50 protein-coding genes and 1 tRNA gene are annotated in these 56,647 nt (G+C 64.4%); 38 read left to right on the top strand and 13 right to left on the bottom strand.

The genetic code is table 11. The features are described 5' to 3' along the window. Positions 1-175 precede the first annotated feature (175 nt). Positions 176-1,876, top strand: coding sequence for a bifunctional protein-serine/threonine kinase/phosphatase (locus tag J2X67_RS07190; protein WP_309951828.1), 1,701 nt, complete (start codon positions 176-178; stop codon positions 1,874-1,876). Positions 1,877-1,893: 17 nt separating this feature from the next. Here J2X67_RS07190 and J2X67_RS07195 read toward each other — a convergent pair whose 3' ends face one another. Continuing rightward, positions 1,894-3,159 carry an MFS transporter gene (locus J2X67_RS07195; RefSeq protein WP_309951829.1) on the bottom strand — a complete coding sequence of 422 codons (1,266 nt, stop codon included), beginning with the start codon at positions 3,157-3,159 and terminating at the stop codon, positions 1,894-1,896. Between the two features lie 257 nt (positions 3,160-3,416). Between J2X67_RS07195 and J2X67_RS07200 the strand changes: the two genes are divergently transcribed. Continuing rightward, complete coding sequence (locus J2X67_RS07200) at positions 3,417-4,709, top strand: type IV pili methyl-accepting chemotaxis transducer N-terminal domain-containing protein (RefSeq protein WP_309951830.1); 1,293 nt, start codon at positions 3,417-3,419, stop codon at positions 4,707-4,709. Between the two features lie 25 nt (positions 4,710-4,734). Here the strand turns inward: J2X67_RS07200 and J2X67_RS07205 are convergent, their stop codons facing one another. The 4 genes from J2X67_RS07205 to J2X67_RS07220 all read right to left on the bottom strand — a co-directional run bounded on the left by J2X67_RS07205 (position 4,735) and on the right by J2X67_RS07220 (position 9,384). Beyond that, entirely contained in the window at positions 4,735-5,544 is an 810-nt protein-coding gene (locus tag J2X67_RS07205) for an ABC transporter ATP-binding protein (protein ID WP_309951831.1), read from the bottom strand. Then, positions 5,541-6,479, bottom strand: a complete 939-nt coding sequence (gene ntrB, locus J2X67_RS07210; protein WP_309951832.1) for a nitrate ABC transporter permease — start codon at positions 6,477-6,479, stop codon at positions 5,541-5,543. The genes J2X67_RS07205 and ntrB overlap by 4 nt, the downstream gene beginning before the upstream one ends. A gap of 22 nt (positions 6,480-6,501) precedes the next feature. After that, positions 6,502-7,746 (bottom strand): CmpA/NrtA family ABC transporter substrate-binding protein, encoded by a 1,245-nt coding sequence (locus tag J2X67_RS07215; protein ID WP_309951833.1) that lies wholly within the window; start codon positions 7,744-7,746, stop codon positions 6,502-6,504. Positions 7,747-8,103: 357 nt separating this feature from the next. Next, entirely contained in the window at positions 8,104-9,384 is a 1,281-nt protein-coding gene (locus tag J2X67_RS07220) for a nitrate- and nitrite sensing domain-containing protein (RefSeq protein WP_309951834.1), read from the bottom strand. A gap of 76 nt (positions 9,385-9,460) precedes the next feature. On the opposite strand from J2X67_RS07220, the gene tsaD reads away from it, so the two are divergent. Then, positions 9,461-10,522, top strand: a complete 1,062-nt coding sequence (gene tsaD / locus J2X67_RS07225) for a tRNA (adenosine(37)-N6)-threonylcarbamoyltransferase complex transferase subunit TsaD (RefSeq protein ID WP_309951835.1) — start codon at positions 9,461-9,463, stop codon at positions 10,520-10,522. On the opposite strand, the gene J2X67_RS07230 is transcribed toward tsaD, so the two are convergent. Continuing rightward, entirely contained in the window at positions 10,458-11,216 is a 759-nt protein-coding gene (locus J2X67_RS07230; RefSeq protein WP_309951836.1) for an alpha/beta hydrolase-fold protein, read from the bottom strand. The two genes, tsaD and J2X67_RS07230, sit on opposite strands and share 65 nt — an antisense overlap. A gap of 196 nt (positions 11,217-11,412) precedes the next feature. Further along, positions 11,413-11,784 carry an Hsp20/alpha crystallin family protein gene (locus tag J2X67_RS07235; protein ID WP_309951837.1) on the bottom strand — a complete coding sequence of 124 codons (372 nt, stop codon included), beginning with the start codon at positions 11,782-11,784 and terminating at the stop codon, positions 11,413-11,415. A gap of 121 nt (positions 11,785-11,905) precedes the next feature. Between J2X67_RS07235 and J2X67_RS07240 the strand changes: the two genes are divergently transcribed. From J2X67_RS07240 to J2X67_RS07360, 25 genes are all read left to right on the top strand, one after another. Then, on the top strand, positions 11,906-13,207 hold the full coding sequence (locus tag J2X67_RS07240) for a branched-chain amino acid ABC transporter substrate-binding protein (RefSeq protein WP_309951838.1): 1,302 nt from the start codon (positions 11,906-11,908) through the stop codon (positions 13,205-13,207). 12 nt (positions 13,208-13,219) lie between these two features. After that, a complete protein-coding gene (locus tag J2X67_RS07245; protein WP_309951839.1) occupies positions 13,220-14,377 on the top strand; it encodes a pyridoxal phosphate-dependent aminotransferase in 1,158 nt (385 codons plus the stop codon). Positions 14,378-14,492: 115 nt separating this feature from the next. Continuing rightward, on the top strand, positions 14,493-14,759 hold the full coding sequence (gene rpsO, locus J2X67_RS07250) for a 30S ribosomal protein S15 (RefSeq protein ID WP_007837783.1): 267 nt from the start codon (positions 14,493-14,495) through the stop codon (positions 14,757-14,759). A 215-nt stretch (positions 14,760-14,974) separates the two neighbouring features. After that, entirely contained in the window at positions 14,975-17,290 is a 2,316-nt protein-coding gene (pnp, locus tag J2X67_RS07255) for a polyribonucleotide nucleotidyltransferase (protein ID WP_281146871.1), read from the top strand. A gap of 83 nt (positions 17,291-17,373) precedes the next feature. Beyond that, positions 17,374-18,372: an NAD(P)H-quinone oxidoreductase gene (locus tag J2X67_RS07260; RefSeq protein ID WP_309951840.1), complete on the top strand. Its 999-nt coding sequence runs from the start codon at positions 17,374-17,376 to the stop codon at positions 18,370-18,372. Then, positions 18,366-19,151 (top strand): triose-phosphate isomerase, encoded by a 786-nt coding sequence (gene tpiA, locus J2X67_RS07265; protein WP_309951841.1) that lies wholly within the window; start codon positions 18,366-18,368, stop codon positions 19,149-19,151. The genes J2X67_RS07260 and tpiA overlap by 7 nt, the downstream gene beginning before the upstream one ends. 39 nt (positions 19,152-19,190) lie before the next feature. Continuing rightward, a complete protein-coding gene (secG, locus tag J2X67_RS07270; protein ID WP_309951843.1) occupies positions 19,191-19,616 on the top strand; it encodes a preprotein translocase subunit SecG in 426 nt (141 codons plus the stop codon). Between the two features lie 117 nt (positions 19,617-19,733). Then, positions 19,734-19,818 (top strand) — tRNA-Leu (locus J2X67_RS07275). Between the two features lie 65 nt (positions 19,819-19,883). Further along, positions 19,884-20,243, top strand: coding sequence for an NADH-quinone oxidoreductase subunit A (locus J2X67_RS07280; protein WP_012748607.1), 360 nt, complete (start codon positions 19,884-19,886; stop codon positions 20,241-20,243). Positions 20,244-20,258: 15 nt separating this feature from the next. After that, positions 20,259-20,738 (top strand): NADH-quinone oxidoreductase subunit B family protein, encoded by a 480-nt coding sequence (locus tag J2X67_RS07285; RefSeq protein WP_012748606.1) that lies wholly within the window; start codon positions 20,259-20,261, stop codon positions 20,736-20,738. A gap of 13 nt (positions 20,739-20,751) precedes the next feature. After that, the gene (locus J2X67_RS07290; RefSeq protein ID WP_309951844.1) at positions 20,752-21,363 is read left to right on the top strand and encodes an NADH-quinone oxidoreductase subunit C; all 612 of its coding nucleotides are present in this window, start codon (positions 20,752-20,754) and stop codon (positions 21,361-21,363) included. A gap of 1 nt (position 21,364) precedes the next feature. Next, entirely contained in the window at positions 21,365-22,618 is a 1,254-nt protein-coding gene (locus J2X67_RS07295; protein ID WP_258507955.1) for an NADH-quinone oxidoreductase subunit D, read from the top strand. Positions 22,619-22,628: 10 nt separating this feature from the next. Next, positions 22,629-23,186 carry an NAD(P)H-dependent oxidoreductase subunit E gene (gene nuoE, locus J2X67_RS07300; protein WP_309951845.1) on the top strand — a complete coding sequence of 186 codons (558 nt, stop codon included), beginning with the start codon at positions 22,629-22,631 and terminating at the stop codon, positions 23,184-23,186. Beyond that, a complete protein-coding gene (nuoF, locus tag J2X67_RS07305; RefSeq protein WP_409050471.1) occupies positions 23,186-24,526 on the top strand; it encodes an NADH-quinone oxidoreductase subunit NuoF in 1,341 nt (446 codons plus the stop codon). The genes nuoE and nuoF overlap by 1 nt, the downstream gene beginning before the upstream one ends. 20 nt (positions 24,527-24,546) lie before the next feature. Then, positions 24,547-26,712, top strand: a complete 2,166-nt coding sequence (gene nuoG / locus J2X67_RS07310; protein ID WP_309951848.1) for an NADH-quinone oxidoreductase subunit NuoG — start codon at positions 24,547-24,549, stop codon at positions 26,710-26,712. Next, a complete protein-coding gene (gene nuoH / locus J2X67_RS07315) occupies positions 26,709-27,785 on the top strand; it encodes an NADH-quinone oxidoreductase subunit NuoH (protein ID WP_281146864.1) in 1,077 nt (358 codons plus the stop codon). The genes nuoG and nuoH overlap by 4 nt, the downstream gene beginning before the upstream one ends. A gap of 17 nt (positions 27,786-27,802) precedes the next feature. Further along, entirely contained in the window at positions 27,803-28,324 is a 522-nt protein-coding gene (gene nuoI, locus J2X67_RS07320; protein ID WP_309951850.1) for an NADH-quinone oxidoreductase subunit NuoI, read from the top strand. Between the two features lie 38 nt (positions 28,325-28,362). Then, a complete protein-coding gene (locus J2X67_RS07325) occupies positions 28,363-29,022 on the top strand; it encodes an NADH-quinone oxidoreductase subunit J (RefSeq protein ID WP_309951853.1) in 660 nt (219 codons plus the stop codon). Further along, positions 29,019-29,327, top strand: coding sequence for an NADH-quinone oxidoreductase subunit NuoK (gene nuoK, locus J2X67_RS07330; RefSeq protein ID WP_012748597.1), 309 nt, complete (start codon positions 29,019-29,021; stop codon positions 29,325-29,327). The genes J2X67_RS07325 and nuoK overlap by 4 nt, the downstream gene beginning before the upstream one ends. A gap of 7 nt (positions 29,328-29,334) precedes the next feature. After that, on the top strand, positions 29,335-31,371 hold the full coding sequence (gene nuoL / locus J2X67_RS07335) for an NADH-quinone oxidoreductase subunit L (RefSeq protein ID WP_309951855.1): 2,037 nt from the start codon (positions 29,335-29,337) through the stop codon (positions 31,369-31,371). Between the two features lie 25 nt (positions 31,372-31,396). Next, a complete protein-coding gene (locus tag J2X67_RS07340) occupies positions 31,397-32,872 on the top strand; it encodes an NADH-quinone oxidoreductase subunit M (protein WP_309951856.1) in 1,476 nt (491 codons plus the stop codon). Between the two features lie 24 nt (positions 32,873-32,896). After that, a complete protein-coding gene (nuoN, locus tag J2X67_RS07345; RefSeq protein WP_309951857.1) occupies positions 32,897-34,384 on the top strand; it encodes an NADH-quinone oxidoreductase subunit NuoN in 1,488 nt (495 codons plus the stop codon). Between the two features lie 16 nt (positions 34,385-34,400). Then, the gene (locus J2X67_RS07350; RefSeq protein ID WP_309951858.1) at positions 34,401-34,715 is read left to right on the top strand and encodes a DUF2818 family protein; all 315 of its coding nucleotides are present in this window, start codon (positions 34,401-34,403) and stop codon (positions 34,713-34,715) included. Then, positions 34,708-35,313: an NUDIX hydrolase gene (locus J2X67_RS07355; protein WP_309951860.1), complete on the top strand. Its 606-nt coding sequence runs from the start codon at positions 34,708-34,710 to the stop codon at positions 35,311-35,313. The genes J2X67_RS07350 and J2X67_RS07355 overlap by 8 nt, the downstream gene beginning before the upstream one ends. Before the next feature lie 7 nt (positions 35,314-35,320). After that, entirely contained in the window at positions 35,321-35,779 is a 459-nt protein-coding gene (locus J2X67_RS07360) for a DUF1178 family protein (protein ID WP_309951862.1), read from the top strand. Between the two features lie 39 nt (positions 35,780-35,818). On the opposite strand, the gene J2X67_RS07365 is transcribed toward J2X67_RS07360, so the two are convergent. Beyond that, positions 35,819-37,603, bottom strand: a complete 1,785-nt coding sequence (locus J2X67_RS07365) for an ABC transporter transmembrane domain-containing protein (RefSeq protein WP_309951863.1) — start codon at positions 37,601-37,603, stop codon at positions 35,819-35,821. A 76-nt stretch (positions 37,604-37,679) separates the two neighbouring features. Between J2X67_RS07365 and J2X67_RS07370 the strand changes: the two genes are divergently transcribed. From J2X67_RS07370 to J2X67_RS07385, 4 genes are read left to right on the top strand one after another with little or no spacing between them, the layout of a single operon-like run. Then, the gene (locus J2X67_RS07370; protein ID WP_309951865.1) at positions 37,680-38,216 is read left to right on the top strand and encodes a MarR family transcriptional regulator; all 537 of its coding nucleotides are present in this window, start codon (positions 37,680-37,682) and stop codon (positions 38,214-38,216) included. Then, positions 38,209-39,690 carry an efflux transporter outer membrane subunit gene (locus J2X67_RS07375; RefSeq protein WP_309951868.1) on the top strand — a complete coding sequence of 494 codons (1,482 nt, stop codon included), beginning with the start codon at positions 38,209-38,211 and terminating at the stop codon, positions 39,688-39,690. The genes J2X67_RS07370 and J2X67_RS07375 overlap by 8 nt, the downstream gene beginning before the upstream one ends. 34 nt (positions 39,691-39,724) lie before the next feature. Further along, entirely contained in the window at positions 39,725-41,062 is a 1,338-nt protein-coding gene (locus tag J2X67_RS07380; RefSeq protein WP_309951870.1) for an efflux RND transporter periplasmic adaptor subunit, read from the top strand. Positions 41,063-41,094: 32 nt separating this feature from the next. Continuing rightward, positions 41,095-42,660, top strand: a complete 1,566-nt coding sequence (locus J2X67_RS07385) for a DHA2 family efflux MFS transporter permease subunit (RefSeq protein ID WP_309951871.1) — start codon at positions 41,095-41,097, stop codon at positions 42,658-42,660. A gap of 33 nt (positions 42,661-42,693) precedes the next feature. Here J2X67_RS07385 and J2X67_RS07390 read toward each other — a convergent pair whose 3' ends face one another. After that, positions 42,694-43,893 carry an AGE family epimerase/isomerase gene (locus J2X67_RS07390; protein WP_309952500.1) on the bottom strand — a complete coding sequence of 400 codons (1,200 nt, stop codon included), beginning with the start codon at positions 43,891-43,893 and terminating at the stop codon, positions 42,694-42,696. A gap of 242 nt (positions 43,894-44,135) precedes the next feature. Between J2X67_RS07390 and J2X67_RS07395 the strand changes: the two genes are divergently transcribed. Genes J2X67_RS07395 through J2X67_RS07415 form a run of 5 tightly spaced genes read left to right on the top strand, consistent with a single transcriptional unit; the run spans position 44,136 to position 48,786 of the window. After that, positions 44,136-44,906, top strand: a complete 771-nt coding sequence (locus tag J2X67_RS07395) for an ABC transporter ATP-binding protein (protein ID WP_309951872.1) — start codon at positions 44,136-44,138, stop codon at positions 44,904-44,906. 1 nt (position 44,907) lies between these two features. Next, complete coding sequence (locus J2X67_RS07400) at positions 44,908-45,615, top strand: ABC transporter ATP-binding protein (RefSeq protein WP_281146850.1); 708 nt, start codon at positions 44,908-44,910, stop codon at positions 45,613-45,615. A gap of 58 nt (positions 45,616-45,673) precedes the next feature. Continuing rightward, a complete protein-coding gene (locus J2X67_RS07405; RefSeq protein WP_309951873.1) occupies positions 45,674-46,870 on the top strand; it encodes an ABC transporter substrate-binding protein in 1,197 nt (398 codons plus the stop codon). Between the two features lie 51 nt (positions 46,871-46,921). Continuing rightward, positions 46,922-47,797: a branched-chain amino acid ABC transporter permease gene (locus J2X67_RS07410; RefSeq protein WP_309951875.1), complete on the top strand. Its 876-nt coding sequence runs from the start codon at positions 46,922-46,924 to the stop codon at positions 47,795-47,797. A gap of 5 nt (positions 47,798-47,802) precedes the next feature. Beyond that, positions 47,803-48,786: a branched-chain amino acid ABC transporter permease gene (locus J2X67_RS07415; protein WP_309951876.1), complete on the top strand. Its 984-nt coding sequence runs from the start codon at positions 47,803-47,805 to the stop codon at positions 48,784-48,786. Positions 48,787-48,843: 57 nt separating this feature from the next. On the opposite strand, the gene J2X67_RS07420 is transcribed toward J2X67_RS07415, so the two are convergent. The 4 genes from J2X67_RS07420 to J2X67_RS07435 all read right to left on the bottom strand — a co-directional run bounded on the left by J2X67_RS07420 (position 48,844) and on the right by J2X67_RS07435 (position 53,474). Further along, positions 48,844-50,679 carry a bifunctional metallophosphatase/5'-nucleotidase gene (locus J2X67_RS07420; RefSeq protein WP_309951877.1) on the bottom strand — a complete coding sequence of 612 codons (1,836 nt, stop codon included), beginning with the start codon at positions 50,677-50,679 and terminating at the stop codon, positions 48,844-48,846. Positions 50,680-50,778: 99 nt separating this feature from the next. After that, the gene (locus J2X67_RS07425; protein ID WP_309951878.1) at positions 50,779-51,234 is read right to left on the bottom strand and encodes a hypothetical protein; all 456 of its coding nucleotides are present in this window, start codon (positions 51,232-51,234) and stop codon (positions 50,779-50,781) included. A 93-nt stretch (positions 51,235-51,327) separates the two neighbouring features. Further along, the gene (locus J2X67_RS07430) at positions 51,328-52,398 is read right to left on the bottom strand and encodes a carotenoid 1,2-hydratase (RefSeq protein ID WP_309952501.1); all 1,071 of its coding nucleotides are present in this window, start codon (positions 52,396-52,398) and stop codon (positions 51,328-51,330) included. Continuing rightward, positions 52,398-53,474, bottom strand: a complete 1,077-nt coding sequence (locus tag J2X67_RS07435) for a PLP-dependent cysteine synthase family protein (RefSeq protein ID WP_309951880.1) — start codon at positions 53,472-53,474, stop codon at positions 52,398-52,400. Before J2X67_RS07435 ends, J2X67_RS07430 begins: the two co-directional genes overlap by 1 nt. Before the next feature lie 99 nt (positions 53,475-53,573). On the opposite strand from J2X67_RS07435, the gene J2X67_RS07440 reads away from it, so the two are divergent. Beyond that, a complete protein-coding gene (locus tag J2X67_RS07440; protein WP_309951881.1) occupies positions 53,574-56,120 on the top strand; it encodes a penicillin acylase family protein in 2,547 nt (848 codons plus the stop codon). The last annotated feature ends 527 nt before the right edge of the window (positions 56,121-56,647 follow it).

The raw sequence follows: 56,647 nt of genomic DNA on the forward strand, positions 1-56,647 counted from the left end.
TCGTACATGTCCGGGGCGAGCTTCAGCAGCTCTTCCAGCGTGCGCACGCCGGCCATGCCGTTGCCGACCATCACGAGCTTGGGTTTATTCATGGGTGGGGCCTTTCAACGTATCAAGCAAGGGAAGCACGCGGCGAGCGTGCAAAGCACGTGGAAAGCACATGGAGAATGGCGCCATGAGCTTTGAAGTGGACATCGGCTACAGCAGCCAGCGCGGGCCGCGCGAAGTGAACGAAGACTTTGCCGGTGCCGTCAACGCACCGCCGGGCGACGAGTCGCGCGGGCTCATTGCCGCCATTGCCGATGGCGTGTCCACCGGCGGACGCGGCCTGGAAGCGGCACAGACCACCGTGATGGGACTTCTGGCCGACTACTTCGCCACGCCCGCCACATGGGAGCCGACCGCTGCGCTCGACCGCCTGGTTGCGGCACAGAACGCCTGGCTCGCCGATCACAACCGCCGTCGCCAGGGCACCGCTACGGCGCTCACCACGCTCACGGCGCTGGTGCTGCATGGCCAGAGCTATACGCTGGCGCATGTGGGCGACACCCGCGCATGGCGCGTGCGCGTCGGCGGCGAGCCGGCCATGCCGCTCACGCAGGACCATGCCTTCGAGCATCCCGACATGCGCAGCCGGTTGACGCGCGCCATAGGCCTGGACGACCAGGTGCGTGTCGACTATGCGCAGGGCGACGTGCGCGTGGGAGATTGCTTCGTGCTCACGTCCGACGGTGTGCACGGCGTGCTCAAGCCGCAGCGGCTGGCCGCGCTCGCCTTGCAGGGCAGCGCCGAGCAGGCGAGCGAGGCGCTGGTGAATGCGGCGCTCGATGCCGCGACGCGCGACAACGCGACCGCTCTGGTCATTCGCGTGGTCGGCCTCGATCCGCGGCAACTGGACGACGAGCTTGGCGACGGACGCCGCCTGGCGCCGCCGCCCTTGCTGAAGGTGGGCGACGTGCTCGACGGCTACGTGGTCACCGCGCTGGTGGCCGACACCGGCGTGCACCTGCTCTACCAGGCGCGCAATGCCGCCACGCGCGAACTGGTGGCGCTCAAGACGCTGCACCCCTCGCGCGCCAGCGATCCGCAGGAGCGCGCGATGCTCGCGCACGAGGCCTGGCTGGGCCAGCGCGTAGGAAGCGGCGGTTTCGTGCGTGTGCACGAGCGTGCCGAGAACGCCAGCGCGCTCTACATCGTGTTCGACTGGCATGGCGGCCGCACGCTGGAGCAGATGCGCAAGTCCGGCAGCCGCGGTGCCGTCGCCGAAGTGGTTGCTGCTGCCATTCAGGTGACCAAGGCCCTGGGCCGGCTGCACCGCCACGGCGTGGTGCACCGAGACATCAAGCCGGGCAACCTGCATCTGGGCGACGATGGCCGGTGGCGCATTCTCGACTTGGGGGTGGCGCTGTCGGGCCGCGAAGGCGCGGCCCAGCGCGAGCTGCATGCGGGCACGCCCAGCTACATCAACCCCGAGCAATGGGAGGGCGCGCATGCCGACACCGGCAGCGACCTGTTCGCGCTCGGCGTTACGCTCTATCAGTGGCTTGGCGGGCACTTGCCTTATGGCGAGATCGAGCCCTACCAGGTGGCGCGCTACCGGCGCGACCCGGTCGCACTCTCGCGCCTGCGGCCCGATGTGCCCGTGTGGCTCGACCATCTGGTGCGCAAGGCCGTTGCGCGCGATCCGAGGGAGCGCTTCGAAACCGCCGAGGAAATGCTGCTTGCGCTGGAGCGGGGTGCTTCCCGCCCGGTCGGCGCGCCGCCCGCCACGCCGCTGATTCGCCGCGACCCGGCCGCGCTGTACAAGATCGCGCTCGCCGTGTCGTTGCTGTTCAACGCACTGCTCGTGGTGTGGCTGCTGTTTTTGCCACGCTGACGGCGAACGGGAAAGGGTCATGGCCGCGTCGCCTTCGGTGGAGCGGTGTACTTGGCTGGAGCAGGTGAGGGCGAGGTGCGTGCGCGGCCACCTTTTTCGGCCCAGGTGCGGGTCCAGCGGATCTGCATCACGCGCATCACGCCCAGCATGACGAGCGACAGCACGCCGAAGAACACGAAGCCCCACACGTAGCTGCCCAGGTATTGCTTCGACAGGCCCATGGCGTTGGGCACCAGGCCGCCGCCCAGCGCACCGATCTCGCCGATCATCGAACCGGCCACCGCGGTGCTGGTAGGCCAGCGCAGCGGCACCAGTTGAAACAGCGCGCCGTTGCCTGCGCCCAGCGCGGCAAAGCACAAGATCAGAAGCAGCGTGGTGAGTGCAAGAGAGGAAGACGAAATGCCCACCAGCACCAGCCCGGCGGCCACCACGAGCAGCACCACCGTGAGCGTGTTCACGCCACCCCAGCGGTCGGAGATCCAGCCGCCCACGATGCGTACCGCCGCCCCCATGAAGGCCGCCAGCATGGTGAGTTGCCCGGCCTGCACCTTGCTCACGCCGAACTGGTCGTAGTAGTAAGAGGGCAGAAAGGTCGTAAGGCCGATGAAGCCGCCGAAGGTCACGCCGTAGATCAGGCTGAACACCCAGCCGTCTTTCTCGAACAGGCAGGCGATGTGCTCGCGGAAGCTCGCATGGCTGTCGACGTCTGGCGGCTCCTTGGCGAACACCACCATCACCACCATCGGCACCAGAATGGCCGCGGCCGCCACGGCATACACCGCCTGCCAGCCGAGCCATTGCGCGAGCGGCGGTGCCACCAGCACCGACACCGCGGTGCCCACGTTGCCCGCACCCACCAAGCCCATGGCCAGGCCCTTGTGCTGCGGCGGAAACCAGCCCGAGCCCAGCGAAAGCGCCACGCCGAAGCTGGCGCCCGCAATGCCCAGCAGCACGCCCATGGCCAGCAGGTCGTTGAAGCTCTTCACGAAGAAGAAGCCGAACAGCATGGCCACGGCGATCATGCCCATCTCGACCATGGTGGCGTTCTTGCGGCCGATGTATTGCGAGAGGATGCCCAGTGGAAAGCGCATGAGCGCGCCCGCAATGATGGGCACCGACAGCATCAGGCCCTTTTGCGCGGGCGAGAGATCGAAGGTTTCGCCGATGAACGGCGCCATGGCGCCGTTGAGCACCCAGATGCAGCAGGAGAACGAGAAGTACAGAAAGGCCGCGAACAACGTCGGGCCGTGGCCTGAGTGCAAGAAGGTCCTGAAACTGGACATGGTGTTCAATCGTGCGAAATGCCGCGGCGCAGCCTGTGGAGGGCCGAGTCGACGGACGGGGTTGGGGCGGGGTGCCGGCAGCGGACGCTGTCGGCGTGGGGGTGCTTCCCGGCCATTGCGCAGCCAGGACGGATGCAGGAGCCTGCAGCCTCACCAAAGCGGTGCTTCGTTACACCGCAGCCCGATCGATGCAAGAGACGTGCCCGCGAAAACGCGCGGGCCTGGCCTATGCTTGTCGTGCCTTCAACCGCTTTTCCATGATGTCCCTTCTTGTCGTTCTGCCCAATGAATTCGCCGAGTCCGCGCCGCTGCCGGAGGCGCTCCAGCAGGCGCTGGCGAGCGCCGGCGTGGCCGCGGGCGAGCGAGCCACCTGCCACACGCTGGTGCAGAAGGTGAGCGCGCTTGCACCGCAACAGGTGATTGCCTGGCTGCCCGCGCCGGCGCAACAGTTGCAGGCATTGCTCGGTGCTCTCGGTGAATGGAAGGGCGTGCCCCCTTGTGCGCTGAGCCTTGTCAGCGCGCCGCTGGAAAGCGCGCAGCACGAGGCGTTGGTCGCGCTCGGTGTGCATGCATGGCTGCCGGTTGAAACTTTCAACGGCGCCTCGCTTCGCGCGCTGATGGTTCTGGCGCCCGTACGCCGGGAGCGCGAGGCGGCGCTCCGCACCGAGCTGGACGGCCTTCGCACGCGCATGGACGAACGCAAATGGGTCGACCGCGCCAAGGGCTTGCTGATGTCGTCCCGCGGCATCGGCGAGGACGAGGCCTTCGGCTTGCTGCGTGGGGCGGCCATGCACGCCAACCTGCGGCTCGGCGAGGTGTCTCGCTCGGTGATCGAGGCTGCGCAATGGGCCGACGCGATCAACCGCGCCGGGCAGTTGCGGATGCTGTCGCAACGGCTGGTGCGAATCGCGGCGCAGATGCTGGCCGGCATCGACGTGCAGCGCGCGCGCGTCTTGCGCACGCAATCGGTCGAGCGGGTGCAGCAGAACCTGGATCATCTGGCCGCCCTCGAGCTTGGCGCGCCGGGTGCGGGTGCGCTTGGCGACGTGCAGGCGGCCTGGAGCGGGCTTTCCGCCGCGCTGGCAGCGCGTGCGGTGCCGCAGGCGCTGGCCGATATCGACAGGCGTGGCGACGAGTTGCTGGCCGCAGCCGAGGCGCTGACCGACGCGCTCGAAGCCTCCGGCGCGCGGCGTGCGCTGCGCATCGTCAACATCTGCGGGAGGCAGCGCATGCGTGCACAGCGCCTGGCCAAGGATGCATTGCTTGCCTCGGCGCTTGCCGCCGGCACCTCGCGCGAGCGCCTGCTTCCGACGATGAACGAATTCGAGGCGGCGCTACTCGAACTGGAGCGCGCGCCGCTCAGTTCACCCGAGATCCGGGCGGCACTGGCGGCTGCGCGGGACGAGTGGCTGCGCCTTGTCGGAGGGGTGCAGGCACTCGAGAGCCCCGAAGGCCGGGCCACGCTGGTGCGGTCGAGCGAAGTGCTGGTCGACACTTTCGAGCGACTTACCGCCTGGTACGAACACAGCCTGCAAGTCATCATGTCCTGACTCCGGTTGCGCCCCGCTGTTGGTGTCAGGCGGCAACCTTCTCCACGTGCGCCTGGCGGGTGTAGAGAAAATCGATCACGGCCTTGCGGGCGTGCACGTAGACCGGGTCTTCGGCCAGTTCGACCCGGTTGCGCGGACGCGCGATATCGACCTTCAGCACCTCGCCGATAGTGGCGGCCGGTCCGTTGGTGAGCATCACGATGCGGTCGCTCAGCAGCACCGCTTCATCGACATCGTGCGTGACCATGACGACGGTGCTCTGGGTCTTCTGCACGATGCCGAGCAGTTCGTCCTGCAGTTTGGCGCGCGTGAGTGCATCGAGGGCGCCGAAGGGCTCGTCCATCAGCAGCACCTTTGGCTCCATCGAAAGCGCGCGTGCAATGCCCACGCGCTGTTTCATGCCGCCCGAGATTTCGCCGGGGCGCTTTTGCGCGGCGGGTGCAAGGCCGACCATCGCGAGCGCCGCATCGGTGCGTGCGCGCAACTGAGCCTTGTTCTCGGTGGCCGCAAAGACGCGCTCGACCGCGAGGTACACGTTTTCGAAGCAGGTGAGCCAGGGCAGCAGCGAGTGGTTCTGGAAGACCACCGCGCGCTCGGGGCCGGGGCCCTTGATTTCGCGGTTGGCGCACAGAAGCACGCCTTGCGTGGGCGCCGTCAGCCCGGCAATCAGGTTCAGCAGCGTCGACTTGCCGCAGCCCGAGTGGCCGATGAGCGTGACGAACTCGCCCTTGGCAACATTCAGGCTGACGCCCTGCAACGCAAGGAAGCTGCCCTTGGCGGTCTTGAAGCGCTGCTCGACATCGTGGATCTCGATGTACTTCGAATCATCATTCATGACTTCACCTCTTCGAACGTGAATGCGGTTGCAAGCTTGATGAGCGCGAACTCCAGCACCAGGCCGACAATGCCGATGACGAAGATCGCGATGATGATGTTGGCGACGTTGAGGTTGTTCCATTCGTCCCACACCCAGAAGCCGATGCCGACGCCGCCGGTGAGCATTTCGGCCGCAACGATCACCAGCCAGGCGGTGCCCACGGCCAGGCGTACGCCGGTCAGCATGTAGGGCAGCACGGCGGGAAAGAGGATCTTGGTGAAGATCTTCCATTCGCTGAGGTTGAGCACCTTGGCCACGTTCATGTAGTCGCTCGGCACGCGCTGCACGCCCACGGCGGTGTTGATGACCATCGGCCAGATCGAGCAGATGAAGATGGTCCAGATGGCGGCCGGGTTGGCGCCCTTGAACACCAGCAGGCCAATCGGCAGCCACGCCAGCGGGGACACGGGGCGCAGCAGGCTGATCAGCGGGTTGAACATGCGCGAGAGAAACTCGAAGCGGCCGATGGCAAAGCCCGCCGGAATACCGACCGCGGCCGCAAGCCCGAAGCCCAGCGCCACGCGCTGCAGCGAAGAGAGCACGTTCCAGCCCACGCCCTGGTCGTTCGGGCCCTTGCTGTAGAACGGATCGCTGAACACCGTGAGCGCCTGTTGCCAGGTGGCCATGGGCGAGGGAAAGCCGGTGGTGCTCTTCATGGCGACCAACTCCCAGATGAGCACCAGCAGGCCGAAGCCCGCGAGCGGCGGAAGCACGCGCATCCAGAAGGCGCGCAGGTCGATGGATGTGCGTTGCTTTTGCTCCCTCTTCACTTTGGCGAGTGGGGCAGGGAGGGAGGCGGCTTCGGCGCGGGGCGCACCCTCACCCCGGCCCTCTCCCGCACGAGGGAGAGGGAGCGAGGCGTCGAGGGGGGAATGGAAGACGGCGCTGACCATGGTGTGTTTCTCCTCTGGCGTCTCAAGCGTGGATCTTGAAAGAGTCGGCATATTTCTTCGGGTCCTTGCCGTCCCATACGGAGCCGTCGAACAGCTTGCTGGTGCGCATCACGTCCTTGGGAACGGGCGTCTGCGTAGCTGCGGCAGCTTGCTTGTAGATGTCGATGCGGTTGATCTCCGCGGCCACCTTCAGGTAGTCCGGATGCTCCTTCAGCAAACCCCAGCGCTTGTGCTGCGTGAGGAACCACATGCCGTCCGACAGGTACGGAAAGCTCACAGCGCCGCCGTTGTAGAACTTCATGTGGTTGGGGTCGTCCCAGCTCTTGCCCATGCCGTTGATGTAGCGGCCGAGGATGCGCTGGTTGATGGCATCCACGCTGGTGTTGACGTAGCTCTTGTCGGCAATGGTCTCGGCCATCTTGTTCTTGTTCTGCAGGCCGGTGTCGATCCACTTGCCTGCTTCGATGATGGCCGCGGTGACGGCACGCGCTGTGTTGGGGTACTTCTTGACGAAGTCGCCCGTGGTGCCGAGCACCTTCTCGGGATGATCCTTCCAGATGTCCTGCGTGGTGATGGCCGTTACGCCGATGCCGTCCATGATGGCGCGCTGGCCCCAGGGCTCGCCCACGCAGTAGCCGTCCATGTTGCCCACGCGCATGTTGGCCACCATTTGCGGAGGCGGCACGGTAATGTTCTTGACGTCCTTGAACGGATCGATGCCGGCCGATGCCAGCCAGTAGTAGAGCCACATGGCGTGGGTGCCGGTGGGGAAGGTCTGCGCAAAGGTGTATTCGCGCTTTTCGCTGGCGATGAGCTTGGCGAGCGAGGCGGCGTCCACGGCGCCCTTGTCGGCGAGCTTCTTCGACAGCGTGATGGCCTGGCCGTTGTTGTTGATGGTCATGAGCACGGCCATGTCCTTCTTGGGGCCGCTCAGGCCCAGGTGCATGCCGTAGACGAGGCCGTAGAGCACGTGCGCCATGTCCAGGTCGCCGTTGGAGAGCTTGTCGCGCACGCCGGCCCAGCTGGCTTCCTTGCTTGGCACGATCTTCACGCCGTACTTCTTGTCGATGCCCAGCACCGAGGCCATCACCACGCTGGCGCAGTCGGTCAGCGGGATGAATCCGATCTTCACTTCTTCCTTTTCCGGCTTGTCGGAGCCCTGGGCCCAGACGGCAGCGCGCAGGGCGGGATCGATTCCCACGGCGCCGATGGCGGCGGCTTGCAGTACGCGGCGGCGGCTGAGGCGGGTTTTCAGCAGGTCGGTCATGTGGCGGGCTCCGGTTGAGAACAACAACAAACAAAAGGAAAGACAAAAACAAAAAAGGCGTCCCGCACCGCGCAGGGGCTGCTCGAAAACGAGCCCTTGCGGGATGGGGGACGCCTTTGTCCAATTTCGGTGGGCAACACCCGCCGTTGGGTGCCACCTGCCTCGGACCCGAGGGTCCATGTACTGCTTGAGCAAGCTGCGTGCCAGCTTTGTCGGCCGCTTTTTGCTACCTCGTTGCTATCGAATAGGCAGCAAAAGAGTGGCTGCCAGTGGGCGAGAAGGTCATCTGAGACGGGAAGCGGGTGCGATGCACGTTTGTTGTGCGGCGCACCATTTCGAACGCATGAAGGCGGCTGTTCAGCGCCGCGATGTCGTGTCCAGCGGCAGGTAGTCGGCCATGGCCAGCATCGATTCGGCCACGTCCACCAATCGGCGCTTCTGGTTCATGGCGGTTTGCAGCAGCATCTTGTGTGCTTCGTTCTCGCTCATGCGGCGGTGTGCCATCAAGAGGCCCTTGGCGCGTTCGACCAGCTTGCGCTCGTTGAGCGAGGCACGAACCGTTTCGAGCTCTTCGCTCATGGCCTGCAGCCGGTGCGATTGCTCCTGCACCATGTCGAGCACCGAGCGTTCGAGGTGGCGGCCGTATTGGGCCGGTGCCGTGGCCTCGGTGCCGGCGTCGTCGAAGAAGACGGCGCCTTCCGCCTGCGGTGCGAGGGTGCCGAGCACTTGCTGGTATTTATGCAGTTCGCCGCGGGCCTGCGCGATCTTGCGGGCGCAGAGCTCCCGCAGGTCCGTTGCCAGCCGGTCTTCGACGGTCTTCATGGCGTCGATGCGGCGGGTGCAGCAGTCGAACCAGTTCTGGCTCAGCCGGGCATCGGGCGCGGCCCCCGAAGCCGCCTGGGCCGAGGTCACGCTCATGCGGCGCAGGCGCTCGATTTCGGCCATGACCGCGTCGGACTGGCTCTGGTGCCACAGCGCAAGCACGCCGCTGCTCGAAAAGTCGATGAACACCTGGAAGCAGCGCTCCTGCAGTTCGATGAGGTGCAGCCATTGCTGGCGCTGCGCCTCGTCGGTACGCCCCATTGCCAACGACGCAGCCCCGAAGGCGCGCTCCTGTCCGGCAAATTCCTTGCCCTGCATGAAGTTGAACATCGCGACCAGGAGGCGCGAGATTTCGGGGTCTGTGGCGCCATCAGCGGCCTCGAACACCACTGCCAGCAAGCCTGCGACCAGCTTGGCGAAAGCGGCCGTGGCCTGGGCTGGCGTCAATTCGAGCGCGCCGACGCGGCGGCGCAGCGCGGGCAAGCCATCCAGGCCGGGAAGCACCCAGGCGATGCGGCTGAAGAGGCGGGCGCTGTTGCCCGCGGTCGCGCCCGGGCGGCCTTCGGTTTCGAGCTGGTCGAATCCGGCGCGCACCTCTTGTTCGAGTGCCAGGCATTCGGCTATCTGCGGATCGCGCTGGTCGGCGAAGCGGCCCCCGCGAGAGGCCAGAAACACATTGGACATGCCGCGTTCCCGCTGCAGCGCATGAACGAGACGTGCGATCAGCCCGACCAGGTCGCTGGTGCGCGCGAGCTGGTCGAGCTCGTCGATTTCGCACTTTCTGGCGGCGATCAGGAAATTCAGTCCGGATTTCATGGTGGGAGGGAGAGGCAAAAGGCTTGCTGCAACATCCGTGCCGCACGGGCATTCCGCGCCGCCTACACTCCTGCGAATGCTTCTTCTGGGAATCGAATCATCTTGCGACGAAACCGGCGTGGCGCTGGTTGAAACGCACGGCGACGCGCTGCCGCTCTTGCGCTCGCACGCGCTGCACAGCCAGATCGCCATGCACCAGGCCTACGGCGGCGTGGTGCCCGAACTTGCCAGCCGCGACCACATCCGCCGCGTGCTGCCGCTGACCGAAGCGGTCATGGCGGAGGCGGGGCGCTCGCTGGGCGAGATCGACGTGGTTGCCTATACCCGCGGCCCGGGTCTTGCCGGGGCCTTGCTGGTGGGCGCGGGCGTTGCGTGTGCCCTGGGAGCGGCGCTCGGCAAGCCGGTGCTCGGGGTGCATCACCTCGAGGGGCACTTGCTGTCGCCTTTCCTGAGCGCGGATCCGCCGGAGTTCCCGTTTGTGGCGCTTCTCGTTTCGGGCGGCCATACGCAGCTGATGCGGGTCGACGGCGTGGGGCGCTACGAGTTGCTGGGCGAAACCATCGACGACGCTGCGGGCGAGGCTTTCGACAAGAGCGCCAAGCTCATGGGCCTGCCTTACCCGGGCGGCCCATGGCTGGCCAAGTTGGCGGAAGAGGGCAATGCCGAGGCGTTCAAGCTGCCGCGACCGCTGCTGCACAGCGGCGATCTGGATTTTTCATTCGCAGGGCTCAAGACCGCGGTACTGACGCAGGCCAAGAAGCTCGGCGACGGGCTGGAGGCGGCCAAGGCCGACCTTGCTGCGTCCACGCAAGCCGCCATCGTCGAGGTGCTGCTGAAAAAGTCGCTGGCTGCCCTTGGGCAAACCGGCCTCAAGCGGCTGGTGGTTGCGGGCGGCGTGGGCGCGAACCGAAGCCTGCGCGAGCAACTGAACGCCGCATGTGCCAGGCGCGGCGTGCGTGTGCACTACCCTGAGCTGCATCTGTGCACCGACAACGGCGCGATGATCGCAATGGCGGCCGCCATGCGGCTGCAGTCTGGCCTGGCGCAGGCCAGCGAACGCTATGCCTTCGACGTCAAGCCGCGATGGCCCATGGCTTCGCTGACGGCATCCGAGGCGCCGGGGCAGCTGCCCGCGTAGCAGCCGGGCGCTGCGAGCGGCCGAGCGAGGGCACCGGCAGCACGTCGAGCATGTTGCGCCACAGCTGGCGCCACTGCGGCCAGTCATGGCCGCCTTCGGTAGTGAAGACCCGGCCTTCGGGCAGCGCATCTGCCAGCAGCTTGTGGTTGCTTGCAAAGCGGTCGCTGAGGCCGAAGCCCAGATAGAGCTGCGGCAGGTTCTTGGACCTTTGGGGTTCCAGGTATTGCTGGAACCAGGGCCACAGCTTGCGATCGACTTCCTCGTCGGGTTGAGGCCCGGTGGGAGCCTGCCAGGTGCGCAGGCCGCCAGCCTTGTGTATTTCTGCGCCGAGGACGCGCCGCCCCAGGTAGGGCGCCAGCGCGACGATGCCATCGACCGAGCCGGGCCTGGACAACTCGTGGATCAGCGCGCCGAAGCCGCCGATCGAAATGCCCACGAGCCAGATCGATTTGTAGCCCTTGGCGCGCTGCGGCTCGATGACGTCCGCATGCAGGCGCTCGCTGAGGGTCTGGTCGTAGTAGTAGGAAACGTCGGCGTCCACCAGCAGTGAATCGGCGGCCAGGTGGCGCTCCTGGACTGCGCTGATGAAGCCTTCGCGCTCGAATTCGTCGGGTTTCAGATAAGCGCCTGGCAGGAAGACCAGGAGCGTATCGGACCGTTCATTGTCATTGGCTGACTTGAGGTGCGTGATCATGGCGTGCCTTAAGGGGCACCCGAATCCGCACCGTCAGCGATTCGGTGCGTCTGCGAGACGCCCACGAAGAAGAAAGAAGAAAAATGTGAATACGTCACATGATGTGACGTTAATCACTGTCCTATTGTGAATAAGGAGCGTCTTCAAAGTCAAAAACAATAGTTAACGACACTTTCTTCGCGTGGGCTTTGCAAGATCAGTTGATCTGCAGCTCGGAGACGCGGCTTGCCGGCACTTGCTTGCCCAGCTTCAGCGTGAGCACGCCGTTCTCGAGCTTGGCCTCGCTCGAGCTCACGTCGATGTCTTGCGGCAACTCGTAGGCCGCCTTGAACTGGCGCTTGGCTTCGGCCTTGCTTTCGATGCGGACCACGGCACCTTCGATGCCGATGGTGAGGTCTTCACGCGAAAGGCCGGGCACATCGACGGAGAGCGTCCAGCTCTTTTCGTCCTGTTCGACGAGCGGGGACTTGCGGGCGCCGGTGAAGGCTTCGTTGACGAAGCGCTCGAACGCGCGGTCGTACGAACGGGGAGCGAAGCGGGCGGTATGAAGGGTGGGGGCGAAAAACATGAAAGAACTCCTGAATGAACACAATGGGGACAAGAATGTGTGTCCCTTACACTGCGCGGCCATTCAAAGATGAGTGCCGCTTGCCACCACATCTAGGCGCGGCCGCAACCGTTTCAAGACAATGAATCCCCCCTTTATTTGGCGTCGCAAGGCCTTGAAATTTGCGGCGCTGGCGCTATGCGCGGCCGCCTTTGCCGCACCGGCGCAAACCTTGCCGCAAACGCCGCCGGCCCCCATCCGCCTCGCGCTCATCGAGAGCATGAGCGGCCCCTTTGCCAACACGGGCGAAGCGGTGTTTCGCAATCTGCTGTGGGCGGTGGAGCGCGTGAATGCGCGCGGCGGCGTCAAGCTGCCGGGCGTTCCCGGAGGCGCCCGGCCCCTGCAGCTCGACCGCTACGACAGCAAGGGGCAGAACGAAGAAGCGCTCTCGGCGCTGCGCGCAGCCATGGACGACGGCGCGCGCATCGTGCTGCAGGGCAACTCGTCGGCAACCGCCGCGGCCCTGGTCGACGCCATCGAGAAGAACAACGAGCGCGATCCCTCGCGCCGGGTGATCTTTCTCAACTACGCAGCGGTCGACCCGGTGCTCACCAACGAGCGCTGCAGCTTCTGGCACTTTCGCTTCGACGCGCATGCCGATATGCGCGTGGCCGCGCTGATGGATGTGGTGAAGGACGACGCAACGCTCAAGCGCGCATACCTCATCGGCCAGGACTACAGCTTCGGCCAGGCGGTGCTGCGCGAATCGAAACGCCAATTGGGCGTGCAGCGGCCCGATGTGGAAATCGTCGGGGACGAGTTGCACCCGATGGGCAGGGTGAAAGACTTTGCGCCCTACGCCAGCAAGATCATTGCAAGCGGCGCGCAGGCGGTGTTTACCGGCAACTGGGGCAACGACCTCACGTTGCTCGTGAAGGCCGCGCGCGAAGGCGGCTTCAACGGCACCTTCTATACCTTCTACGGCAACGCGCTCGGCGCGCCCGCCGCCATCGGCGATGCCGGCATTGGCCGCGTGATCGCCGTGGCCGACTGGTTGCCCAACGTGCAAACGGCGCAGTCGGAGGCGTTCTACCGTGCGTTCCGCGCGCGCTTTCCGAAGCCCGCCGACGACTACGTGCACATGCGCATGCAGTTGCTCGTGGAATCGCTGGCGCAAGCCATCGAGCGCGCTGGCAGCGTTGAGGCCGCCGCCGTGGCGCGCGCCCTCGAACAGGCCGACGTGAGCCTTTACGGCCAGCGCGGGCGCATGCGTGCTGCGGACCATCAGTTTCAGCAGCAGCTCGTGGTCGGCATGATGGACAGGCAGGGCAGGCCGGGCGTGCAGTTCGATGTCGAGGGTTCTGGCTACGGCTTTCGCGTGGTCAAGACCATTGCACCCGAACGTGCCGAACTGCCGACCACCTGCAAGATGAAGAGAAGCTAGGAAAACCAACACATGCGTGAAGCCATCCACAACCTCGAAGCCTCCAAGATCCGCGAGGTTGCCAATGCCGGTCTCGGCCGCGACGACGTGCTCGCCTTCTGGTTCGGCGAAAGCGACGAAGTCACGCCCGAAGTGATCCGCCAGGCGGCCATCGATTCGCTTCAGCGCGGCGAAACCTTCTACGCGCACAACCTCGGCTTGCCCGAACTGCGCGAGGCAATTGCCGGCTACACCAGCAAGCTGCATCCCAAGGTCGATGCTTCGCGCATTGCCGTGACCTCCGGTGGCGTGAGCGCGCTGATGCTCGCGGTGCAAGCGCTCGTCGACGCCGGAGACGAAGTGGTTGCAGTCACGCCGGTGTGGCCCAACCTCACGGCGCAGCCCGCGATTCTTGGTGCGGTGGTGCGCACGGTATCGCTGGTGCCTGCCGATGGCGAATGGACGCTCGACCTTGCAGCGTTGCGCAAGGCGGTTACGCCGAAGACCAAGCTCTTGATCGTCAATGCGCCCAACAACCCGACCGGCTGGACCATGACGCGCGAAGAGCAGCAGGCCGTGCTCGACCACTGCCGCGAAACCGGCACCTGGATCCTGGCCGACGAGGTGTACGAGCGGCTCTACTTCGAGCCCACGTCTAACGGTTGCGCACCGAGCTTTCTGGACATTTCAAAGCCCGACGACCGGCTGGTGGTGACGCACAGCTTCTCGAAGAGCTTTCTCATGACCGGTTGGCGCCTTGGCTGGCTGGTGCTGCCGCCGGCGCTGGTCGAAGGCATCGGCAAGCTGATCGAGTTCAACACCTCGTGCGCGAGCGTTTTTACCCAGCGCGCCGCCGTTGCCGCCATCGAGCACACCGCGGAGATCACGCCTCGCGTGGTCGCCCACCTGAAGCAATGCCGGGACACGCTGGTGCCGCTGCTGGCGGCCCTGCCCGGCGTGCAGGTGGCTCCGGCCAAGGGCGGCATGTACGCCTTTTTCCGGCTCGAAGGTTTCGGCGACTCCCTCGCACTTGCCAAGCGCCTGGTCGTCGAGGCCGGCTTGGGCCTGGCCCCCGGAAACGCATTTGCCCCTGAAGCGCAGGGATGGCTGCGCTGGTGCTTCGCTTCGAAGGACCCGCAGCGCCTTGTGCAGGGCGTGGAGCGCCTTAAAACCTGGCTATCCAGACAGTAAACGCGCAAGTCCGGGGCGAGCTATAATCCCGAGGCTTTGCATGCCGCAAGGCGCACGGTGAGGGCAGTTCCAGCGCTCACCGCAAGTCAAACATCCCGGAACAAGGAAATTCAACATGATCGCAGCCTCCATCAAGGCCGAAGTCGTCAAAGACAACGCCCGCGCCGCCAACGATACCGGTAGCCCCGAAGTGCAAGTTGCACTGCTGACCGCCCGCATCAACGAGCTCACCCCCCACTTCAAGACGCACGCCAAGGACCACCATGGCCGTCGCGGCCTGCTGCGCATGGTGAGCCGTCGCCGCAAGCTCCTGGACTACCTCAAGTCCAAGGATGCCGACCGTTACACCGCGCTGATCGCCAAGTTGGGTCTGCGCAAGTAAACCGAATCGCATGAAAAAACGCCTGGGTTAGTCCGCTAGCTCAGGCGTTTTTTACTTCGCGATCCACTTTCGGAGTGCCAAAACAGAGCGAAGCTGTGTCATTCCAATGAAGTTCCCGCTGAGCTTCGCTGGAATGGCATCGTGTTCTGAGAAGCCTCCGCCCCTGCGAAACCTGTGATGCATGCAGGTCAATCGCTATCAAAACAGGAGCAAATATGAGCCTCTTCAACAAAGTCACCAAGTCCTTCCAATGGGGCGACAAGACTGTCGTCATGGAAACCGGTGAAATCGCCCGCCAGGCCAGCGGCGCCGTGGTGGTCGACATCGACGGAACCGTGGTCCTTGCAACCGTGGTGGCCTCCAAGTCGGCCAAGCCCGGCCAGGACTTCTTTCCCCTGACCGTCGACTACATCGAGAAGACCTACGCTGCGGGCAAGATCCCCGGTAGCTTCTTCAAGCGCGAAGCCAAGCCCAGCGAGCACGAAACCCTCACCAGCCGCCTGATCGACCGTCCGATCCGCCCGCTGTTTCCGGAGGGTTTCCTGAACGAAGTGCACGTGGTCATCCACACGCTGTCGCTCAACCCTGAAGTCGACGCCGACATCGCCGCCATGATCGGCGTGAGCGCCGCGCTGTCGATCTCCGGCATTCCGTTCAGCGGCCCTATCGGCGCTGCGCGCGTGGGCTATATCAACGGCCAGTACGTGCTGAATCCGGGGCAGACCGCCCGCAAGGATTCGCAGATGGACCTCGTGGTTGCCGGTACCGAAGCCGCCGTGCTGATGGTCGAGTCCGAAGCGCAGCAACTCAGCGAAGAGATCATGCTGGGCGGCGTGGTGTTCGGCCACGAACAAGCCAACATTGCGATCAACGCGATCCATGAACTCGTGCGCGACGCCGGCAAGCCGGTGTGGGACTGGCAGCCGCCGGCCGAAGACGAAGCCTTCGTCGCCAAGGTCAAGAGCCTGGCCGAAGAAAAGCTGCGCGCCGTCTATCAAATCCGTAGCAAGCAAGCCCGCACGCAAGCCCTGCGCGAAGCCAATGCCAGCGTGATGAACACGCTGAAGGAAAGCGGCGAACCCTTCGACGCCGGCAAGGTCAACGACCTGCTGTTCTCGATCGAATCGAAGATCGTCCGCAGCCAGATCCTGTCGGGCGAACCCCGCATCGACGGCCGCGACACGCGCACCGTGCGCCCCATCGAAATCCGCAACTCCGTGCTGCCGCGCACCCACGGCTCGGCGCTGTTCACGCGCGGCGAAACGCAGGGCCTGGTCGTGACCACGCTCGGCACCGAACGTGACGCACAGCGCATCGACGCGCTGGCTGGAGAGTACGAAGACCGCTTCCTGTTCCACTACAACATGCCTCCCTTTGCCACCGGTGAAGTGGGCCGCATGGGCTCGACCAAGCGCCGCGAAATCGGCCACGGCCGCCTGGCCAAGCGCGCGCTCGTCGCCGTGCTGCCGACCAAGGAAGAGTTCCCGTACACCATTCGCGTGGTGTCGGAAATTACCGAGTCGAACGGCTCCTCGTCGATGGCTTCGGTCTGCGGCGGCTGCCTCTCGATGATGGACGCCGGCGTGCCGATGAAGGCGCACGTGGCCGGCATCGCCATGGGCCTGATCAAGGAAGACAACCGCTTTGCGGTGCTGACCGACATCCTGGGCGACGAAGATCACCTGGGCGACATGGACTTCAAGGTGGCCGGCACCACCAACGGCATCACGGCGCTGCAGATGGACATCAAGATCCAGGGCATCACCAAGGAAATCATGCAGGTCGCACTGGCGCAGGCCAAGGAAGCGCGCATGCACATCCTCGGCAAAATGCAGGAAGCAATGGGCGAAGCCAAGACCGAGGTGTCGCAGTTCGCCCCCCGCCTGACCACGCTGAAGATCAACCCCGAGAAGATCCGCGACGTGATCGGCAAGGGCGGTGCGGTCATTCGCGGCCTGCAGGAAGAAACCGGCACGACGATCAACATCGACGAAGACGGCACCATCACCATCGCTTCGACCGACCCGGAAAAGGCCGAACTGGCCAAGAAGCGCATCGAGCAGATCACCGCTGAAGTCGAAATCGGCAAGGTCTATGAAGGCCCGGTTACCAAGATCCTCGATTTCGGCGCGCTCATCAACCTGCTGCCCGGCAAGGACGGCCTGTTGCACATCAGCCAGATCGCGCACGAACGCGTCGAGAAGGTGACCGACTACCTGAGCGAAGGCCAGATCGTGAAGGTCAAGGTTCTCGAGACGGACGAAAAGGGCCGCGTCAAGCTGTCCATGAAGGCCCTGAGCGAGCGCCCGGCGGGCATGGAGTTTCAGGAACGTGCACCGCGTGAAGACCGTGGCGATCGCGGTGATCGCGGCGGCGAACGCCGCGAGCGTTCGGACCGCGGCGACCGTGGTGGTGACCGTGGCGGCGAACGCGCTCCTCGTTTCAACAACGAGCAGCAGCAACCGCGCAACGAGCAGCCGCAGGCGCCCGCCGGCGAGCAGCCGTACGCACCGCGCGAATCGCAAGAGTAAGAAGGGCGCAACGGCAGCTCTGCCGTTGCCGACTTTTTTGATCGCCAACCACGCCCGGACACGGGCGTTGCAAGCCAAAGACCATGAAAGCCATTGAAATCACTTCGTACGGCGCCCCTGAGGTGCTGCGCGCCGTGGAGCGTCCCGATCCGGTGGCCGGCGTGGGCGAACTGTTGATCCGTGTTGCAGCCAGCGGCGTGAACCGTCCGGACGTGTTGCAGCGCAAAGGACACTACCCGGTGCCTCCGGGCGCCTCCGACTTGCCGGGCCTCGAAGTGGCCGGCGAGATCGTGTCGGGCGACGCTGCGGCGCTGGCCGAAGCGGGTTTCAAGATCGGCGACCGCGTCTGCGCGCTGATTGCCGGCGGCGGCTATGCCGAGCTGTGCGTGGCGCCTGTGGCGCAGTGCCTGCCAGTGCCCAAGGGATGGAGCGACATCGAGGCGGCTTCGCTGCCCGAGACCTTCTTCACCGTCTGGAGCAATGTGTTCGATCGGGGCCGTCTGCAAAAGGGCGAAACCCTTTTGATCCAGGGCGGCTCGAGCGGCATCGGCGTAACGGCGATCCAGGTTGCCAAGGCGCTGGGCGCGACGGTGATCGTCACGGCCGGAAGCGACGACAAGTGCGAAGCCTGCAAGAAGCTGGGCGCGGACCACGCCATCAACTACCGCACGAGCGATTTTGCCGAAGAGGCGAAGAAGCTCACCGGCGGCAAGGGCGTGGATGTGATCCTCGACATGGTCGCGGGCGACTATGTGGCGCGCGAGATCGAATGCATGGCTGAAGACGGCCGGCTGGTGATCATTGCGGTGCAGGGCGGCGTCAAGAGCGACTTCAATGCGGGGCTGGTGCTGCGCAAGCGGCTGGTGATTACCGGCTCAACGCTGCGTCCGCGGCCTGTGGCGTTCAAGGGCGCCATTGCCAAGGCGTTGCGCGAGAAGGTCTGGCCGCTGCTCGAAAGCGGCGCGGTCAAGCCCGTGATCCACAGCACCTTTGCAGCAGGCGGCGAACCCAGCGGCGCGGCGCAGGCGCATGCGCTCATGGAATCCAACCAGCACATCGGCAAGATCGTGCTGACATGGTGACGGGCAACAACACGATGACAACCAAGAAGAAGCTGATCGCCGGCAACTGGAAGATGAACGGCAGCCTGGCTGCCAACGAATCGCTGGTGAACGCCTTGCTGCAAGGCCTGGCCGCGGCTCCGGCCGCGTGCGATGTCGCGCTTTGCGCACCGGCTCCGTATTTCGCCCAGTTGCAATCGCTGCTGGCAAGCTCGAAGGCCGTGGCGCTGGGCGCACAGGATATTTCAGCGCACCCGCAAGGAGCGTTCACCGGCGAGCAATCGGCGGCCATGCTGAAGGAGTTCGGTGTGCGCTATGCCATCGTCGGCCATTCGGAGCGGCGCCAGTATCACGGTGAAACCGACGAAGCGGTGGCGGCCAAGACGGCAGCTGCCCTGGCGAACGGCATCACGCCCATCGTCTGCGTGGGTGAAACGCTGGCCGAGCGCGAAGCGGGGCGCACCGAAGAAGTGGTCAAGCGCCAATTGGCCGCAGTGATCCACGTCAACGGCCACTGCATCAGTGAGATCGTCGTGGCGTACGAGCCCGTCTGGGCCATCGGCACCGGCAAGACGGCCACGCCCGAGCAGGCGCAGGCGGTGCACGCTGTGCTGCGTGCGCAACTGCACCATGCCGCCAGCGAACACGCGGCCGGCATCTGCATTCTTTACGGCGGCAGCATGAACGCAGCCAATGCCGCGCAGCTGCTGGCGCAGCCAGACATCGACGGCGGCCTCATCGGCGGCGCTTCGCTCAAGGCGGCTGACTTTTTGCAGATCATTTCCGCTGCCGCTCGCTGAACGCGAGGGGCGGCTGCATCAAATTAGGAGTAAGAACGAATGAATGTGGTCCTCAATCTTTTGGTCGGCGTGCAGATGCTGTCGGCCCTTGCAATGATCGGGCTGATCCTGATCCAGCACGGCAAGGGCGCCGACATGGGTGCGGCCTTCGGCAGCGGCAGCGCGGGCAGCCTGTTCGGCGCCAGCGGCAGCGCGAATTTCCTTTCGCGCACCACGGCTGTCCTGGCAGCGGTATTCTTTGCATGCACGCTGCTGTTGGCTTATTTCAGCCATGCACGGCCTGTGGGTGGCGGTAGCCTGCTTGAGCGCGCCGCTGTGGGTGCACCAGCTTCGCCCGCTTCCGGTGCCGCAGGGCAGATTCCCGGGCAGATTCCCGCGGGTACGTCGGGCGCGGCGCCGGCCAATGCGCCTGCCTCGGCTCCTGTAGCACCTGTTTCGGGCCCGGGCCAGATCCCGAGCAAATAATCAAGTTGTTTTCATGGAGTCGTTGGTAAGAAACGGCTTCATTTCAGGGTAAACTCTAAAGCTGTTCGGAAAGCCAAACACCTTCACAGGTACCTCATGCCATCCGAACAAAAAACCGCGGTCGTGGTGAAATTGGTAGACACGCTATCTTGAGGGGGTAGTGGCGAAAGCTGTGCGAGTTCGAGTCTCGCCGACCGCACCAAATCTCACCGGCAGAAAACCTCGTCCAGAGTGTTTCTGCCGGTGGCAAGCGGTGAAAATCTCCCGATGAACCTCGATTCCTATCTCCCCGTCCTTTTGTTTATTTTGGTCGGTGTCGGTGTAGGTGTCGCACCGCAAGTCATCGGCTACATCCTGGGTCCCAATCGGCCCGACGCAGCGAAGAACGCTCCCTACGAGTGTGGCTTCGAGGCCTTCGAGGATGCGCGCATGAAATTCGACGTGCGCTATTACCTCGTCGCCATTCTCTTCATCCTGTTCGATCTCGAGATTGCCTTTCTCTTTCCGTGGGCCATTGCGCTCAAGGAAATCGGCGCCGTCGGCTTCTGGGCCATGATGATCTTTCTCGCCATCCTCGTCGTGGGCTTTGCCTACGAGTGGAAAAAAGGCGCGCTCGACTGGGAATGACAAGGAATCATCAAAATGGCCATTGAAGGCGTCATGAAGGAAGGCTTCGTCACCACCACCTACGACTCGGTGGTGAACTGGGCGAAGACCGGATCACTCTGGCCGATGACTTTCGGTCTGGCTTGCTGTGCTGTCGAAATGATGCACGCAGGCGCAGCTCGCTATGACATCGACCGTTTCGGCATGCTGTTTCGGCCCAGCCCCCGCCAGTCCGATCTGATGATCGTGGCCGGCACGCTGTGCAACAAGATGGCGCCCGCTCTGCGCAAGGTCTACGACCAGATGCCCGAGCCGCGCTGGGTTCTTTCCATGGGCTCCTGCGCCAATGGCGGCGGCTACTACCACTACAGCTATTCGGTGGTGCGAGGCTGCGACCGCATCGTGCCGGTAGACGTCTATGTGCCTGGTTGCCCGCCCACTGCCGAAGCCTTGCTTTACGGTGTGATCCAGCTGCAGCAGAAGATTCGCCGCACCAACACCATTGCCCGCGCCTGAGAGATTGCCGACGATGACCGACTTTGCAATATCGCCGGAGGTGCTGCGCGCCACCATCGCTGAAACCCTGGGCGCCAAGGCCAGGAGCGTGACGATCGCGCTCGACGAGGTGACCGTGGTGGTCGGCGCTGCCGACTACATCGAAGCGGCCACCCTGCTGCGCGATGCGCCCGGCTGCCGCTTCGAGCAACTGATCGACCTTTGCGGCATGGACTATTCCGACTACCGCGAAGGCGAGTGGCAGGGTGATCGGTACTGCGTCGTCACGCACCTGCTTTCCGTAAGTCTCAACCAGCGTGTGCGCCTCAAGGTGTTTGCGCCTAACGAAGACCTGCCGGTGGTCGATTCGCTCCAGCCTGTGTGGAATGCCGCCACGTGGTTCGAGCGCGAGGCCTTCGACCTCTACGGCATCGTGTTCGAAGGGCACGACGACCTGCGCCGCATTCTTACCGACTACGGTTTCATCGGCCATCCGTTCCGCAAGGACTTCCCGGTGTCGGGTCATGTCGAGATGCGCTACGACGAAGAGCAGAAGCGCGTCATCTACCAGCCGGTTTCCATCGAGCCACGGGAAATCACGCCGCGCGTGATTCGCGAAGACAACTACGGCAGCGGTTTGCACTGATATGGCCGAAATCAAGAACTACACACTCAACTTCGGTCCCCAGCATCCTGCGGCGCACGGCGTGCTGCGCCTGGTGCTCGAGCTCGACGGCGAAGTGATCCAGCGCGCCGATCCGCACATCGGCCTGTTGCACCGCGCAACCGAAAAGCTCGCCGAATCGCGCACCTTCATCCAATCGCTGCCGTACATGGACCGCCTCGACTACGTGTCGATGATGTCCAACGAGCATGCCTATTGCCTGGCGATCGAGCGGATGATGGGCCTCGAAGTGCCGATCCGCGCGCAGTACATCCGCGTGATGTTCGCCGAGATCACCCGCCTGCTGAACCACCTGCTGTGGCTCGGCGCGCACGGCCTCGACTGCGGCGCGATGAACATGCTCATCTATTGCTTCCGCGAGCGTGAAGACCTGTTCGACATGTACGAAGCTGTTTCCGGCGCGCGCATGCATGCGGCTTATTTCCGTCCGGGCGGCGTCTACCGCGACCTGCCGGATGCAATGCCGCAGTACAAGGTCAGCAAGATCAAGAACGCAAAGGCCATCGAGAAGCTCAACGAGAACCGGCAGGGCTCGCTGCTCGACTTCATCGACGACTTCTGCAAGCGCTTCCCGAAGATGGTCGACGAGTATGAAACGCTGCTCACCGACAACCGCATCTGGAAGCAGCGCACCGTGGGCATCGGCGTGGTCACGCCTGAGCGCGCGCTGAACCTCGGTTTCACCGGCCCCATGCTGCGTGGCTCGGGAGTTGAATGGGATCTGCGCAAGAAGCAGCCCTACGACGTCTACGACCAGATGCAGTTCGACGTGCCGGTCGGCAAGACGGGCGACTGCTACGACCGCTACCTGGTGCGCGTTGAAGAAATGCGCCAGGCCAACAAGATCATCCAGCAGTGCTCGGCATGGCTGCGTGCCAACCCAGGCCCGGTCATCACCGACAACCACAAGGTCGCTGCACCCGCACGCGAATCGATGAAGGCGAACATGGAGGAACTGATCCACCATTTCAAGCTCTTCACCGAAGGCTTCCATGTGCCCGAAGGCGAGGCCTATGCCGCCGTCGAGCACCCGAAGGGCGAATTCGGCATCTATCTCGTGAGCGACGGCGCCAACAAGCCGTACCGCCTGAAGATCCGTGCGCCCGGTTTCCCGCACCTCGCCGCCCTCGACGAAATGTCGCGCGGCCACATGATCGCCGACGCTGTCGCGGTGATCGGCACGATGGACATCGTGTTCGGCGAAATCGACAGGTGAGAAAGAGCGAATGACGACTTCCTCGACCCACCATGACACGGCGCCTACGGCGCCTTCTGCTCCTCTGAAGCCCGCGATTCTCGAGCGCTTTGCACGCGAGGTCGCCAAGTACCCCGAAGCGGGCAAGCAGTCGGCCGTGATGGCCTGCCTGGCCATCGTGCAGCAGGACGAAGGCTACGTGAGCATCCAGCGCGAGCGCGAGATTGCCGAATACCTCGGCATGGCGCCTATCGCCGTGCACGAAGTCACGACCTTCTACAACATGTACAACCAGCATCCGGTGGGCAAGTTCAAGCTCAACGTGTGCACCAATCTGCCGTGCCAGCTGCGTGACGGCGTCACGGCGCTCGTTCACCTCGAGAAGAAGCTCGGCATCAAGATGGGCGAGACCACGGCCGACGGCATGTTCACGCTGCAGCAGAGCGAATGCCTGGGCGCCTGCGCCGATTCGCCCGTGATGCTGGTCAACGACCGCACCATGTGCAGCTTCATGAGCAACGAAAAGCTCGACCAGCTCATCGACGGGCTGCGCTCGTCCACTGGAACCGCCAAGGGGGAGGCCGCATGATGTCGCCCGAACAAGTGCTCCAGCAATTCCAGGCCACTGGCGTCCAGACCTGCTTCCATGACCGCCACATCGAGCCGCAAATCTATGCCGGCCTCGACGGCACCAACTGGCGCCTGGCCGACTACGAAGCGCGCGGCGGCTACCAGGCGCTGCGCAAGATCCTCACCGAGGGCCTCACGCCCGACCAGGTGATTGCGGAAGTGAAGGCCTCGGGCCTGCGCGGCCGCGGCGGCGCAGGCTTTCCTACCGGCCTGAAGTGGAGCTTCATGCCCCGCCAGTTTCCGGGCCAGAAGTACCTCGTCTGCAACTCGGACGAAGGCGAGCCGGGTACGTGCAAGGACCGCGACATCCTGCAGTTCAACCCGCACATCGTGATCGAAGGCATGGCCATCGCCGCGTATGCAATGGGCATCAGCGTGGGCTACAACTACATCCACGGCGAGATCTTCCAGAGCTACGACCGCTTCGAGGAAGCCCTCGAAGAAGCGCGCGCTGCCGGCTACCTTGGCGACGGCATCATGGGCAGCACGTACAACTTCCAGTTGCATGCCGCCCACGGCTTCGGCGCCTACATCTGCGGCGAGGAAACCGCGTTGCTTGAATCGCTCGAAGGCAAGAAAGGCCAGCCGCGCTTCAAGCCGCCGTTTCCGGCCAGCTTTGGCCTCTACGGCAAGCCGACCACCATCAACAACACCGAGACTTTCGCGGCGGTGCCCTGGATCATTCGCAACGGCGGCCAGGCCTACCTCGAGTGCGGCAAGCCGAACAACGGCGGCACCAAGATCTATTCGGTGAGCGGTGACGTCGAGTTGCCCGGCAACTACGAAGTGCCCATGGGCACGCCGTTCTCCAAGCTTCTTGAGCTGGCCGGTGGCGTCCGCAAGGGGCGCACGCTCAAGGCGGTGATTCCCGGTGGATCGTCGTCGCCCGTGCTGCCCGCCTCGATCATGATGGAATGCACGATGGACTACGACTCCATCGCCAAGGCCGGCTCCATGCTGGGTTCGGGCGCGGTCATCGTCATGGACGACAGCCGGTCGATGGTCGAGTCGCTCCGGCGCCTTTCGTACTTCTACATGCACGAATCGTGCGGCCAGTGCACGCCTTGCCGCGAAGGCACGGGCTGGCTGTACCGCGTGGTGGACCGCATCCACAACGGGCAGGGCAGGGCGTCCGACATGGACCTGCTCAACTCCGTGGCAGACAACATCCAGGGCCGCACCATCTGCGCGCTCGGCGACGCAGCGGCCATGCCGGTGCGCGCCATGATCAAGCACTACCGTCACGAGTTCGAGGCCCTGATTCCGGGTTACGTCCCGAAGGCACCGGTCCAAGCCTGAGCGCGAGAAGAAACATACTCATGATCGAAATCGAACTCGACGGCAAGAAGGTCGAAGTGACCGAAGGCAGCATGGTGATGCATGCGGCCGACAAGGCGGGCACGTACATTCCGCACTTCTGCTATCACAAGAAGCTCAGCATTGCGGCCAACTGCCGCATGTGCCTGGTCGACGTGGAAAAGGCGCCCAAGCCGATGCCGGCCTGCGCGACGCCCGTCACGCAGGGCATGATCGTTCGCACCAAGAGCGAGAAAGCCATCAAGGCGCAGCAGTCGGTCATGGAGTTCCTCCTGATCAACCACCCGCTCGATTGCCCCATTTGCGACCAGGGCGGCGAATGCCAGCTGCAAGACCTGGCCGTGGGCTACGGCGGTTCTTCTTCGCGCTACGAAGAAGAAAAGCGCGTCGTCTTTCACAAGGACGTCGGCCCGCTGATCAGCATGGAAGAAATGAGCCGCTGCATTCATTGCACGCGCTGCGTCCGCTTCGGCCAGGAAGTGGCCGGCGTGATGGAGCTCGGCATGACCCAGCGCGGCGAGCACTCCGAAATCGAAACCTTCCTCGGCGATTCGGTCGACTCCGAACTGTCGGGCAACATGATCGACATCTGCCCGGTCGGTGCGCTCACGAGCAAGCCGTTCCGCTACAGCGCCCGCACCTGGGAGCTGTCGCGCCGCAAGTCGGTGAGCCCGCACGATTCCACTGGCGCCAACCTGATCGTCCAGGTCAAGAACAACCGCGTGATGCGCGTGGTGCCGCTCGAGAACGAAGACGTCAACGAATGCTGGATTGCCGACCGCGACCGCTTTTCGTACGAAGGGCTCAACGGCCCCGAACGCCTCACGCAGCCCATGCTCAAGCAGGGCGGCCAATGGCAGCAGGTCGATTGGCAGACCGCGCTTGAATACGTGGCCAATGGCCTCAAGCAGATCAAGGCCGACCACGGCGCGCAAAGCATCGGCACGCTGGTCAGCCCGCATAGCACGCTCGAAGAGCTGCAGCTTGCCGCCATGCTCACGCGTGAACTCGGCAGCGACAACATCGACTATCGCCTGCGCAATGCCGAATTCACGGCGTTCGAAGGCGTGCGCTGGCTCGGCACCTCGATTGCATCGCTCACCCAATTGCAGCGTGCATTCGTGATCGGCTCGAACCTGCGCAAGGACCATCCGCTGTTCGCGCAACGCATCCGCCAGGCCGTGCGCAAGGGTGCAGCGCTGTCGGTTCTGACTTCCTCGAACCTGATGGCCGATCGCGAAGCGTGGGCCATGAGCGTGGCGCAGGCCGCGATCGTCGACGCCGGCCAGTGGGTCGAAGTGCTCGCAGGCATCGCCGCCGCTATTGGCCAGACCACCGGCCAAGCGGCACCGCTCGCACCGGCAAGCGCACCCGACGCCGCGGCACAAGCCATTGCGGCTTCGCTGCTGAGCGGTGAGCGCAAGGCTATTCTTCTCGGCAATGCCGCCGCCCACCACGCGCAAGCCAGCAGCCTGCTGGCTCTTGCAAACTGGATCGGCGCGCAAACTGGCGCCACCGTCGGCTACCTGACCGAAGCTGCCAACACCGTGGGCGCGCAACTCGTCGGCGCGGTCCCCAGGAACGGCGGCCTCGATGCCGGTCGCATGCTTGCAGCCGGTTCCGGCCTCAAGGCTGTAATGCTGCTCAACACCGAACCGGTGTTCGACTCTGCTGCGGGTGCCGCAGCCGCCGATGTCATCGGCAATGCGCAAATGGTCGTCACCTTGAGCCCCTTCAAGGCCAACCTCGAATTCAGCGACGTGCTGCTGCCCATCGCGCCGTTCACCGAAACACCCGGTACCTTCGTCAACGCCGAAGGCCGCGTGCAAAGTTTCCATGCCGTCGTCAAGCCGCAAGGCGAGACGCGTCCGGCCTGGAAGGTGCTTCGCGTGCTGGCCAACTTGCTCGGCCTGCCCGGCTTTGCGTTCGAATCGACCGCAGAAGTGCTCCGCACCATTGGCGACAACGGCGCCGTGCCGGCAGATGCGCTCCGCAACGCAACAGCCGCGAAGGTCGTGGCTGCCAGTGGCGCGGTTCCCGCACCCGTGGTTGCGAGCATCTACCAACTCGATTCGATCGTGCGCCGCGCACCGTCGCTGCAACTCACCGCTGACGCGCGCAACGCAGTGACGGCAGCATCGGCCCGTGCCGAGGAGGCATTGGCATGATCGACGCAGTGCATGCTTTCGGCCAGGGGCTGATCAACGCTGGCTGGTGGACGTCCGCGGGCTGGCCCGTGATCTGGACATTGATCAAGATCATCGTGGTCGTGCTTCCTTTGATGGGAGCCGTGGCGTACCTCACGCTGTGGGAACGCAAGGCCATCGGCTTCACGCAGATTCGCGTGGGCCCAAACCGCATCGGACCGCTGGGGCTGCTGCAGCCCATTGCCGATGCGCTCAAGCTGATGACCAAGGAAATCATTCTTCCGACGGTCGCCAACAAGGGCCTGTTCCTGCTGGGCCCGATCATGACCATCATGCCGGCGCTCGTCGCATGGGCCGTGATTCCGTTCGGCCCCGAAATGGCGCTGGCCAACATCAATGCCGGCCTGCTGTTCGTAATGGCCATCACCTCGCTCGAGGTCTACGGTGTGATCATTGCGGGCTGGGCCTCCAACTCGAAGTACGCGTTCCTTGGCGCGCTGCGCGCCTCGGCGCAGATGGTGAGCTACGAAATCGCGATGGGCTTCTGCTTCGTCGTGGTGCTGATGGTTTCGGGCAGCCTGAACATGAGCGAAATCGTGAATGTCCAGGGCAAGGGTACCTTTGCCGAAATGGGCGTAGGGTTCCTGTCGTGGAACTGGCTGCCGCTGCTGCCGATCTTCGTCGTCTACTTCATCTCGGGCCTGGCTGAAACCAACCGCCACCCCTTCGACGTGGTCGAAGGCGAGTCCGAAATCGTTGCGGGGCACATGATCGAGTACTCGGGCATGAGCTTTGCCATGTTCTTCCTGGCCGAGTACGCCAACATGTGGCTGGTCTCGATCCTGTGCGTAGTGCTGTTCCTCGGTGGATGGCTGCCGCCGTTCGAGTTTCTGAGCTTCATCCCCGGCTGGATCTGGCTCGGTGCCAAGACTTTCTGTGTGGTCACCATGTTCCTGTGGGTTCGCTCGACGTTCCCGCGCTTCCGCTATGACCAGATCATGCGTCTGGGCTGGAAGATCTTCATTCCGGTCACGCTCGTGTGGCTGGTCGTGGTCGGCGCCTGGATGCAGACCCCGTTCAATATCTGGAAATAACTGGAAGCGCCAACATCATGTCTGCTGCGCATACCGCAACAACGTCGGCTCCGTTCTCGCTCAAGGATTTTCTGGGCAGCTTCATGCTGTTCGAACTGTTCAAGGGCCTGGCTATCACCGGCAAGTACGCCTTCTCCCGCAAGATCACGGTGCAGTTCCCGGAAGAGAAAACGCCGCTGTCGCCCCGTTTTCGCGGCCTGCATGCGCTGCGCCGCTACGAAAACGGTGAAGAGCGCTGCATTGCCTGCAAGCTTTGCGAGGCCGTGTGTCCTGCGCTGGCCATCACCATCGAATCCGATGTGCGCGACGACGGCTCGCGCCGCACCACGCGCTACGACATCGACCTGACCAAGTGCATCTTCTGCGGCTTCTGCGAAGAAAGCTGCCCGGTCGATTCGATCGTCGAAACCCACATCTTCGAATACCACGGCGAAAAACGCGGCGACCTGTACTTCACCAAGGACATGCTCCTGGCCGTGGGCGACCGCTACGAAAAAGAAATTGCAGCGAACAAGGCGGCTGACGCCAAGTACCGCTGATCCCGGCCAGCCCGAACCCCGTACCAATTCGAATTCCAATGGACGTCAAGACCGGTCTGTTCTATCTGTTTGCCGCGGTGCTGCTGTTCGCGGCCTTCCGCGTCATTACCGCCCGCAATCCCGTGTACGCGGCGCTGTACCTGGTGCTCGCCTTCTTCCAGGCGTCCGCCATCTGGCTGCTGCTGCGCGCCGAGTTCCTGGCGATCTCGCTCGTGCTCGTCTACGTGGGGGCGGTGATGGTGCTGTTCCTGTTCGTCGTGATGATGCTGGACATCAACGTCGACGGCCTGCGGCAGGGCTTCTGGAAGCACTTTCCGCTGGCTGCCGGCGTGGGCGCACTCATTGCGCTTGAAATGGCTGCGGTGCTGATGGGCGGCTTCCGACTGGCAGAGCCACCGCGCGCCGGGGCTGCGGCTGCAGCCAACAGCTCCAACACGCTCGAGCTCGGCAAGCTCCTGTACTCCGAGTACCTGTATCCGCTCGAAATTGCGGCGGTCATCCTGCTTGTGGCCATCGTGGCTGCCATTGCCCTCACGCTGCGTACCCGCAAGGACAGCAAGTACGTCAACCCGTCCGACCAGGTTCGCGTGAAGGCGCGCGATCGCGTGCGCATCGTGCAGATGCAGGTGACGCGTGCCGCCGAGCCTGTGGTCGAAGCACCCGCCGATGCAGCGGCGGCAAAGGAAAACAAGGCATGACGCTCACGCTCGGACACTTTCTTTCGCTTGGCGCAATGCTCTTTGCGCTCTCGGTGATCGGCATTTTCCTGAACCGCAAGAACCTCATCGTGCTGCTGATGGCGATCGAGCTGATGCTGCTTGCGGTGAACATGAACTTCGTGGCGTTCTCGTACTACCTGGGCGACATGCACGGCCAGATCTTCGTGTTCTTCATCCTGACGGTGGCTGCGGCCGAGTCGGCAATCGGTCTCGCGCTGCTGGTCTTGTTGTTCCGCAACAAATCCAACATCAACGTAGACGAACTCAACTCGCTCAAGGGTTGAAAGCAGTATGAGCGCAACCCTTTCCGCATCCACCCTGCTGGCCGTGCCGCTGGCGCCCCTGGTCGGCGCCGCCGTTGCCGGCCTGTTCGGCACAAAGTTCGGCGGCAACCACATCGGCCGCAAAGTCACGCATTCGCTGACCATCCTCGGCGTGCTGGTCGCCTTCATCATCTCGGTCATGACGCTGAAGTCGGTTGTCGTCGACGGCGCCCGCTTCAACGCCACCATCTACGAATGGATGATGGTCGGCGGCCTGAAGATGGAAGTCGGCTTTTTGGTCGACGGCCTCACCGCCATGATGATGTGCGTGGTGACCTTCGTCTCGCTCATGGTGCACATCTACACCATCGGGTACATGGAAGAAGACGAAGGCTACAACCGCTTCTTCGCTTACATCTCGCTGTTCACCTTCTCCATGCTGATGCTCGTCATGAGCAACAACATGCTCCAGCTGTTCTTCGGCTGGGAAGCGGTGGGCCTGGTGTCGTACCTGCTGATCGGTTTCTGGTTCAACAAGCCCACGGCCATCTTCGCCAACATGAAGGCCTTCCTGGTCAACCGCGTGGGTGACTTCGGTTTCATTCTCGGCATTGGCCTTATCGCGGCCTATGCCGGCACGCTGAACTACGGCGAAGCGTTTGCCAAGGCCAACACGCTGGCAGGCATCACCTTTCCCGGCACCGAATGGATGCTGGTGACCGTGATCTGCATCTGCCTGTTCATCGGCGCCATGGGCAAGAGCGCGCAGTTCCCGCTGCACGTGTGGCTGCCCGATTCGATGGAAGGCCCGACGCCCATCTCGGCACTGATCCACGCGGCAACCATGGTGACGGCCGGCATCTTCATGGTGGCGCGCATGTCGCCGCTGTTCGAACTCAGCGACACCGCGCTCTCCTTCATCCTGGTGATCGGGGCCATCACCGCGCTGTTCATGGGTTTCCTGGGCATCATCCAGAACGACATCAAGCGCGTGGTCGCGTACTCGACGCTCTCGCAGCTCGGCTACATGACGGTGGCGCTTGGCGCCTCGGCCTATTCGGTTGCGGTGTTCCACCTGATGACGCACGCCTTCTTCAAGGCGCTGCTGTTCCTTGGCGCGGGCTCGGTGATCATCGGCATGCACCACAACCAGGACATCCGGTGGATGGGCGGCGTGCGCAAGTACATGCCCATCACCTGGATCACCTCGCTGCTGGGCTCGCTCGCGCTGATTGGCACGCCGTTCTTCTCGGGCTTCTACTCGAAGGACAGCATCATCGAAGCGGTGCACGAAAGCCACCTGTGGGGCGCCCAGTTTGCGTACTACGCCGTGCTGGCCGGCGTGTTCGTGACGGCGTTCTACTCGTTCCGCATGTATTTCCTGGTGTTCCACGGCAAGGAGCGCTACGACCAGAACCCCGACGCGCACCACGACGACCACGCTGCGCATGGCGGCGACCACGGGCATGGCCACGACGACCACAAGCCGCATGAGTCGCCGATGGTGGTGTGGCTGCCGCTGGTGCTGCTGGCCATTCCGTCGGTGGTCATCGGCTTCATGACGATCGAGCCGATGCTATTCGGCGAGTTCTTCAAGGGCGCGATCTTCGTGGACGCTACCAAGCACCATGCCATGAAGGAACTCGGCGAAGCCTTCCATGGCCCGGTTGCAATGGCAATCCACGGATTGCAGACCCCGCCGTTCTGGCTGGCGCTGGCAGGCGTGGTTGTCTCGTACCTCATGTACATGCAGTTCCCGGCAGTCCCTGCGGCGATCAAGCGCGCGTTCGGCCCGGTCTACCGCCTGCTCGAGAACAAGTACTACCTCGACTGGATCAACGAGAACATCATCGCCCGCGGCGCGCGTGTTCTCGGCACTGGCCTGTGGAAGGGCGGCGACCAGGCGCTGATCGACGGCGCCGTGGTCAATGGTTCGTGGAAGGCCATTGGCCGCATCTCCGGTGTGGTGCGGTGGCTGCAGTCGGGCTACATCTATCACTACGCCTTCGCGATGCTGCTTGGCATCTTCATCCTGATGACGTACTTCGTCTGGTTCAAACGCTGAGCCCGAACGCTGGAGAAAAAGAAAAATGGGTTTGTTGAGCCTTGCCATCTGGGTGCCGATCGCATTCGGTATCGCGCTGCTGGCGTTTGGGCGTGACGAGAACGCCAGGGGCGTGCGATGGGTCGCGCTTGTCGGTGCGATCGTCAGCTTCCTGGTCACCGTGCCGCTTTACACGGGCTTCCAGAACGGCACTGCGGCAATGCAGTTCGTCGAGAAGACCAGCTGGATTGCGCGCTTCAACGTCGACTACCACCTCGGTGTCGACGGGCTGTCGCTCTGGCTGGTGCTGCTGACCTCGTTCATTACCGTGGTGGTCGTGATCTCGGCCTGGGAAGTAATCACGGAGCGCGTCAACCAGTACATGGGTGCGTTCCTGATTCTTTCGGGCTTCATGATCGGCGTGTTTGCCGCGCTCGACGGCATTCTGTTCTACGTGTTCTTCGAAGCCACGCTGATCCCGATGTACCTGATCATCGGTATCTGGGGCGGCCCGAACAAGATCTACGCGGCGTTCAAGTTTTTCATCTACACCTTGCTCGGCTCGCTGCTGATGCTGGTGGCGCTGATCTACCTGTACAACAAGTCGGGCGGCAGCTTTGACATCCTGAGCTGGCACAAGCTGCCGCTGGGCTCGACGGCGCAGACCTTCCTGTTCTTCGCGTTCTTTGCCGCCTTTGCCGTCAAGGTGCCGATGTGGCCGGTCCACACCTGGCTGCCCGACGTGCACGTCGAGGCGCCGACCGGCGGCTCGGCGGTGCTGGCCGCCATCATGCTGAAGCTGGGTGCCTACGGCTTCCTGCGCTTCTCGATGCCCATCGCTCCCGATGCATCGCACGAATGGGCCTGGCTCATGATTGCGCTGTCGCTGATCGCGGTGATCTACGTCGGCCTGGTGGCGCTGGTGCAGGAAGACATGAAGAAGCTCGTGGCTTATTCGTCCGTTGCGCACATGGGCTTCGTGACGCTCGGCTTCTTCATCTTCAACGAGCTGGGCGTTTCCGGCGGCATCGTGCAGATGATTGCGCACGGCTTTGTCTCGGGTGCCATGTTCCTGGGCATCGGTGTGCTGTACGACCGCGTGCATTCGCGCCAGATTGCCGACTACGGCGGCGTGGTCAACACCATGCCCAAGTTCGCCGCCTTCGCGCTGCTGTTCGCCATGGCCAATTGCGGCCTGCCGGGCACCGCCGGTTTCGTGGGCGAGTGGATGGTCATCCTGGGTGCGGTCAAGTCCAACTTCTGGATCGGCCTTGGCGCTGCAACGGCACTGATCTTCGGCGCGGCGTACACCCTCTGGATGTACAAGCGCGTGTACCTTGGCCCGGTCGGCAACGATCACGTCAAGGAGCTCACCGACATCAATGCCCGCGAGTTCCTGATGTTGTCGCTGCTGGCCATTGCCGTGCTGTGGATGGGCATCTATCCGAAGCCATTCACCGATGTGATGGACGTTTCCGTGACGGAGCTCCTGCGCCACGTGGCAACTTCCAAACTGCCCTGATTCCACGCTGAAGAAGAGAACGAGATGATTGACAAACTCAGCTGGGTCGCGATCTACCCCGAAATCGTGCTGCTGGTCATGGCCTGCGTCATTGCGCTGGTCGACCTGTCGACCACCAGCGCCCGCCGCACGCGCACCTACATCCTGACGCTGCTCACGCTGGCCGTCGTCGCCGTGCTGACCGGCATGGCCGCCAACGACGGCAAGACGATCTACGGCTTTGGCGGCATGGTCGTGAGCGACCCCATGGGCAACTGGCTCAAGTGCTTTGCCACGGTTGCATTGATGGTCACGCTGGTCTATGGCCGCCCCTATGCGGCAGACCGCGACATGCTGCGCGGCGGCGAGCTGTTCACCATCAGCATGTTCGCGCTGCTGGGCATGTTCGTGATGATCTCGGGCAGCAACTTCCTCCTGATCTACCTGGGTCTCGAACTGCTCACCTTGTCCAGCTACGCCCTGGTGGCGCTGCGCCGCGACAACGCGGTGGCCAGCGAAGCGGCCATGAAGTACTTTGTGCTCGGCGCCATGGCCAGCGGCTTTTTGCTCTACGGGCTGTCGATGCTCTACGGCGCAACCGGTTCGCTCGACGTGAACGAGGTGTTCAAGATCATCGCCAGCGGCAAGGTGAACCACCAGGTGCTGGTGTTCGGCCTGGTCTTCATCGTTGCGGGCCTGGCCTTCAAGGTGGGAGCGGCGCCTTTCCACATGTGGGTGCCCGACGTGTACCAGGGCGCACCGACCGCAGTTACGCTGCTGATTGGCGCGGCGCCCGAACTGGCTGCCTTTGCCATCATCATCCGCCTGCTGGTGGAAGGTTTGCTGCCGCTGGCCATCGACTGGCAGCAGATGCTCGCCTTGCTGGCCATCGCTTCGCTGCTGGTGGGCAATCTGGCCGCCATTGCTCAGACCAACCTCAAGCGCATGCTGGCCTACTCGACCATTGCGCAAATGGGCTTCATGCTGCTTGGCCTGGTGGCGGGCGTGGTCAACGGCAATACCTACAACGCGCAGTTCGCATACAGCGCGTCGATGTTCTACATCGTGACCTACGTGCTGACCACGCTGGCGAGCTTCGGCATCATCCTGCTGCTGGCGCGCGAAGGCTTTGAGAGCGAAGAGATCACCGACCTTGCCGGCCTCAACCAGCGCAGCCCGCTGTATGCCGGCGTGATGGCCATTGCGATGTTCTCGCTTGCCGGCCTGCCGCCACTGGTCGGGTTCTACGCCAAGCTTGCGGTGCTCCAGGCGCTGATCGCATCGGGCCAGGCAATCTACATCGGCTTGGCAGTGTTCGCAGTGATCATGTCGCTGATCGGCGCCTTCTACTACCTGCGCGTGGTCAAGGTCATGTACTTCGATGCACCCGTTACCGCCAGCACCGTTTCGGCGCCGCGCGACGTGCGCGCGGTGCTCTCGGTCAATGGCTTGCTCATTCTTGTGCTGGGCATTGTTCCCGGCGGCCTCATGACGCTGTGCGCCAAGGCGATCGTGGCCACGCTGGCCAACTGATCCCGGTTCGCTCACGGTGTCGCAAACCGCTTCGGTCTGGGTCGTTCTGCTGGTGGCGCTGGTGGCGGCCAACCTTCCGTTCTTCAATGAGCGGTTGTTCGGTGTCGTGCCGCTGGCCACGCGGCCCAAGCCGCTCGCAGTGCGGCTCGCTGAATTGGTGGTGCTGTATTTTGTTGCCGGCGGCATCGGCTTTCTTTTCGAGAGCCGGGCAGGGCAGATTGCTCCCCAAGGCTGGGAGTTCTATGCAGTGACCGGCGCGCTTTTCATCGTGCTGGCTTTTCCCGGCTTCACCTGGCGCTACCTGATGAAGCATAGGCACTCACATGACTGATCCGGCCATCGACTCGCACCTGAAGGAAGAACGCACCGCCAGCGAGCTGCTGCTCAAGGGCAACTTTCTCCAGGTGCGCCGCGACACCGTACGCCTGCCCGATGGCCACACCGCAACGCGTGAATACGTGATTCATCCGGGCGCGGTGGTGGTGGTTCCGTTGCTGGACGACGGCCGGGTGGTGCTCGAGCGGCAATACCGCTATCCGGTGGGGCACGTGATGATCGAGTTTCCGGCGGGCAAGCTCGATGCTGGCGAAGATCCGCTGGTGTGCGGCCAGCGCGAACTGCTCGAAGAAACCGGCTACACCGCGCGCGAATGGGCCTACGCAGGCGCCATGCACCTGGCAGTGGCGTATTCCACCGAAATCATCCACATCTACTTTGCGCGCGGCCTTTCGCTTGGCACGCGCCAGCTCGACCACGGCGAGTTTCTCGACGTGTTCACCGCCACCCCCCAAGAAGTGGCAGGCTGGTGCCGCGAAGGAAAGATCACCGACGCCAAGTCGCTCACCTGCACGCTGTGGCTGCAGAACGTCCTTTCAGGCGCATGGGCACTCGACTGGCAGGGCACCGCTTCGCAAGGCGGCGCGGGATAATCCGCGCATGAAGGTTCTCGATCTCCGCTGCTCGCACGGCCATGGCTTCGAAGGCTGGTTTGCGTCCAACGAAGCTTTTGAAAGTCAACTCGCCGACGGCCTGGTCGAATGCCCAGTCTGTGCCGACACGCGCATCGTCAAGCTGCTGAGCGCGCCGCGCCTCAATCTGGGCAACGCCAAGGCGCCTGCGGAAACCGCTGCGTCACCGGCCCCCGCCATGGCCCAGTTGCCTGCCGAACAGTCTTCAGAGGCACGCTGGATGCGCGCCGTGCGCGAAGTCCTTGCAAAGACCGAAGACGTCGGCGACCGCTTTGCCGATGAGGCGCGCAAGATGCACTACGGCGAGGCTGAGGAGCGCGGCATTCGCGGCCAGGCAACCCGCGAGCAGACCGAAGCGCTGCTCGACGAGGGCATTCCGGTCATGCCGTTGCCGATTCCCGCGGCGCTCAAGGAAACGCTTCAGTAGTCGCAGCAATCTGCTGCCACCCGCCGAGTTTTCCGCAGTTCAGGCCGTGAACTGAAGGGCAGCCAGGCGGGCATACACCCCGCCTTGCGCCACCAGCGTGGCGTGCGTTCCCTGTTCCACGATGCCGCCATGATCGAGCACGATGATGCGGTCGGCCTTCTGCACCGTGGCAAGCCGGTGCGCAATGACCAGGGTGGTGCGACCTTCCATGGCCGATTCGAGCGCAGCCTGCACCATGCGCTCGCTCTCCGCATCGAGCGCGCTCGTGGCTTCGTCGAGCAGCAGCAGCGGCGGGTTCTTGAGAATGGCGCGCGCAATTGCAATGCGCTGGCGCTGTCCGCCCGAAAGGCGCACCCCGCGTTCACCAAGGAAGGTGTCGTAGCCCTCGGGCAGCGCCTGCAGAAAGTCGTGTGCAAAGGCCGCGCGGGCAGCGGCGTGCACTTCGTCGGCCGTTGCCTCGGGGCGGCCGTAGCGAATATTCTCGAACGCGCTGGCCGAAAAAATTACTGCGTCCTGCGGCACCAGGCCGATACGCGTGCGCAGGTCTGGCAAAGCCAATGAAGCCAAGGGCGCACTGTCGAGCAGCAACCGGCCAGATTGCGGATCGTAGTAGCGCAGCAGCAGCTGAAACACCGTGCTTTTGCCCGCGCCGCTCGAACCCACCAGTGCCACCGTTTCGCCGGGCGCGACGTCCAGGCTGAAGTCTTTCAGCGCCGGAGTGCCGGGCCTGGAAGGATAGTGAAAAGTGACGGACTCGAACTTGACTGCACTGCCGGCAACCGGGACTGGCGCAGCCGCCGGATTTGCTGGCGAAACGATGGCCGCCGGCGCATGCAGCAGTTCCATCAGGCGCTCGGTTGCTCCAGCGGCGCGCAGCAGGTCGCCGTAGACCTCGCCGAGCACGGCGGTTGCACTTGCAAGAATGGCAACGTAGACCACTGTCTGGCCCAGGTGGCCCGCGGTGATGTCGCCTCGCAGCACGGCTTGCGTGCCTTGATAGAGGCCCCAGAGCAGCGCCGCCGAAGTCGCGATGATGATGAACGCCACCAGCACCGAGCGCGCCTTTGTGCGGCGCACTGCGGTTCTGAATGCGTTCTCCGTCGACGCATTGAAGCGGCCGGCTTCGCGCGCTTCCGCCGTGTAGCTTTGCACAACCGGAATCGCGTTGAGCACTTCGGCCGCGATGGCGCTCGAATCGGCCACGCGGTCCTGGCTGGCGCGCGAGAGCTTGCGCACGCGCCGGCCGAACCACATGCTCGGCAGCACCACCAGCACCAGGATTCCCAGCACCTGCACCATCACGTAGGGATTGGTCCAGATCAGCACTGCCAGCGCGCCAACGCCCATGACGGCGTTGCGCAGCCCCATGCTCAATGAAGAGCCGACCACCGTCTGTACCAGCGTGGTGTCTGCCGTCAGGCGCGACAGCACTTCGCCAGTCTGGGTCGTCTCGAAGAACGCCGGGCTCTGGCGCAGCACATGCCCATAGACCGCGTTGCGCAGGTCGGCTGTCACGCGCTCACCGAGCCAGCTCACCGTGTAGAAGCGCGCCGCCGAAAAAACGCCCAATGCCACGGCCACCGCGAAAAGGGCGCCGAAATGCTCCCGCAAGGCCATGGTCTGCGCGCCCTTGTCGGTGCTGATCAATCCACCGTCGATGAGGCTGCGCAACGCCAGCGGAAACACCAGCGTCGTGACAGCGGCCATCACCAGAAAAATTCCGGCCAACACGATCTGGACGCGGTAGGGCCGAAGAAAAGGGCTCAGGCCCGACAGTGATCGGGGCGAGCCCTTGGCCGGTGAGGACAGGGGAGAAGAAGCCATGAAGCGGATTCTAGCGACCCTTGCCGCCGCAAAGGCGGCCTTGACAATAATTGCTTGGGCAATTAATATTTCGGCCATGAGCGATGCAGACACCCCACAAGTCCCCTCCGCCTCCGGTGACCCCGAACGGCGGCCGGCCGACTTTTACCGAGCCGAGACCTACAAGGCCGAGGAAAGCATCGGGTATTTGATGCGGCGCATATTGAGTGCGGTAGCCCAGGCCGTGGAAACCCGCATGTGCGAGCCCGGGAGCCCCACCTTTCCCCAATGGTTGCCCTTGTACAAACTGCACGTCGGTGCCGCCACCACGGTTGCCGAACTCGCCCGGGCTTGCGAGCTCGATGCCGGCGCCATGACGCGCCTGCTCGACCGCCTGGAGGCCAAGGGCCTGTGCCGCCGTGTCCGGTCGCTCGAAGACCGCCGCGTGGTCAACATCGAACTTACCGAAGAAGGCCGTGCCGCCGCCAAGGAAGTTCCGCACGTGCTCAGCCGCGTGCAGAACGAGCACCTGGCGGGGTTCACCAACCAGGAGTGGGAGCAGCTCAAGGGTTACCTGCGCCGCATCCTCGACAACGCGCAGGCCCTTGCAGCCCGTGGAGAAAAAAATGACTGAATCCCTTGCCGCGCGCGCGATGCGCCGCACCCCCGTTGTTGCCGCCGCGCTCCTCATGGTTGCGCTGGCCGGCTGTGCCGACATGGCCGGCATCAGCTCGCACGCCAAGCTGCGCGATACGTCTGCGCTTGGCATTGCCGCCGACACCAATGCAGCGGTCGTACCCAGTGTCGACAGCCAATGGTGGAGAGCATTCGGCGACGCGCAGCTCAACACGCTGATCGACCAGGCCGTGGACGGCAACCCGAACCTCCAGGTGGCACGTGCGCGCCTCGCACGGGCGCAGGCCTCGGCCGATATTGCCGAGTCGGCCCTGAAGCCCAAGGTGAACGGCGAGCTCAACCTGAACCGCCAGAAGTTCAACAGCAACTACATCTATCCCGCACCGCTCGGCGGCTCCACCCAGAACATTGGCCTGCTGCAGCTTGGTGCAAGCTGGGAGCTCGACTTCTTCGGCAAGAACCGCACGGCACTCGATGCAGCCATTGGCAGCGCCAACGCCGCGGCGGCCGATGCCGATGCCGCGCGCGTGCTGCTTGCCAGCAACGTGGCGCGCAGCTACTTTCAATGGGCCCGTCTCAACGAGCAGCTCGGCGTGGCCAAGCGCACGTTGGCGCAGCGCGATGAAACACTGAAGCTCGTGCGCGACCGTGTGTCCGCCGGCCTCGATACCCGTCTTGAACTGCGCCAGAGCGAAGGCGGCCTGCCCGAAGCGCGCCAGCAGATCGAAGCACTCAACGAGCAGATCGCGCTGCAGCAGCACGCGCTCGATGCACTCGTCGGCCGGCCCAACGTGTCCGCATCGCTCAAGGCGCCGATGCTCGAGGCCGTCAAGCCCATCGCGTTGCAGGCCAACATTCCGGCCGACCTGCTCGGCCGCCGCGCCGACATTGCAGCCGCGCGTTGGCGCGTCGAGGCTGCCACGAGCGACGTGGCCAACGCCAGGACGCAGTTCTACCCCAACGTGAACCTCACGGCCTTCGTCGGCTTCCAGAGCCTCGGCTTCGGCAAGCTGCTCAAGTCGGGCAGCGAGCAGTGGGGCGTTGGCCCCGCCATCCATCTGCCGATCTTCGAAGGCGGCCAGCTGCGTGCCAACCTGCGCGGCAAGGCGGCCGACCTCGACGCGGCAATCGAGAGCTACAACGCCACGGTGCTCGACGCCGTGCGCGATGCGGCCGACCAGGTGTCCAGCGCGCAATCGATCGCGCGCCAGCAGGCCGAACAGCGCGACGCGCAGACCGCGGCCGAAGGTGCCTACGACATTGCCGTGCAGCGCTACCGGGCGGGTCTTGGCAACTACCTGAACGTGCTCACCGCGGAAACCGCCGTGCTCGCACAACGCCGGCTGGCGGTCGACCTTGCCGCCCGCGCACTCGACACGCAAGTGGGCCTGGCGCGCGCGCTGGGCGGCGGCTGGCAGCCGCCCACCACGGCCACGGCCAACGCACCGACTTCATCGGCCGCACTGAACTGAACCGACTTTTCTCGTCTTCGGAAAGAACTTCATCATGAGCGATAACAACACTCCGACGCCCGCTGCCACTGCAGCCCCCGTAACTCCCGAAGCCCCCGCCGGAAACGGCAAGCGCCGCCGCGCACTCACCGCGCTTGCGGCCGTGGTCGTCGTGGCCGGCGGCGGCTGGGGCCTCTACGAATGGCTGGTTGCCAGCCACTACGAAAACACCGACAACGCCTACGTGCAGGGCAACGTGATCCAGATCACGCCGCAGATCGGCGGCACGGTCATGGCCATCAACGCCGACGACACCGATTTCGTGAAGGCCGGCCAGCCGCTGGTGCAACTGGACCCCGCCGATGCAAAGGTGTCGCTCGAGCAGGCCGAGGCTGCGCTGGCGCAGGCCGTGCGCCAGGTGCGCACGCTGTACGCCAACAATGGCTCCCTTGCTGCGCAGGTCAGCTTGCGCCAGGCCGACATCGTCAAGGCGCAGAGCGACATTGCCAAGGCGCAGGACGACCTGCAGCGCCGCCGTGCGCTCTCGGGCAACGGTGCGGTCTCGAAGGAAGAACTCAACCACGCCGAAACCGCGCTCGACAACGCAAAGAGCCAGCTCGCTGCGGCGCAGGCCGGCGTGGTGGCCGCACGTGAAGCGCTGGCAAGCAACCAGTCGCTCACCGAAGGCACCAGCGTGGCCCAGCACCCGAGCGTGCTGGCAGCGGCTGCCAAGGTGCGCGAGGCGTACCTGGCCACCCAGCGCGTTGCCATGCCCGCCCCGGTCGACGGCTACGTTGCCAAGCGCACGGTGCAACTCGGCCAGCGCGTGGCCGCGGGCACGCCCATGATGTCGATCGTGCCGCTGAACCAGCTGTGGGTCGATGCCAACTTCAAGGAAGTGCAACTGCGCAACATCCGCATCGACCAGCCCGTGAAGCTCACCGCCGACGTGTACGGCAAGAAGGTCGAGTACACCGGCAAGGTTGCGGGCCTGGGCGTGGGCACCGGCAGTGCGTTTGCGCTGCTGCCGGCGCAAAACGCCACCGGCAACTGGATCAAGGTGGTGCAGCGTGTGCCCGTGCGCATTGCGCTCGACGCCGAGCAGCTCAAGGCCAACCCGCTGCGCATCGGCCTTTCGATGGACGCCGAGATCGACATCACGCAGAAGAGCGGAAAGATGCTTGCCGACGCACCGCGCGCCACCGCCATTTCGCAGACGCAGGTCTACAGCAAGCTCGACGACGGCGCCGACGCTGAAGTCGATCGCATCGTGGCCGCCAACCTCGGCCGCGGCACGCCTGCAGCTTCTGCGCAGCCGGCCGCCGGCCGTGCCGCACCCGCCGCCACCGCTGGCAATGCGGGTCAGGCGGCATCGCAGTCGCATCCCGGCTGATCGCGGCTGCCGAACTTTTCAAGGCAAAGCCAATGGCCACTGCTGCCGCTTCCGCTTACGTAGCGCCGCCGCCACTCGAGGGCTCCGCCCGCGTATGGGGCACCGTTGCGCTCTCTGCGGCAACGTTCATGAACGTGCTCGATTCGTCGATCGCGAACGTGTCGCTGCCGGCCATCTCGGGTGACCTGGGGGTGAGCACCACCCAGGGCACCTGGGTCATTACCAGCTTTGCGGTGGCCAACGCCATCGCGGTGCCGCTCACGGGTTTCATGACCCAGCGCTTCGGCCAGGTTCGCCTCTTCATGGCGAGCGTGATCCTGTTCATGGTCAGCTCGCTCCTGTGCGGGCTGGCACCCAACATGACCATGCTGATTGCGTTCCGCGCGCTGCAGGGCTTCGTCGCGGGACCGATGATTCCGCTGTCGCAAACGCTGCTGCTGTCTAGCTATCCGCGCGCCAAGGCCGGCCTTGCCATGGCCATGTGGTCGATGACCACGCTGGTGGCGCCGGTCATGGGGCCGCTCCTCGGCGGCTGGATCACCGACAACATCTCCTGGCCGTGGATCTTCTACATCAACATTCCCGTGGGCATTGTTGCGGCGGCCATCACGTGGGCGCTTTACCGCGACCGTGAAAGCACCACGCGCAAGGTACCTATCGACGCCATCGGCCTCGCGCTGCTGGTGCTGTGGGTTGGCGCCATGCAGCTCATGCTCGACAAGGGCAAGGAGCTCGACTGGTTCCATTCGCCCGAGATCGTCACGATGGCGGTCGTCGCAGTGGTCGGCTTCGCGTTCTTCCTTATCTGGGAGCTGACCGACAAGCACCCGGTGGTCGACCTGTCGCTCTTCAAGCGGCGCAACTTCTGGTCTGGCGCGGTGGCCACTGCCGTGGCCTACGGCCTGTTCTTCGGCAACGTGGTGCTGCTGCCGCTGTGGCTGCAGCAATGGATGGGCTACACCGCAACGCAAGCCGGCATGATCATGGCGCCCGTGGGGCTGCTGGCGATTTTCTTCTCGCCGGTGGTGGGCCTTACGGTCTCCAAGATCGACCCGCGCCGCTACGCGACCTTCTCGTTCCTGGTGTTTGCGCTGGTGCTGTGGATGCGGTCGAACTTCAACACGCAGGCCGACTTCGCGACGATCATCATCCCGACGATCATCCAGGGCATTGCGATGGCGTTCTTCTTCATTCCGCTGGTGACCATCACGCTCTCGGGCCTCACGCCCGACCGCATTCCGGCCGCCTCGGGCTTGTCGAACTTCCTGCGGATTACCGCGGGCGCCATGGGCACTTCGATCACCACCACGCTGTGGGAGAACCGCGCGGCGCTGCATCACTCGCAGCTGGCCGAATCGGTGAACCAGGGCAACGGCGCGGCGGCCAGTGCCATGAACGGCCTTGCCAGCAGCGGCTTGAGCAGCGAGCAGGTGCTGGGGCAGATCAACCGCCTGGTCGATCAGCAATCGTTCATGCTGGCCGCGAACGACATCTTCTACGCATCGGCAATCCTGTTCCTGCTGCTGATTCCGCTGGTGTGGCTGGCACGGCCGCAAAAGGGCGGTGCGGGCGGCGACGCCGCAGCAGGCGCGCACTAGGCACTGCTTCAAGTCGCGAAGAGGGCGCGCTTGTCACGCGCCCAGCGCGCGCAACACGTCGTAGCACGCACCCATGGTGTGATAGTCGGTCTTGCCGGCCGGGCTCTTCTCGTCGCCGATCTTTCGGTTGTCGGGCGTGAGAATTCGGAACCACGCGCCGTGCCGGTGGTCGACGAAGTGCTGCCAGCTGTAGGCCCAGATGCGGTCGTACCAGCTCCAATAGCCCTCATCGCCGGTGCGCACGGCCAGCAGCGCTGCGGCGGCAAAGCTCTCGGCCTGCACCCAGAAGTACTTGTCGCCGTCGCACACCTCGCCATCGGGGCCGAACCCGTAGACGAGACCGCCATGCGCCGCGTCCCACCCGCGCAGCATGGCGGTGTCGAAGAAATGCCTGGCGCGCGGCACGATCCAGTCCGCCTCGCGCCCCGCCGCAACAAGCGCCCGCTCAAGCTGCAGCAGCAGCTTGGTCCATTCTGTGAGATGGCCGGTCTGAAAGCCCCACGGCCTGAAAATGTTGCTCTTGTCGCCGCGGTTGTAGTCCCAATCGATGGACCAGTCCTCGCGGTAGTGCTCCCACACCAGCCCGCCGGCCAGCGCGGCAAGCTTGCCCGTTACCGACTGCGCAAGCGCGAGTGCCCGATCGAGGTAGCGAGTCTCTTGCGTGGCGCCGTATGCGGCAAGCATTGCCTCGCAAGCGTGCATGTTGGCGTTCTGGCCCCTATAGGCCCCTAGATGCCAATCAGGAGTGGCCTCGTCGGCATAAAGCGCATGTTGCGGCTCCCAGAAACGCCTTTCCATCAGTTGCCAGCTTTGCTCCAGGCCCACGCGCGCTTCGTCGATTCCCGCCATCAATGCATGCGCGTGGGCAAGCAGCACAAAGGCCAAGCCGTAGCAATGGTGCGTGCCGTCTTGCACCGTGGCGCGTGCATCGTGCCAGTCGATCTGCCACGCATAGCCGCCTTCGGGTCGAGCATGCGCATGCTGAACGAAGTCCAGGCCATGGCGCGCAGCCGCAAGGTCTTGCGGGTTGCCAAAGCGCCGGTATGCCATGGCGTGGTTGAAGACAAAGCGCGTGCTGCTTACCAGGTGGCGCGTGCGCCGGTCGTACACCGTGCCGTCGTCCTTGAAGAAGTGGAAGAAGCCGCCCGAAGCGTCACTGTTGACCGGCGCGTAGAACGCCAGCGTGCTCAGGATGTGGTCAGACAGGAAATCGGGTGAGCGGAAGTTCGGCATGGAAGACACGGGAAGTACGTGAGGTATGCGGGTAAGGGTTCGAACCGATGAACCATTGTCGTTGTGACGACAGTCCTGCAGGGCCAGGGTTCCGGGTGCCGACTGGTTGCACTGCAGCATAGGCATTTGCCCCAGTATGCAATTGCAGGGCGCCCACCAACAATCAGGCCGCGCTCGGTAGTGGCGCATGAGATGGACCGCATGACCGACATATCTTTCCTGAACCCGGGCGACCTCGCGAGATGAGCGACGTCATCCTCGAAACACGCCAGCTCACCAAGGAATTCAAAGGGTTCACCGCGGTCAGCAAGGTCAACCTGTCGGTGGTGCGCGGCTCCATTCATGCGCTCATCGGCCCCAACGGTGCCGGCAAGACGACCTGCTTCAACCTGCTCACAAAGTTTCTCGAACCGACCAGCGGCACGATTCTCTTCAACGGGCAAGACATCACGGGCGAGCAGCCGGCGCAAATTGCCCGGCGCGGCATCATTCGCTCCTTTCAGATATCGGCGGTGTTTCCGCACCTCACGCTGCTGGAGAACGTGCGCCTCGGCCTCCAGCGTGCACTCGGCACCTCGTACCACTTCTGGAAGAGCGAAAAGACGCTTGCGCCGCTCGATGCGCGCGCCCGCGAACTGCTGGCCGAAGTTGGCCTGGCGGACCAGGCGGACGAACTGACCGTGAACCTGCCATACGGCCACAAGCGCGCGCTCGAAATTGCCACCACGCTCGCAATGGACCCCGAGCTGATGCTGCTGGATGAACCCACGCAAGGCATGGGCCATGAAGACGTGCATCGCGTGGCCGAACTCATCAAGCGCGTGTCGGCCGGCCGCACCATTCTCATGGTCGAGCACAACATGAGCGTGGTGTCGACCATTGCAGACACCATTACCGTGCTTCAGCGCGGCGCCGTGCTGGCCGAAGGCCCGTATGCCGAAGTCTCGAAGAATCCGCAGGTGATGGAAGCCTACATGGGCACCACCGAAGGACAGCTGCAGGGGGCACATTGATATGACCGCTGCACTCGAGATCAAGGACCTCCACGCCTGGTACGGCGAATCGCACGTTCTGCACGGCGTGAACATGGTGGTGCAGCCCGGCGAGGTGGTTACGCTGCTTGGCCGCAACGGGGCAGGGCGCACCAGCACGCTGCGGGCCATCATGGGCCTGACCGGCTCCCGCAAGGGCAGCATCGAAGTGAACGGCACGCAGACCATCGGCATGGCTACGCACCGCATTGCGCACCTGGGCATTGGCTATTGCCCTGAAGAGCGCGGCATCTTCGCCAGCCTTTCGGCCGAGGAAAACCTGCTGCTGCCACCGGCACTCAAGGGTGCGGGGCAGGGCATGTCGGTGGCCGAAATCTACGAGATGTTTCCCAACCTGGCCGAGCGCCGCAACAGCCCGGGCACGCGGCTTTCGGGCGGCGAGCAGCAGATGCTCGCGGTCGCGCGCATCTTGCGCACCGGCGCCAAGCTGCTGCTGCTCGACGAAATTTCCGAAGGCCTGGCACCGGTGATCGTGCAGGCCCTTGCACGAATGATCCACACCCTGCGCGGCAAGGGCTACACCATCGTGATGGTGGAGCAGAACTTCCGCTTTGCCGCGCCGTTGGCCGACCGCTTCTACGTCATGGAGCACGGCCGCATGGTCGAGGCCTTCGGCGCCAAGGAGCTCGAAGCCAAGATGCCCGTGCTCAGCGAACTGCTGGGCGTGTAGCCGACTCCGCGCACTTATTTTCTCGTTGACTCTTTCAACTATCCAGGAGACACATACCATGCAAACAAAGCTCAAGATCATTGCGCTCATGCTCGGAGCCGCGGGCCTTGGGAGCCATGCCGTGCAGGCGCAAGAGAAGGTCGTCATCGGCTACATCAGCGACTTGTCGGGCCTGTATGCCGACCTGGAAGGCAAGGGGGGCGCAACCGCCATCCAGATGGCCATTGACGACATGGGCGGCAAGGTGCTCGGCCAGCCGGTGGAAGTGCTGAGCGTCGACCACCAGAACAAGCCCGACATCGCCGCCTCGAAGGCACGCGAGTGGATCGACACCGCCGGCGCCACGATGATCTTCGCGGGCACCAATTCGGGCGTGGCGCTGGCCACCGCCAAGGTTGCGCAAGAAAAGAAGCGCGTGTTCTTCACCAATGGCGCAGCGACCTCGGCGCTCACCAACGCGCAGTGCAGCCCCTACACCGTGCACTACGCATATGACACCGTTGCGCTGGCCAAGAGCACCGGCGGCGCCGTGGTCGACACGGGCGGCAAGAGCTGGTTCTTCCTGACGGCCGACTACGCGTTCGGCCACGCGCTCGAAGCCGATACGTCCAAGGTGGTCAAGGCCAAGGGCGGCTCGGTGGTGGGCACGGTGCGTGCACCGCTCAATGCATCCGACTTCTCCTCCTTCTTGCTGCAGGCGCAGAACTCCAAGGCGCAGGTGCTCGGCCTGGCCAACGCCGGCGGCGACTTCATCAACTCCATGAAGGCATCGAAGGAGTTCGGCATCGACAAGTCGATGAAGGTCGCAGGCCTCCTGGTGTTCCTGACCGACGTGAAGAGCCTGGGCCTGCCGGCAACGCAAGGCCTGCTGCACACCACCAGCTGGTACTGGGACGCTGACGACGAGTCGCGCAAGTGGGCCGCCCGCTACGAAGCCAAGACCAAGAACAAGCCAACCGACATCCAGGCCGCCGACTACTCGGCAACCATGGCCTACCTCAAGGCGGTCGAAGCCGTGAAGAGCACCGATGCCGACAAGGTCATGGCGCAGCTCAAGAAGACGCCGATCAACGACTTCTACGCCAAGGGCGTGATCCGCGCCGACGGCCGCATGGTGCACGACATGCTGCTGGCCGAGGTCAAGAAGCCTTCGGAATCCAAGGGCCCCTGGGACCTGCTGAAGATCGTCAAGAAGGTGCCGGGCGACCAGGTCTATACGACCAAGGAAGAAAGCACCTGCGCCCTCTGGAAGTAACTGTTGCTCGCCCCTCCCGGTACTTGACGCCTTTCTGAACCTGTTTCCACGATGAACATCTCTTTGCCTGCCCTGTTGAGCCAGCTCCTTCTGGGGCTGGTCAACGGGTCGTTCTACGCGATCCTGAGCCTGGGGCTGGCGGTGATCTTCGGGCTGCTCAACGTCATCAACTTTGCGCATGGCGCACTGTTCATGATGGGAGCAGTGCTGTCGTGGATGGCGATGAATTACTTCAACGTCAACTACTGGGTCATGCTGGCCGTGGCACCGCTCATCGTGGGTGTTTTCGGCGTGCTCATCGAGCGGCTGCTGCTGCGGTGGATCTACAAGCTCGATCACCTCTACGGCCTTTTGCTCACCCTGGGCCTCACGCTGCTGATCGAAGGCGGCTTCCGTTCGGTGTACGGCGTCTCGGGCCTGGCCTACAGCACGCCCGAGGCACTCAGCGGCGGCACCAACCTCGGCTTCATGTTCTTGCCCAACTACCGCGCGTGGGTGGTGGTGGCTTCGCTCGTGGTGTGCTTTGCCACCTGGTATGCCATTGAAAAGACGCGGCTCGGCGCCTATTTGCGCGCGGGCACCGAGAACCCGCGGCTGGTCGAGGCCTTTGGCGTCAACGTGCCCTTGATGGTCACGCTGACCTATGGCTTCGGCGTGGCGCTGGCCGCATTTGCCGGCGTGCTTGCCGCGCCGGTCATCCAGATTTCGCCGCTCATGGGGCAGAACCTCATCATCATCGTGTTCGCGGTGGTGGTCATCGGCGGCATGGGCTCGATCATGGGCGCCATTCTCACGGGCCTGGGGCTCGGCGTGATCGAGGGCCTTACCAAGGTGTTCTATCCGGAGGCCTCGGCCACGGTGGTTTTCGTGATCATGGTCGTGGTGCTGCTGATCCGTCCGGCCGGCCTGTTCGGCAGCGAGAAGTGAAGTCCATGAAGAAAATATCGCTCGTCGTCTATGGAGTGCTGCTGCTGGCGCTCATCGCCGCACCCTTCATCGGCTTCTACCCTGTGTTCGTGATGAAGGTGCTGTGCTTTGCACTGTTTGCCTGCGCCTTCAACCTGCTGCTGGGCTACACCGGCATGCTGTCTTTCGGCCATGCCGCGTTTCTGGGCGGCTCTGCCTATCTCACCGGCCATGCGCTGAAGGTCTGGCACCTCACCCCCGAGCTCGGCCTCATTGCCGGCACACTGGCCGGCGCGCTGCTGGGGCTGGTGTTCGGCTGGCTGGCCATTCGCCGCCAGGGCATCTACTTTTCGATGATCACGCTGGCGCTGGCGCAGATGATGTATTTCGTCGCGCTGCAGGCCAAGTTCACCGGCGGCGAAGACGGCCTGCAAGGCGTGCCACGAGGCAAGCTGTTCGGCCTCATCGACCTGTCGAACGACCTCACGATGTACTACGTCGCCCTGGTCATCGCCGTCGCGGCCTCCCTGCTCATTGCGCGCACCGTGCATTCGCCTTTCGGGCAGGTGCTCAAGGGCATCAAGGAGAACGAGCCGCGCGCCATTTCGCTCGGCTATGACGTCAACCGCTTCAAGCTGCTCGCCTTCGTGATTTCGGCGGCGCTGTCGGGCCTGGCCGGCTCGCTCAAGACGCTGGTGCTCGGCTTTGCCTCGCTCAGCGACGTGCACTGGACCGCTTCGGGCCACGTCATCCTGATGACGCTGGTGGGCGGCCTTGGCACGCTCTCCGGCCCGCTGGTCGGTTCCGCCGTGGTGGTGCTGCTCGAAAACAAGGTCGGCGACTTCGGCACCTTCATGGCGCGCCTCACCGGTGTGGACTGGTTCAACACGCTCGGTGAATCGGTGACCATGGTCACGGGCCTGATCTTCGTGATCTGCGTGCTTGCGTTCCGCAAGGGCATCATGGGCGAGGTCATCGCCTTTATCGAGCGCCGAAAAGGCAAGGCCTGATGAAACGAAAGAAGGCGGACATGTCCGCCTTCTTCGCTTCTGGGGCAGCAAGCCCGCTCAGGGCAGCACGGTAATGCGGTTGGCCGCGGGCGGTGCCAACGGGCTGTTCGCCTTGATGTAGGCCTCCAGGGCATCCACGTCCTGGTCGCCGCCCAGCGTGTCCGTGCCCTGGTTGAACACGGTGAAGTTGTCCCCGCCGGTGGCCAGAAAGCTGTTCATCGTTACCCGGTAGCTTGCGCCGTCGGTCATTGCGGTGCCGTTGAGCGCCATGTTGCTGATGCGCGAGCCTGCGGGTGCCGAAAGGCTGTAGCTATAGCTAAGGCTGCGCGAAGGCAGCAGCACCCTTGGCGATGCGACGGTGTTGGTGCCGCTGTTGAACTGCTGCTCGAGCAGCGCCTTGATCTGCGCCCCCGTCATCGTCTTCACCACCAGGCTGTTGCCGAAGGGCTGCACGCTGAAGATCTGGCCGTAGGTCACGCTGCCGTCATTGGCCGGCACCAGGTCGGCTCGCACGCCGCCCGGGTTCATGAAGGCGATCTGCGCGCCTCCCTTGTTGCTGGGGCTGGTCGCGTCGAGTTGCGCGTCCGCAATCAGGTTGCCAAGAACGCTTTCGCGCGATGACGTCTGCGTGCGCGTGGCAGGGCCCGCCAGCGTGCCCACCACCCGCTGCACCAGCGGCGCCGCAACCGAAAGGTACTGGCTGACGAGCGCGGCCACTTCCTGGTTCTTGCCGAACACCGGGTACTGGTCGGTCAGCGCCACGGTGGTGGCTCCGCTCGTGTAGGCCTCGCCCTGGACGATGACGTTGTCGGCCGACTTGGCCGAGACCTTGCGCGTGCGCGTGTCGATCGTCAGGTTGATGTCGGTGAGCAGGGTGCCGTACTGGCCGGCGCTGGTCAGCAGGAACGGCTTGGCCGGGTTGGTCTTGCTGTAGTCGCAGATGTAAGAGCGGTGGGTGTGGCCCGAGATCACCACGTCCACGGCCGCATCGAGCTTGTTGAGAATCGGCAGGATGTCGCCGCTCAGCCCCGCGCAGCTCTTGTCGTTGTAGCCGACGGTGGTCGTGGCGCCTTCGTGCACCACGACGACGATGGCGTCGGCGCCCTCGGCCTTCAGCTGCGGAATCAGCGCGTTGGCGGTGTCCGCTTCGTCCTTGAAGCTCAGGCCGGCAACGCCCGCCGGTGTCACGATGCTCGGCGTGCCCTTCAGGGTCATGCCGATGAACGCAACCTTCACCGTGGCGCCGTCCTTGGTGAAGGTTTTCATGCCCGTGGCGGGAAAGAGCGTGTTGCCGTCGGTCTTTACGGTGTTGGCCGCGAGGAACCCGAAATTGGCACCGGGGAAGGACTTGTTGACCCGGCATGGCTCCAGCGGCGTGTTCTTGGCGCATCCGCCGTTCTTCATGCGCAGGAGTTCAGTCTGGCCCTTGTCGAACTCGTGGTTGCCGACGGCGTTGAAGTCGATCTTCATCGCATTCACTGCTTCGATGGTCGGTTCGTCCAGGAACAGTGCCGACACCAGCGGCGAGGCGCCGATCATGTCGCCTGCAGAAACCACGGCGTTGTTCGGGTTCTTGGCCTTGAGCGAGGCAATGGCCGAGGCCAGGTACGCGGCGCCGCCCGCGGGCACCGGCACCGTGCCGCCGCCGTTGGCCGGGGCGGTGATCGAAAGCCTGGGCGGCTCGAGGTTGCCGTGCAGGTCGTTGAAGGCGATGAGTTTCACGTCCACGCTGCCAGGCGTTTCCGGGGCAGGCGGCGGAGCCGGTGGGGCGGGCGCCGGTGCCGGCGGCGGAAGAAACGGAATGAATCCGTTCGAATCGTTGCTTCCGCCGCAGGCGGACAACGTGGCCAGGACAACTCCCGCCAGGGCGAGATGCTTCAACGATGCAGGCATGGGCCTCTCCTCTTTTTCGGATGGAATGCAGCGCATGCTGGACAAGGCAGATGACGTCGCCATGACCGCTGGCGCATCGCACCTCGCATTGCGGCTCAATCAAGGCAGCGAAATGAGGCGAATGGCTACGTCGGGGCCGAAGGCGCGCTGCAGCAGTTGCCTGGCCTGTGCGCTGCGCTCATCGCCCGGCGACTGCACGGCCAGCCATGCCTCCGTGGCGTGCCGCTGCAGGTGCCAGCCCTCTTGTCCAAGGCGAACGAGGCTTGCAAGCGATGCCGCATCCGCGATGGGCAGCGCAGCGGGCGCGACGTCCAGCCAGTCCACCACCTGGTCGGCTTCTCCTCCGAGCCGTGCAGTGGCGCCTTCCACCAGCGCTTGCTGCGTGGCCGCGTCGCGCACAGCGCCCTGGAGGATGATGCCGTTGCCGTGCCAGCGGATTTCAAGCACTGCGTCCCTTGCCGGCGGTGCGGGCCGCGTGGCAGCGAACACCCAAGCGGCGCTCGCGGCAGCCACTGCGATGATCAGCAGCGCGATGAGCCGGGTCTTTCTGTTCATTCAAGCCTTGGCACACGTTCAATCGTGCGGTGTCGGGGGCCGAGTTCAGGGCCTCGGCATGACGGCGTGATGACAGAAGCTGGCTGCGATGCCTCAGAGCCGCAGCGGTGCGGCGTAGCCGGTCATCTCCAGGTAGCCCCGGCCGACTCGGCGGCCTTGCACATCGAGCAGGTCGCTCACGCCTTCCCAATACACCCCTCCGGTGGAGCCGCGGCTGTCGAGCTCCTGGTCGTCGAGCAGGGCGCGCACCTCGAAGATTCCCGATGGGGTTTGCACGTGCCACAGGGTCGGGTACTTGGCTTGCGTGCGCGGGCTGGTCCACGCGTTCGCGCCGTCGAAGCGCACCTCGTCGTTGCTGAAAACGCGCAGCGCACCCTCGCGCGCGCGAAACGAACCGCCGGCCCAGAGCGCACTGCCGTCGCGGCGCCGCAGGCGAAAGGCGGTAAGGGCGCTGCCGTCGTCCAGGTTCATGCCGATCCAGTCCCAGCCCACGGCGTCGGGATGCATCAGCGCCTCGCTCCATTCGTGGTCGAGCCATGCCGTTCCATCGACCTCGAAGGCCTGGCCCTTGAGCGTCAGCCTGCCTTGTGTCCTGAGTTGCGGTTCGCTGTAGTAATAGCTCGCCTGCGCGTCTTCGGGGCCCTTGCGCGAGAGCCCGGCCTTGCCTTGCAACAGCACCTGCTGCGTTGGCGTAAAGCGCAGGTCGAGCGTGAATTCGCCTGCCGGAACGCGGGCCGAATAACTCCCGTCCTTGCGCACGAGCGACCAGTCGCGCAGGCGCACGTCGGTGTCGGCTTCGCTGGCGGACGCAACGCCGAAGCCCGCCCGTGCGATGCGCTGGTCATGCAGCAGCACGCGGCCTTCGAGGTCGGTAATTGCAGCATGCGCGAACACAAGGTGCTTGGCCGCGAACGCCGAGCGCATGCCCTGGGCGGCATCAACACGCGACCGAAAGAACGTCACCTGAAAGCCGAACTCGCGCCCCGCCGATGTTCTTGCGTGCCCGGTGATGTACCACCACTCGGTGCGCAGGTCGGGGTGGCTGCCGAAGTCGCGCGGAAACTGCAGGGTGCGCTCTGGCAGTGCCCAGCTTGCGGGCGCGGCGGCCAACGCCGCAAGCAAAAGGCTGCGGCGAGAGAGCTTGCAGAACGCCGGCGGCGGCATCACTGCGCAACCAGCGCGTTGATGCGCTGCTGTGCCGGGCCTATGTCGCCGAACGCACCCTGCACCCAAGCCGCATCGTGATAGCTCGGCAGATAGCGCTCCCCGGCATCGCACAGCAGCGAAAGAATCGAGCCTTGCCGGCCGTCCGCACGCATCTCGCGCGCAATGGCCAGCATGCCGACGAAGTTGGTGCCGGTCGATGGGCCGACCTTGCGCCCCAGCAGCGCCGAGAGCGCATGCATTGCCGCCACCGACTCCAGGTTGGGCACTTCGATCATGCGGTCGACCAGCGTGCGGACGAAGCTCGGCTCCACCCGCGGCCGGCCGATGCCTTCGATGCGCGAGCCTGCCGCCGTCAGCGTTGCATCGCCGGTGCGGTGATAGGCCGAGAACACCGAGCCCTCGGGGTCGGGCACGCACACCTGCGTGTCGTGGCAACGGTAGCGCACGTAGCGCCCGATGGTGGCGCTGGTGCCGCCCGTGCCCGCCCCCACCACGATCCACGCCGGCACCGGGTGCCGCTCGCGCGCCATCTGCTGGAACATGCTCTCGGCAATGTTGTTGTTGCCGCGCCAGTCGGTCGCGCGCTCGGCATACGTGAACTGATCCATGTAGTGGCCGCCTGTCTGCTCGGCAAGCGCGCGCGCTTCTTCATACACCTGCGCCGCATGGTCCACAAAGTGGCAACGCGCGCCATAGAAGGCGATTTGCGCCACCTTCTCGGGCGAGGTGCTACGCGGCATCACCGCGATGAAGGGCAGGCCGAGCAGGCGCGCAAAGTAGGCCTCGCTCACCGCGGTAGATCCGCTCGAGGCCTCGACGATGGTCGTGCCTTCGCGTACCCATCCGTTGCACAGCGCATAGAGAAAGAGCGAACGTGCGAGCCTGTGCTTGAGGCTGCCCGTCGGATGGGTCGACTCATCCTTCAGGTACAGGTCGATGCCGGCCGCGGCAAGCCCCGGCAACGGCAGCGGAATCAGGTGCGTGTCGGCGCTGCGCTGGTAGTCGGCTTCAATGCGGCGTATGGCGGAACCAAGCCAGCCGCCGCATGAGATGGAGGAGGGTGTTTGCTGCATGTAGGAAGAAGTCTACAAGTCATCCCTCGCAGCACCCAGCGAAGGCGCAAATCGGGATACTGTGCGCTGCCAAATTCCAACCGGCAGGAGACAAGACGCATGAGAACAAGACACCTGCGCCCCGCACCGCGGCGCTCGTTAGGCCAAAGGCATTCCATCGGCGCCGCGGCGCTCGCGGCCCTCGCGCTTGCGGGCTGCGCGTCGGGGCCTCCCGGTGTGCAGACACCACCGCGCGCGCCGTCGTCCTTTGCCGTGCCCGGCCTTGAAAAGCCGGCTGAAGTGCTGGTCGACCGCTGGGGTGTGCCGCACCTTTACGCCGGCACGCTGTACGACGCCTTCGTGGCTCAGGGCTTCATTGCCGCGCGCGACCGGCTCTGGCAAATGGACCTCTGGCGCAAGCGCGGCCTCGGCGAAATGGCGAAGGACTTCGGCCCCGCATGGGTCGAGAGCGACCGTGCCGCACGCGCCGTGCTCTATCGCGGCGACATGTACCGCGAGTGGCTGGCCTACGGCTCCGATGCCAAGCGCGTGGCCGAGGCCTTCACTGCCGGAGTCAACGCTTATGTCGCCCAGGTGCGCGCGCAGCCCGCGCTGCTGCCGCCCGAATTTGCACTTCTGGGTTATCAGCCGGCCGTGTGGTCGCCCGAAGACGTGGTGCGCATCCGGCACCACGGTCTCACGCTCAATTTCACGTCAGAGATCGAACGCGCCCGCGCGTTCTGCGCCGGCACCGAAGGCATCAAGGCCGACTGGTTGCGCCGGGAGCTCGATCCGCCGGTCACGCCGCAAGTGCCGCCTGGCTTCGACCCGTGCACCATTCCCGCAGCCGAGTTGCGCGCCGCCTATCTGCGTGCCACCGATTCGCCGCGCTTCACCAAGAGCAACACGCGCCTCGCGGGCACCGCCGCAGCGTCTGCTGCAGTGCCGCAGCCTGACAGCCCCGAGGCCGCGGCGGCAAAGGCCGGCGAAGAAGAGCAGCAGCGCCATGCCATGCAAGGCGACCCCACAGCCGCCTACGGCAGCAACAACTGGGTCATCGCGCCGCAGCTCACCTCCACCGGAAGGCCCATTCTTGCCAACGATCCGCACCGCGCCCACGGTGCGCCGAGCCTGCGCTACATGACGCACCTCAGCGCGCCGGGCATGGACGCGATAGGCGCAGGCGAGCCTTTTCTGCCGGGCCTTTCCATCGGCCACAACGGCACGATTGCGTTCGGCCTGACGCGCTTCTACATGGACCAGGAAGACCTGTACGTGTATGAGCTGAATCCCCAGAACCCCGGTGAGTACCGCTACCAGGGCCGGTGGGAGCCAATGACGAGCGTCACCGAGCGCATTGCAGTGCGGGGCGAGAGCGCACCGCGCGAGGTGGTGAACACCTTCACGCGTCACGGGCCGGTGCTGCTGTCGGAGCCCGGCAAGCAGCGTGCCTTCGCATTGCGAGCCGCATGGCTCGAACCCGGCATGGCGCCGTACTTCGGTTCCATGGACTACATGCGTGCGCAGAACTGGGACCAGTTTCGCGCTGCGATGAACCGCTGGGGCGCGCCGGGCGAGAACCAGGTCTATGCCGACCGCAATGGCAACGTCGGCTGGATGCCGGGCGGCCTCACGCCGATCCGCCCCAACTGGGACGGCCTGATGCCCGTGCCCGGCGATGGCCGCTACGAATGGTCGGGCTTTCGCAATGGCGACGAACTGCCTTCGGAATTCAACCCCGCGCGCGGCTATGTGGTGACCGCGAACGAGAACAACATTCCGCCCGATCATCCGGCTGCCAGGAAGGGCATCGGCTACGAGTGGAGCGACGCGGCCCGTGCACGCCGTCTCAAGGAGCTGTTCGCCGCGAAGGTGGCCGCCGGCTCGCGCTTCACCATCGAAGACTCGGAACGCATGCAGAACGACATCGTCGCAACACCTGCCCAGCGCTTGTTGAAGCTCTTGGCAGGCTTGCGCAGCGACGATCCGCAAACCGCCGCAGGACTGCGCTTGTTGCAAGGCTGGGACGGCACCATGCACCGCGACAGCGCCGCCGCTGCGCTGTACGAGGTCTGGAGCGGCAAGACCTTGCGTGCGGCCGTGCTCAAGGCCGGCGCCGGCGACGCTGCTTCATTGCTTGCCACGCCAGGTGACAACACGCGCATGTTGCTGCTGCTCGAAAACCCGTCGGGCTGGGTCAGCAACGCGCAACGCGACGCCTTGCTGCTGCAGACCCTGCCGCCTGCAATGCAGGAGCTCACCGCCAAGCTCGGGCCCGACATGGCGGCATGGAAGTGGGGCGCGCTGCATCGCGCTGAATTCCGGCATCCGCTTGCCGACGTGGTCGACGCCGCAACGCGCAAGAAGCTCGATGTGGGCGATTGGCCGATGTCCGGATCGAGCTTTACGCCCATGGCGGCGACTTACAGGGCGAGCGACTACAGGTTGACGTCGGGGGCTTCGTTCCGGATGGTGCTGGACGTGGGCAACTGGGATGCGTCGCGGGTCATCAATACGCCGGGGCAGTCGGGGAATCCGGAGAGTCCGAACTATCGGGACTTGGCGCCGTTGTGGCTTGAGGGGAAGTATGTGCCGCTTGTTTATAGCCGGGGGGCGGTGGAGAGGGAGACTGTTGAGCGGATTCGTTTAGTGCCTGGAGGGCGCTGAGTTTGGTTTCGGGGCCGGGTCTCGCCCCGGCGGGCGACTCACTTTCTTTTGCTTCGCCAAAAGAAAGTAAGCAAAGAAAAGGCGACCCCACTGTCTGCGACCCTTCGCTTCGCTGCGGGCAACCTGCGGTGCTCAGGTTTCGCGGGGTCCGCAGAACTCGCTGCGCTCAAACAGCTGCGGCCCTGATCCGCGAAACCCTCCGCTCCTCGGCGCATACAGAGGGGCTCGGAAACCGGCGGGCCTTTGCTTCGCTCGGCCACCGGGCCACCGCGGCGCTGCGCGTCGCAGTGGTTGGCATTGAGTTGGCTGTTGGACTTGGGGCCGAGCGAGAGCGAAGGCTGCCCGCTCCCCACCCCTTCTGTATGCGCCGAGGAGCGCAGATGGAGGCGGGATCAGGGCCGCAGCTGTTTGAGCGAAGCGAGTTCTGCGGACCCCCGCCGGAGTCGAGCACCGCAGGTTGCCCGTAGCGAAGCGCAGGGACGCAGACAGTAGGGGTCGCCTTTCTTTGCTTACTTTCTTTGGCGAAG

This window comes from Variovorax sp. 3319 (assembly GCF_031456585.1).
GTDB classification, from domain to species: Bacteria; Pseudomonadota; Gammaproteobacteria; order Burkholderiales; family Burkholderiaceae_C; genus Variovorax; species Variovorax paradoxus_P.

Coding starts and splice junctions, on each gene's coding strand:
- J2X67_RS07190 (WP_309951828.1), top strand. CDS start 176: ATGAGCTTTGAAGTGGACATCGGCTACAGCAGCCAGCGCGGGCCGCGC.
- J2X67_RS07195 (WP_309951829.1), bottom strand. CDS start 3,159: ATGTCCAGTTTCAGGACCTTCTTGCACTCAGGCCACGGCCCGACGTTG.
- J2X67_RS07200 (WP_309951830.1), top strand. CDS start 3,417: ATGATGTCCCTTCTTGTCGTTCTGCCCAATGAATTCGCCGAGTCCGCG.
- J2X67_RS07205 (WP_309951831.1), bottom strand. CDS start 5,544: ATGAATGATGATTCGAAGTACATCGAGATCCACGATGTCGAGCAGCGC.
- ntrB (WP_309951832.1), bottom strand. CDS start 6,479: ATGGTCAGCGCCGTCTTCCATTCCCCCCTCGACGCCTCGCTCCCTCTC.
- J2X67_RS07215 (WP_309951833.1), bottom strand. CDS start 7,746: ATGACCGACCTGCTGAAAACCCGCCTCAGCCGCCGCCGCGTACTGCAA.
- J2X67_RS07220 (WP_309951834.1), bottom strand. CDS start 9,384: ATGAAATCCGGACTGAATTTCCTGATCGCCGCCAGAAAGTGCGAAATC.
- tsaD (WP_309951835.1), top strand. CDS start 9,461: ATGCTTCTTCTGGGAATCGAATCATCTTGCGACGAAACCGGCGTGGCG.
- J2X67_RS07230 (WP_309951836.1), bottom strand. CDS start 11,216: ATGATCACGCACCTCAAGTCAGCCAATGACAATGAACGGTCCGATACG.
- J2X67_RS07235 (WP_309951837.1), bottom strand. CDS start 11,784: ATGTTTTTCGCCCCCACCCTTCATACCGCCCGCTTCGCTCCCCGTTCG.
- J2X67_RS07240 (WP_309951838.1), top strand. CDS start 11,906: ATGAATCCCCCCTTTATTTGGCGTCGCAAGGCCTTGAAATTTGCGGCG.
- J2X67_RS07245 (WP_309951839.1), top strand. CDS start 13,220: ATGCGTGAAGCCATCCACAACCTCGAAGCCTCCAAGATCCGCGAGGTT.
- rpsO (WP_007837783.1), top strand. CDS start 14,493: ATGATCGCAGCCTCCATCAAGGCCGAAGTCGTCAAAGACAACGCCCGC.
- pnp (WP_281146871.1), top strand. CDS start 14,975: ATGAGCCTCTTCAACAAAGTCACCAAGTCCTTCCAATGGGGCGACAAG.
- J2X67_RS07260 (WP_309951840.1), top strand. CDS start 17,374: ATGAAAGCCATTGAAATCACTTCGTACGGCGCCCCTGAGGTGCTGCGC.
- tpiA (WP_309951841.1), top strand. CDS start 18,366: ATGGTGACGGGCAACAACACGATGACAACCAAGAAGAAGCTGATCGCC.
- secG (WP_309951843.1), top strand. CDS start 19,191: ATGAATGTGGTCCTCAATCTTTTGGTCGGCGTGCAGATGCTGTCGGCC.
- J2X67_RS07280 (WP_012748607.1), top strand. CDS start 19,884: ATGAACCTCGATTCCTATCTCCCCGTCCTTTTGTTTATTTTGGTCGGT.
- J2X67_RS07285 (WP_012748606.1), top strand. CDS start 20,259: ATGGCCATTGAAGGCGTCATGAAGGAAGGCTTCGTCACCACCACCTAC.
- J2X67_RS07290 (WP_309951844.1), top strand. CDS start 20,752: ATGACCGACTTTGCAATATCGCCGGAGGTGCTGCGCGCCACCATCGCT.
- J2X67_RS07295 (WP_258507955.1), top strand. CDS start 21,365: ATGGCCGAAATCAAGAACTACACACTCAACTTCGGTCCCCAGCATCCT.
- nuoE (WP_309951845.1), top strand. CDS start 22,629: ATGACGACTTCCTCGACCCACCATGACACGGCGCCTACGGCGCCTTCT.
- nuoF (WP_409050471.1), top strand. CDS start 23,186: ATGTCGCCCGAACAAGTGCTCCAGCAATTCCAGGCCACTGGCGTCCAG.
- nuoG (WP_309951848.1), top strand. CDS start 24,547: ATGATCGAAATCGAACTCGACGGCAAGAAGGTCGAAGTGACCGAAGGC.
- nuoH (WP_281146864.1), top strand. CDS start 26,709: ATGATCGACGCAGTGCATGCTTTCGGCCAGGGGCTGATCAACGCTGGC.
- nuoI (WP_309951850.1), top strand. CDS start 27,803: ATGTCTGCTGCGCATACCGCAACAACGTCGGCTCCGTTCTCGCTCAAG.
- J2X67_RS07325 (WP_309951853.1), top strand. CDS start 28,363: ATGGACGTCAAGACCGGTCTGTTCTATCTGTTTGCCGCGGTGCTGCTG.
- nuoK (WP_012748597.1), top strand. CDS start 29,019: ATGACGCTCACGCTCGGACACTTTCTTTCGCTTGGCGCAATGCTCTTT.
- nuoL (WP_309951855.1), top strand. CDS start 29,335: ATGAGCGCAACCCTTTCCGCATCCACCCTGCTGGCCGTGCCGCTGGCG.
- J2X67_RS07340 (WP_309951856.1), top strand. CDS start 31,397: ATGGGTTTGTTGAGCCTTGCCATCTGGGTGCCGATCGCATTCGGTATC.
- nuoN (WP_309951857.1), top strand. CDS start 32,897: ATGATTGACAAACTCAGCTGGGTCGCGATCTACCCCGAAATCGTGCTG.
- J2X67_RS07355 (WP_309951860.1), top strand. CDS start 34,708: ATGACTGATCCGGCCATCGACTCGCACCTGAAGGAAGAACGCACCGCC.
- J2X67_RS07360 (WP_309951862.1), top strand. CDS start 35,321: ATGAAGGTTCTCGATCTCCGCTGCTCGCACGGCCATGGCTTCGAAGGC.
- J2X67_RS07365 (WP_309951863.1), bottom strand. CDS start 37,603: ATGGCTTCTTCTCCCCTGTCCTCACCGGCCAAGGGCTCGCCCCGATCA.
- J2X67_RS07370 (WP_309951865.1), top strand. CDS start 37,680: ATGAGCGATGCAGACACCCCACAAGTCCCCTCCGCCTCCGGTGACCCC.
- J2X67_RS07375 (WP_309951868.1), top strand. CDS start 38,209: ATGACTGAATCCCTTGCCGCGCGCGCGATGCGCCGCACCCCCGTTGTT.
- J2X67_RS07380 (WP_309951870.1), top strand. CDS start 39,725: ATGAGCGATAACAACACTCCGACGCCCGCTGCCACTGCAGCCCCCGTA.
- J2X67_RS07385 (WP_309951871.1), top strand. CDS start 41,095: ATGGCCACTGCTGCCGCTTCCGCTTACGTAGCGCCGCCGCCACTCGAG.
- J2X67_RS07390 (WP_309952500.1), bottom strand. CDS start 43,893: ATGCCGAACTTCCGCTCACCCGATTTCCTGTCTGACCACATCCTGAGC.
- J2X67_RS07395 (WP_309951872.1), top strand. CDS start 44,136: ATGAGCGACGTCATCCTCGAAACACGCCAGCTCACCAAGGAATTCAAA.
- J2X67_RS07400 (WP_281146850.1), top strand. CDS start 44,908: ATGACCGCTGCACTCGAGATCAAGGACCTCCACGCCTGGTACGGCGAA.
- J2X67_RS07405 (WP_309951873.1), top strand. CDS start 45,674: ATGCAAACAAAGCTCAAGATCATTGCGCTCATGCTCGGAGCCGCGGGC.
- J2X67_RS07410 (WP_309951875.1), top strand. CDS start 46,922: ATGAACATCTCTTTGCCTGCCCTGTTGAGCCAGCTCCTTCTGGGGCTG.
- J2X67_RS07415 (WP_309951876.1), top strand. CDS start 47,803: ATGAAGAAAATATCGCTCGTCGTCTATGGAGTGCTGCTGCTGGCGCTC.
- J2X67_RS07420 (WP_309951877.1), bottom strand. CDS start 50,679: ATGCCTGCATCGTTGAAGCATCTCGCCCTGGCGGGAGTTGTCCTGGCC.
- J2X67_RS07425 (WP_309951878.1), bottom strand. CDS start 51,234: ATGAACAGAAAGACCCGGCTCATCGCGCTGCTGATCATCGCAGTGGCT.
- J2X67_RS07430 (WP_309952501.1), bottom strand. CDS start 52,398: ATGCCGCCGCCGGCGTTCTGCAAGCTCTCTCGCCGCAGCCTTTTGCTT.
- J2X67_RS07435 (WP_309951880.1), bottom strand. CDS start 53,474: ATGCAGCAAACACCCTCCTCCATCTCATGCGGCGGCTGGCTTGGTTCC.
- J2X67_RS07440 (WP_309951881.1), top strand. CDS start 53,574: ATGAGAACAAGACACCTGCGCCCCGCACCGCGGCGCTCGTTAGGCCAA.